Source organism: Mycobacterium sp. PO1 (assembly GCF_017312405.1).
Taxonomy (GTDB): domain Bacteria; phylum Actinomycetota; class Actinomycetes; order Mycobacteriales; family Mycobacteriaceae; genus Mycobacterium.
In genome coordinates this window covers 56,074-113,218 of sequence record NZ_BLTG01000019.1, presented here as the reverse complement: position 1 = coordinate 113,218, position 57,145 = coordinate 56,074, and the positions used below count along the sequence as shown (strand labels likewise).

Sequence of the window (57,145 nt, the reverse complement as noted above, 5' to 3'; positions counted from 1 at the left end):
AGATCCTCGCGCAGTCCGAGGACCTCTTCGACCGGCCGCGATCCCCCACGCTCCCGATAGCGGTCGAGACACCCAGGCGCCACAGCGAGTTTCCGGTGCCCGTGTCGCGACACCGCGCGACCCTGATCGGCCGCGCGGCCGAGGTGCAGCGGATCACCGCCGCCGCGGCGACGGCGCTCACCGCGGGGCTGCGGACGATCTGGCTGGGTGCCGAACCGGGGGCGGGCAAGACGACTCTGGCCGAGGTGATCGGCGAGCGGCTCGGCCTCGACGGGTGGACCGTGGCGCGCGGCCGTTGTCCCGAAGTCGATGGTGCTCCTCCTGCGTGGGCATGGTCGGAGGTCGTGCAGGCCCTCGGCCATCCGGCGCCGAACTGTGAGTCGGCGTTCGAACTCGCCAACGCGGTCGCCGACCGGTTGCGGCGGGTCACTGCCGACGGGCCACTGCTGGTGGTTCTCGACGACCTGCACCGCGCCGACGGCGCGACACTGCAGTTGCTGCGGGGTTTCGCCCACGACCTCGCCGACCGCCCCATCGTCGTATTGGCTGCGCACCGCAGCACCGAGGCCGGGCCCGAGCTCACCGCCACCTGGGCCGCGCTGGCCGCGGTCACCGCCGAACGGGTCGACTTGGGCGGTTTGAGCAGAGACGGCGTCGTCGCACTGGTCCGCGAGCTCGCTCCTGACAGCACCATCGCCGACGATGCCGGAGTGCTGGACCGCCTGATCGAACGGACCAACGGAAACCCGCTGTTCGTGTCGGAGTTCGCGCGTCTGCTGGCTTCCGAAGGCCGGGCAGCCGCCTCCGCCACTGTGCCGGCTGGTGTGCGGGAGGTGTTGCGGCGCCGACTTTCCCGCCTTCCCGGCTCGGCCCGGACCGTCCTGCAGCAGGCGGCGGTCCTGGGCCGCGAGCTCGACGTGGAGCTGCTGGTCCGCATCGCCCGCCACGATGAGGACGACGTGCTCGACGGCCTCGAAGCTGCCGTGTTGGCGGGACTGCTCGACGAGCCCGGACCGGGCCGGGTGCGCTTCACCCACGCCCTGGTCCGCGACACCCTGTACGAGGACACCCCGGCGCTGCGCCGGGCGCGCTGGCATGCGGCGGCGCTGGCCGAGCTGCGCGACGCCCCGGATCCCGACGTGGCGGCGCTGGCGTACCACGCCTTGGCGGCAGCCACCCCCGCGACGGCGGCCGACGCCGCCGGGCTGGCGTCGGCCGCTGCCGAGCAGGCGCTGTCGCTCAACTCCGCCGCCGAGGCCATGGCGTTGGCCGACGCCGCGGTGCGCATGATCGATCTGACGCAGAGCAGCACCCCGCTGGCGTCGCAGGTCCGGCTGCTGGTCCTGCTCACGCGGGCGGCGGCTCTGGCGGGGGATGCCACCCGCGCCCGCTCGGCCCGGGCCCGGGCCGTGCAGCTGGCCGCCGATAGTGGCGACGACCCGCTGTTGCTGGACGCGCTGACCGCCTTCCGCGCCCCGATCTCGTGGACGGTCAGCGCGTTGGCGCCGGACCACACTGACGTCCGGGAACCGTTGCGCCGCAAGCTGGCCGAGCCCGATGGGGTTGATCCAGTGACCCGGGTATGGCTGATGGTGGCCTTGATCTTCGAGATCGAGAACGACGCCGCGGCGTACGGGATGGACGAGGTGATCGACGTGTCGGCCCAGGCCCTCGAGATCGCTCGCGCCTCCGGGGACCCGGTCGCGCTGTGCGCCGCGCTCAACGCGCGCGCCTATTTGTCGACCGGACCGGACCTGGCGAATGAACGCGAGAGCCTCGCCGCCGAGCTGCTGGCGGTCTCCACGGCGCACGGTCTGCTCGGCTACGAGGCGCTGGCCCACTGGTTCTTGTTCATGTTCGCCTCGGCCCGTACCGATCTGCCCGAGGCCATCCGCGAGGCCGATCTGGCCGTCGAGCGGTCGACCAGCGGGCAGGTCGCCGCACTCGTCGTGGTGGTCGAGGTCTACCAGGCCGTGTTGTGCGTCCTGGCCGGCGATCTCGACAACGCCGCCCGCCGGTACCGGCGCCTGGCCGGTCAGATGGCCGAGACCGGCATGTCCAGTGCCACCGAGGTCGCGGTCGTGTTCGAGCTGGTGCTGGCCTTCGCCCGCGGGGACATGTCGGACCTGACCGATGCCATGATCGCGGTCCACCAGCTCTATCCCGATGCGATGAACGAGGCGCTGGTGTTGTGTCTGCTGGACGCCGGACGTACCGAGGAGGCCCGGGCATGGTGGCTCTCGCGGGCTCCGGTGCGGCGTAACTACTACTGGCTGGCCAGGATGGTGCTGCTGGCGCGCGCCGCGATCCGCCTGGGTGACCTCGAGCAGTGCGAGCAGGTGTACCGCGAACTCACTCCCTGGGCGGGACGAGTGGCCGGAATCGATTCGGGCTCAGTCGCTTTCGGTACCGTCGACGACACTCTGGCGTTGCTGGCCGAGGCGCTGGGCCGCGCCGGCGACGAGGTGGCCCGCCACCGTGCCGGCGCCGACGCGGTCCGCGCGCGCGTCGCAGCGGCGCTCAGCCCCAGATCGCCCGCTCCATCCGCCGGTAACCCGGCCGGAACAGAGCCAGCATGAGCGTGATCGCCACGCCTGCGTCGGCTTTCAGCGCGGCGAGCTCGGTGGGTGTCACCGCTGCGCCGATCCTGGGCAGTTCGAACGACATCCGGGCGTTCCGGCGGATCCGGGCTTCCACGTCGCGCCAGTCCGCCACCGACAGATAGCGGCGGATCACCGGAAAGGTGGCGCGCTCCTCCTCGGCGATGTGCTCGGTGAGGACGCCACGCAGCTCCACGAGCCGGGCCGCCAGAGCCGCGGCCGACTGCCGTGATGGCGCCGCCCGGAAGGCCAGCGCGCCGCCTCGCATCCGCTCCAGCAGCGGAGTCAGCGCCTCGTGATCCTCGGTGAGCGGCGTCAGGTCGATCTGGGCGCCGGCCCGCTGCACGATCACCGGCCACAGGATGTCGTCCTCGGCGTGATGGTGGTGGTCGATGGATTCGGCCATCAACTCGAGGTAGCGCACCAGCGTCCGGGTTCGGCGCGCGGTGATGGGCACGCCGCCGTCGGCCATCGCCATGGCCACCCCGGTGGTCCGGTCCAGGTCGCGCAGCATCACCCGGTGGGCGATCTGCATCCCGAGGACGTCGGGGGTGGTGCTGGTGGTCGCGGGGGCGGCGGGTTCGGTGGTCATGGTGGCTCCGATCGGGGGTGGACTGCTGGTGACGATCACTGTGGACCGGTGCTGTTGGTGTCGACTTGTCGCCGACTTGGGGCCCGCTGAACCCGATGCGGCGCTGCCCACGTTTCAGGTCAGGTGGGCATGGTTACTCGCGAGTAAGGAGTGGTGCAGCTCACAACCACCGGGGAGGGAGGTCGCTTCATGGCAGAGCGGGGTGCGCAGCCGCAGGTCCCACGAGGACGTCGGCTGCTTCTGCGGGCAATCTCGCACCTTTTCAAGCCGTTATGCCCGGATGACTATCTGGAGATGCTCAACCCGCTGTGGACCACCAAGGAGTTGCGCGGCAAGGTCGAGCGGATCGAGCCCCAGGGCACCGAGGCCGCCAGCGTGCTGATCCGGCCGAGCTTCGAATGGCCCGGGCACGAACCCGGGCAGTACGTGCGGCTCGGCCTGGTCATCGACGGCCGCTACCACTGGCGCGCCTACTCGCTGACCTCCGATCCGCAACCCGAGGACGGGCTGGTCAGCGTCACTCCGAAGAAGGTCGACAGCGGCGTCGTCTCGCCGTACCTCGTGGACAGGATCCGGCCCGGCGAACTGGTGCGCCTCGGCGAGGTCGAGGGCCAGTTCACGCTGCCTGACCCGCTACCGGCCAAGATGCTGTTCATCAGCGCGGGCAGCGGCATCACACCGATCATGAGCATGCTGCGCAGCCTCGATCACCGCGACGAACTACGTGACGTCGTGGTGTTGCATTCCGACCGCACCCGTGAGCAGGTGATGTTCCTGTCCGTGCTGGAGGACCTCGACCGCCGGCATGACGGCGTGCGTCTGGACGTGCGAATCACCTCCGAGCGGGGCCGGTTCAAGGCCGAAGAGCTCGACGACGTGTGTCCCGACTGGCGGGAGCGCGAGGGGTTCTGCTCGGGGCCCGCCGAGCTCCTCGATGCGCTGATCGAGCGGTGGGAGACCGACGGTGATCCCGACCGGCTGCACTTCGAGCGTTTCCAGCCCAAGATCAGCGGCAGCGCCGCGGCCGGGGAAGGTGGCACGGTCACGTTCCTCGACAGCGATGAAACCGCCGAATGCCCCGGCGACACCCCGATTCTGGAGGCCGGCGAGCAGGCCGGCCTGGAGTTGGCCTTCGGCTGCCGCATCGGAATCTGTCACACCTGTACGGGCACGTTGAAATCCGGCCGCATCCGTGACCTGCGCTCGGGGGAGGTCACCGAACCGACCGGCGCCGACGTCCGGATCTGCATCCACGCCGCCGAGGGCGACGTGGAACTCGAACTCTGAAGGAAGGGAGCGTCATGACCGCCGCCACCGAAAGCCCATTGGCCCGCTTGAGCGAACAGGAGCTGGAGAAACTCGCCAAGGAACTCGACGCCATCCACGACGAAGTGTTCGCCGAACTCGGCGATCGCGACCGCCACTACATCAAGACGATGATCTCGGTGCAGCGCCAGATCGTCGTCGCCGGCCGCGTCCTGCTGCTCGGCTCGCGCTCGCCTGCGGCATGGCTGCTCGGGACCGCCTGCCTGAGCATGGCCAAGATCCTGGAGAACATGGAGCTCGGCCACAACATCCTGCACGGACAGTGGGACTGGATGAACGACCCTGACATCCACTCCTCGGTGTGGGACTGGGACACCGCGTCGAGCGCCAAAGCGTGGAAGCACTCCCACAACTACATCCATCACACGTTCACCAACATCCGCGGCAAGGACAAGGATCTCGGCTACGAGATCATGCGGATCGACCCGAACCAGCAGTGGCGGCCCGGGAACCTCGGCCAACCGTTCTACAACTTTCTGCTCATGATGCTGTTCGAGTGGGGCGTCGCCGTGCACGACACCGACGTCGAGGCGCTGTTCCGCGGCAACAAGACGATGGCGGACCTCAAAGACGACTTCACGTCCATCGCGGGCAAGGCTCGCCAGCAGATCATCAAGGACTACGTCGGCTGGCCGCTCATCAGCGCCGGCGCGTTCGCCCTCGCCCAGCTGGCCCTGCGCGGCAGGATCAGGCAGCCCGCCCGGTCCCGGGTCGGCCGGCGCCTGCGCCGGATCTCGCGCAGCAGGAGAACCAGTTCTGCCGCAATGTTTCTCGACCGCGTGCTGCCCGGCGTGGAGAGCACGTTCCTGCGGACGCTGGTGGCCGATGCACTGGCGAACGTCGTCCGCAACGTCTGGTCACACGCCATCATCTTCTGCGGGCACTTCCCCGACCAGACCTACACGTTCAGCGAGGAAGAAGTCGCCGACGAAACCCGCGGCGGCTGGTATGTCCGCCAGCTGATCGGCGCCGCCAACATCGAAGGCAGCCCGCTGTTCCACATCGTCAGCGGCAACCTGGGCTACCAGGTGGAGCATCATCTCTACCCCGACATGCCCAGCAGTCGCTATGCGGAGATCGCCCCGAAGATCAAAGACATCTGCCAGCGCTACGACCTGCCGTACAACTCCGGCCCCTTCGGCAAACAGTGGTTCTCCGTGCAGCGCACCATCGTGCGGCTCGCGTTCCCCGGCGGTGCGCCCCGCCCGAAGCCGGGCCCCTACCGCGGACCCGAGCGCACGTCGCAGGGCGACAGTGCCCGATCGTCGCAGCGCGACAGTGCCCGATCGTCGCAGGGCGACAGTGCCCGATCGTCGCAGGGCGACAGTGAGGCCGCGAAGTTCCGGGGCCGCGTCCCCGCCGAGCACCCGGACGCCGGGCCCGAGCACGTGTCCAGCGGGGTGGCCGTGCAGCCCCCGCCGCGGGGCAACGACTGACCGCGCAGACTCGATCAGGTCGAGATCCCGAACACCCAGACCGCCAGCGTGGTGGTGGCCACGCTGATGAGCAGGATCGCGATGAGATTCAGCCAGATACCGCCCTTGACCATGCTGCCGATGTTGACGTAGCCGGTGCCGAACACGATCGCGTTGGGCGGGGTCGCCACCGGCAGCATGAATGCCGAGGTGGCTGCCAGCGCGACGGGAATCGTCAGCAGCAGCGGGTCGGCCCCGATGCCGACCGCGACACCGCCGATGACCGGCAGGAACGTCGCCGCGGTGGCGGTGTTGCTGGTCAGCTCGGTCAGGAAGATCACCGCGGTCGTGATCACCGCGACCAGCAGGAGGATGGCCAGACCCTGCAGGCTCTGCGCCTGGGTGCCGATCCATTCGGTCAGCCCGGAGGAGCTGAACTGTGAGGACAGCGCCAGACCGCCCCCGAACAGCAACAGCACCCCCCACGGCAGTTGGACCGCGGTGGACCAGTCCAGCAGCCGCACACCGAGTTTCGCGCCGGCCGGCAGGATGAACAGCAGCACTCCGGCGGTGATCGCGATGCCGGCGTCGGAGATGGGCGGCTCTTCCCAGATCAGCGGGAAGGAGATCCAGCTGATCGCGGCGAGGGCGAAGATCACCGCGACGCGGCGCTCCCCGCCGGAGGGTTTGCCGAGCTTGGCCAACTCGGTGTTGAACAGCTTGCGGCCGCCCGGCAGCTCGTCGATCTCCGGTTTGAAGATCAGCTTGGCCAACAGCACCCAGGTGATGACGAGCAGAACGCTCGCCAGCGGGAGCCCGAGCAGCATCCATCGGCCGAAGCTGATGTCGATGCCCTGCTCGTCCTGCAGGTAACCCACGAGCAGCGTGTTCGGCGGGGTCCCGATGATCGTCGCCAGCGACCCGACCGATGCCGCGTAGGCGATGCCGAGCATCAGCGCGGTGCCGAAGTTGGACTGCTTGACCTGCTCCTTGACCTCCTCGTCGGCCTGCGTCTCGGCCTCGGTGCCGGCTTCACCTGCGGTCGGTTCGGCGTCGCCGTCCGAGGACTCGTCCTCGTTCTTGGGGACCGACACCGTGCCGGCGAGCATCAGCACCGAGACACCGATCGGCACCATCATCACGGCGGTCGCGGTGTTCGAGACCCACATGCTCAGGAACGCGGTGGCGAGCATGAACCCGCCGATGACGCGCGTGGCGCTGGTGCCCATCGCCCGCACCGTCAGCAGTGCGATGCGCCGGTGCAGGTTCCACCGCTGCATTGCCAGCGCGATCAGGAAGCCGCCCATGAACAGGAAGATGATGTCGGCGCCGTAGCTGGCGCCGACGTCGTCGACGCTGACGTCCTCGACGAGAATCGGAAAGACCACCAGCGGCAGCAGCGCGGTGGCCGGGATCGGGATGGCCTCGGTCATCCACCACACGCCCATGAGCACGGCGATCGCCGCGGTGACCTTGGCCGCGTGTGACAGGTCGGTGGGCAGCACCAGATACACCAGCACCGCCAGCAGAAGCCCGCCGCCGAAGCCGAGCCAGCGGCGGCGGAACGTCGACGGCCGCTCCGCCGGTGCCCGTTCCCCGGCCGAGAGTTCGTCGACCTCCTCGTCGCCATGAGGGTCGCGCTGTTGGCGTTCCAGATCCTCCCGAGCATCGTGGTCCGTCGTCACCGGTCGCTCCCCTCCTCGAACGTGGCTTCTTCGTCGTGATGCACATCACTTCCCGGGGGTGTACCCACTGGCTACTGCTGGGAAGCCCGGGGTGGGTAAGCGCTGCCGAGCGGGTACGGATCAGTCATGGCTCACGATGTCTCGACCGGCTCGCGCGAGCGCCGGCCCAAGGTCCTCATCATCGGCGGTGGATTCGGCGGCCTGTTCTGCGCCCGCCGGCTCGGCAAGGTCGGGGTGGACGTCACCCTGCTCGACCGGGCGGCATGCCATGTGTTTCAGCCACTGCTGTACCAGTGTGCGGCGGGCACGCTCAGCATCGGGCAGATCAGCCGGTCGCTGCGCGAGGAGTTGGCAGATCACCACAATGTGACGACGCTGCTCGGCGAGGCGATTCGTCTCGATCCCGACGCGCGCCGCGTCACCGCCCGTCGTCCCGACGAAACGTTCTTCGACGTCGACTACGACTACCTGGTGATCGCGGCGGGCATGCGCCAGTCGTACTTCGGGAACGAGGAGTTCGCGACGTGGGCGCCGGGCATGAAGACCCTCGACGATGCGCTGAGCATCCGGCGGCGGGTGTTCGCCGCTTTCGAGATCGCCGAGACGCTGCCGCCGGGGCCGGAGCGAGACGAGTGGCTGACCTTCGCCGTCGCCGGTGGCGGACCGACCGGTGTGGAGTTGGCCGGGCAGATCCGCGAATTGGCGACACGGGCGTTGGCCAACGAATTCCACAGCATCTCGCCGCAGGACGCCCGAGTGCTCTTGTTCGACGGCGGCGACCGGGTCTTGAAGAGCTTCGCCCCGGCGCTCACCGACAGCGCGCAGCGAGTGCTCGAAGACCTCGGCGTCGATATGCACTTCGGAGTGCACGTCACCGACGTGCGCCGCGACGGGATCACCGTGACCCCCAAGGACGGCAGCCCGAGTACCGACCATGCCGTGCGCACCGTGCTGTGGACGGCCGGTGTCGAGGCGGTGCCGTTCGCGCGGCACGCCGCCGAGGCGCTCGGTGCTCAGACCGACCGGTCGGGCCGGATCTCCGTGGATGCCGACCTCTCCGTGCCGGGTTACCGCGACGTGTTCGTCATCGGCGACCTCGCCGGCCGCGACGGGCTGCCGGGGGTGGCAGAGAACGCCATGCAGGGCGGGCTCCACGCCGCCGCCTGCATCCGGCGAGATCTCGCCGGGCGGCGCCGTAAGAACTACCGCTACCGAGACCTGGGCTCGGCGGCCTACATCAGTCGCGGCCACGCGCTGCTGCAGGCCGGACCCGTCAAGCTCACCGGATCACTCGGGTGGCTGGGCTGGGGCTTGATCCACATCGCGTTCCTGACCGGTGTCCGCAACCGGTTCAGCACCGTCGCGACGTGGCTGGCGAGTATCGCGCGGGCCAACCGCAGCGACCGGACCTTCATCCTCGGCGGTTCCGGGCATCCGGAGGAGCCGTACACCTGGGAGTCACCGGTTCATCAGAGCAACCGGTCCGGTCCCGACGAGGTGTCCGCGGGCAGACGGACCGGCTGAGGGGCCGGCCCTTCTGCCATCATGAGGTGAACGCTGTGCGAAAGGACGCCGATGAACACGGATTTCGACCCGTCGAACCGGCCCGTGTTGCTCTACGACGGCGTGTGCGGCGTCTGCAACGGGGCGGTGCGCACCATCCTTCGCTTCGACCGCCGCGGCACGCTGCGGTTCGCCTCCCTCGACAGCGACTACGCCCGCGACGTGATCGACCGCCACCCGGCACTGCGGGGCATCGACACCGTCGTGTACGTCGAGAACGTCGGGCGAGACGACGAACGGGTCGCCATCCGCTCGGACGCGCTGCTGCGGGTCGCGGAGTATCTGGGCGGGTTCTGGAAACTCGCGCTGGCGGCACGCGCGATCCCGGCACCGCTGCGCGACCGGATGTACGCCGCCTTCGCGGCGGCCCGCTATCACGTCGGGGGCCAGTACGACACCTGCCCGATCCCGCCCCCCGAGGTGCGCCGGCGGTTTCTCGACGCGGCCTACGGCTGATTCGGTCAGGCGCCCGCGGGGTGGGCCGCGCCGCGTCGGCCGGATCTGCGGACGGCCCAGACGACCACCACCAGAGCGACCCCCATCAGCGGGTAACCCATGGCGATCCGGGCGAAGGCCAGCCAGCCGGTCGCGTCAACACTGTAGAGCCAGTTCTGGACGACGAACCGGGCCGCGAACACCGCGGTGACCGCGAGCGTGGCGATGTCGTAGCCGACCAAGGCGGTGCGATCTGTGCGCCACGCCTGCCCGCTGCCGCTGAGGGCACTCCAGATGACACCGACCAGCGGCCGGCGCACCAGAATCGACGCCAGGAACACCAGCGCCAGAAGCAGGCTCGCCCAGATGCCGACGACGAAGAAGTCCTTCGCATCGCCGGTCCGGTAGGCGATGAACGCGCCGACCGCCACGCCGAGCAGACCCGACAACGCGGGTTGCAGCGGTTCTCGTCGCAGCAGGCGCAGTACGGCGATGCCCGCGCCGGCGCCCACCCCGAGCATGACAGCCGCGCGCAGGTCGGCCGCCGCGTTGGCGACCACGAAGACGACGCTCGGCAGACCCGCGTACACCATCCCCGACACGCCGCCCATCTGGGTGAGCAGACTGGGTTTCGTCTGGGCTTCGGTCATTAGCGGCCACCCAGGTGGCGGGCGAGGAACTCCGAGACCTTCTGATACATCTCGATCACGGTCTCCGGGTTGACCGCGCCGTGCCCCTCGGTGCTCTGGACCAGGTAGTCGACTTCGACGCCCCGGTCGCGCAGCGCGTTGACGAGGTTGTCCGACTCTGCCTGGACGACGCGAACATCGTTGGCGCCCTGGATCACCAGCAGGGGGGTGTGGATCTGGTCGACCATGGTGATCGGTGACCGCTTTCGCATGTCGGCCAGCTGATCGGGATCATCGGGATCCCCGACATAGGCGTGCCAGTTGTTGGCCAGATGGGGTCGCGCGATCGGGGGCAACGTCCGCATGAAGTTGGCCAGATCGGAGATACCGACGTAGTCGACGGCGGCGGCGAAGACGTCGGGGGTGACGGTGACGCCCACCAATGTGGCGTAGCCGCCGTAGGATCCGCCGAAGATGGCGACGCGGTCCGGGTCGGCGTAGCCCTGCTCGACGGCCCAGTTGACGCCGTCGATCAGATCGTCGTGCATCTTGCCGGCGAACTCGCCGACCGCGGCTTTGAGGAACGCCTTCCCGTAGCCGGTGGACCCGCGGAAGTTCACCTGCAGCACCGCATAACCGCGGTTGGCCAGCATCTGCACTCCGGCGTCGAAGCCCCAGCTGTCGCGGTACCAGGGGCCACCGTGGACCACCAGCACCAACGGAAGCTTGTCCGGCTCGACGCCGACCGGCAGTGTCAGATAGGAATGCAGCGCCAGACCGTCCCGCGACGGGATGGTGACCGGGCGCATCGGCGCCAAGGACTCCGGTGCCAGGTGGGGGAGCGGCCGGTACAACAACCTGCTCTGGCCGCTGCCGTGGTCGTAGAGGTACGTGGCGCCGGGATCACGGTCGTCGTTGAAGCCGACCACCCAGCGTCGGCCGGCCTCATCCGACGAGAGGCGGGTGATGTCTCCCACCGACAGTGTCTCGAGCCTGGCCAGCACCTCGGCGAAATCCGGATCGAGCGGGCGAATCACCTGTCGCTCACCGAGGTAGCGCACCGCCAGCAGCGCGCCGGTACGCCGGTGCTGGATGAGAGGTGCGGGCATCATCGGGCTGACGGTCGACCGTGGGTCGAGATCGAACTCCGGGTGACTGTCGACCTCGGTTTCCTCACCCGTGGTCAGGTCGACGTGCACGAGGCGGGTGCGGTCGGTGTCGCGGTTGGAGCCCATCCACACGCCGGTGCCGTCGGGCGTGATGACCATCGGGTCGATTCCCACCGGGTAGTCGCTGCCGTCGAACGTTGCTACGTGTGAGAGGTTTTCGCCGTCCCAGCGGGACAGTTCGAGATGTCCTTCCGGCGTCAGCGACGTGGCGAGAACGTCACCCTTGTCGTTGTTCAGCCAGTTGTTCACCTGGCCCGGGTTCTCGGCGATCAGTGTCAGTTCACCGGTGACGATGTCGAGTTCGTGCAGATCGAGCAATGTCGGTTGCCGGTTGTTCACCATCACGCCGGTTTTGCCGTCTTTGACCTCGCGGACAGGTAGCGCCATCGCGCCGGGGAACGGGGTGAGGTCGACGGCGTCGGCCCCGGGGTCTTCCAGGTCGACGCGGAAGACATGCCAGTTCTCGTCGCCGTTGGTGTCCTGCAGGTAGATCAGCCAGCGGGGGTCGTCGGTCCACTCGTAGTGGAAGATGCTGCGGTTGGCATCGGCGGTCACACAACGGGTCTCGGCGGTGGCGTCAGAGGTGTCCAGATCCTCGATCCACACGTTGAGACGGTTCTGCCAGGGGGCGAGGAACGCCAGCTTCGTGCCGTCGGGCGACAGCGTCGCCGCGGCGCGGGTCGGTGGCTTGAAGAAGTCCTCGACGGGAATCAGTGCGGGCAATGCCATGAGAATCCTTTCCGGGTGTGACGGCGCACGGGGGTACGCCGTCGAGGTGGTGTCGACTCGACGGTCTGGTTACGTGCCGTTATATGTTGTGGTACAGGGTGTTTCGACAGCGGATGTCAGGGCGACACGGGACCGCCGACTCGGCCGTTGGTGGCGTCCCGGATGGCGCGATCGATCAGTGCCAGGGCTTCTTCCTGGGTGACCTTCTCCTTCTTGACGATCGCCCGGTGTCCGACGTCTTCGTCGATCACCCGGAAGGCACCCGTGACGGTCGCTGCGCACAGCCGTGCGGTCAGATGGTCCTCCGCCAGCCCGAGCCGGCGGGCGAGGACGGGGACGAAGGCACGTTCCATCTCGTCGTGCACCATCAGATACGCGGTGCGCAACGCGGGATCCGACGTCGACATCGTCGCGATGCGCAGAGCGCTGACGTCATCGGCGATCTCCTGTGCGGTCAGCGGGTGCGCGGCCATGTGGGCTGCCATGTGCTCGGCCAGCGACAGCTCGGGCGGCCACTGCCATGCCAGCTCGATGAACCGGTGTGCCGACTGGGCGAGCACCGGTTCCACGCAGCTCTCCTTGCTACGGAAGTACCGCCAGACGGTGCGCGTGGAAAGCCCGGCGGCTGCGGCGATGTCATCACCGCTGGTCCCCGCGACCCCACGCTCCCAGAACAGCGCGCAGGCGTGCCGGGACACTTCCAGCCGGGCCTGGGCCTGCTTGTCGGTACCGGTCGCAGGCACGGTTGGAGAGGACACGTCGATTCACCTCCTGTCACTTAGTGACACCCACTCTGTCACTAAGTGACACTGCGGTCAAGGACGGGCAGGGACGGGCTAGATTGTGACGTGCCCGCAGAGACCGCGATCCAGTTCTTCCTGCAGTTGGCCGTCATCCTGCTGGCATGCCGCCTCGCCGGTCTGATCGCGCAGAGACTCGGCCAGCCACCGGTCATCGGCGAGATGATTGCCGGCGTGGTGCTGGGGCCGTCCCTGCTGGGTCGTCTCTGGCCGGAGGTCCAGGACGCCCTGTTTCCACCGGGACCGACGAACGTGATCCTCTACACGACGGCTCAGATCGGCCTCGTTCTCTACATGTTCGTCATCGGGCTCAATTTCGACGTCGACCACATCCGGCAGCGGGCCGGCACCGCCGCGGCGGTGTCCGCGGCGGGCACGCTGGCACCGCTGGCGCTCGGTGCCATCGCTGCGGTGCCGCTGCTGAACCACGGTGGCTACTTCGGCGCCGACGTCAGCGCCGCGATGGCGATGCTCTTCCTGGGCGCCTCGATCGCGATCACCGCGTTCCCGATGCTCGCCCGGATCATCTTCGAAAAGGGACTGTCCGGAACGACTCTGGGTAGCCTCGCACTGGCTTGCGGCGCGACGACCGACGCCATCTCGTGGTGCATCCTCGCCGTCGTCCTCGCCGCTCACGGGGGGACACCGGCGACGGCGGTCGTCGCCATCGTCGGCGGTCTCGCGTACGCGGTGGTGCTGCTGACCGCGGGGCGGCGCGTGCTGCGCCGGTTGGACCGTGCGCCCGGACAGGAGACGATCGGGGCACCGGTTCTCAGTACGGTGCTGATCCTGCTCATGGCGTGTGCCTGGATCACCGACACGATCGGCATCTACGCCATCTTCGGGGCCTTCATTCTCGGCGTCGCCATGCCGTCGGGTCACTTCGCGCGCCGCCTCACCGACAGGATCGAACCGTTGACGACGGCGCTGCTGCTGCCGTTGTTCTTCGTCTACTCCGGACTGAACACCGAGATCGGTTTGGTCAACACCCCGGCGCTGTGGGCCGTGACGTTCGGTCTGCTGGTGGTCGCCATCGCCGGCAAGGGCGTCGCCTGCGCGGCGGCGGCGCGGCTGAGCAAGGTCCCGGGACGGGAGGCGGTGGCCCTCGGCGCGCTGATGAACGCGCGCGGCCTGATCGAACTCATCTTGCTCAACATCGGGCTGGAAGCGGGCATAATCACCCCGACCCTGTTCACGATGCTGGTGCTGGTGGCGATCGTCACCACCCTGATGGCCTCGCCGATCTTCGAGGCCGCCTACGGTCGCGGCCGCGTCGCGTCGGGATAGTCGGGCAGCGGCAGCTTGTCGCCGCCGATGGCGACCAACCCTCTCCCGGTCACCGCACTCACGGCTCTGCCGACCGGTCCTGCTGCGACCCCGACCGCGCTGTGCAACAACCGGATACCCGCCCGGGTGCGGGGGTTGGCCAGGCGCAGCACCTCGGCTCGGACCTGGGGAGCAGCGGCGGTGAAGGGCCGCATGTGGTGTTGATAGCTCTGCAGTGCCGCGACCGTGTCGTCGGCGGTGCTCAGCTCACCGGCGAGAATGTAGGCGCCGATGAGGGCCAGGCTTGTCCCCGCCCCGCCGAACGTGGCGTTGCAGAACGCGGCATCGCCCAGCAGAGCCACGCGGCCCTTGCTCCACGTCGGACTGCGGAGTTGCCCGGCGACCGAGAAGTACATCGGTGCCCCGTTGTCGAGTTCGGCGAGCACCCGCTGCGCCGCTCCACCGACGTCGGCGAACGTGCGGCGCAGGATGGTGAGTTGCCCGGCGCGGTCGAGGTCTTCGAAACCGCGGACATCGGAGATGAAGGTCAGGATCGCGCGGGTGGTGCCGAGATTGTCAGGTCGCAGATGCACCGACCGCGAACCGGTCGCATGCTGCCAGTTCCACCACAGGTCGTCGTGCTCGCTGCGGGCCACGGTGGCGTAGGCGAAGTACATGCCCAGGTCGTTCACCTCGACCGGGGTCACGAAACGGCGCGACCGCGAGTGCAGCCCCTCGGCGATCACCAGTAGGTCGGCGTCGACGGTCGTGCCGTCGCTCAGCGCCACGTCGACGCGGTCGCCGTGGTCGTCGACCGCGGTGATCTGGCTGTCGAAGCGGTAGTCGGTGTCGGCGGCGGTCCGCTCGACGAGGATGCGGGACAGCTCTCCTCTCAGAATCTCCAGTTCGGCGGTGGGACCGTCGTTTCCGCCGCGGGACGCGACGGGAAACGAGGCCGCCGTCGTGCCGTCGGACTTGACGAAGCGGGTGCCGATCTCGCCGGTGTTCGCCGCGCGGATCGCATCGTCGATACCCATCCGCCGGGCCACTTCGCGCGCGGCACCGCGAACATCGACATTCTGCCCCTCGTCGCGTCGGGCCGGGTAGCGCTCGACCACGGTGGTGTTCCACCCGCGGGCACCGAGCTGGTGGGCCAGCGCGGGACCGGCGATGCCGGCGCCGGAGATGACGGCGTGAGGAGCCATGGATGTCGAATCCCGTCTGCGGTCGAAGGAACGGTGCGGCCGTGTTAACCGATACAGACGGCGTCACCAGCGCGCAGGACGCCGCCGGTGAGGACTTCGGCGTACAGACCCGCACACGGCAGAACACCGAAACCCGTTGCCTCGACGCGGTTGTGTTCGAGAAGGTAGCGCACGGATTGGGGTGAGCGACCCACCTCGCTGTGCTGCAACGTGGGCACCGAGCACCGTGGTGTGGGCAGCGTCGCGCGGAGTTCGACGCCGTCGGGCCCGACGGCGATGGTGCGGCCGACCCAGTCGTTCTCGACGAACGCAGGGCAGTCGGGCGGCGTCTCGACGACGATGTTCGGCCGGTAGCGCAACGCCTCGGCCATCCCCACGCCGACGGCGTCGAGAGTCGCGGTGGTCACCAGGTGCACCGGTGAGTGATCGACGAACGCGCCGCCGGGGGTGCCCTCGGCGATCTCGAGGAGGGCAGCCTCGATGTCGGCGTCGAGACCGTGGGCGAGTACGTCGACCGGGTCGGAGCGTTCGACCATGGCGCCGGCGGCGCGCTCCTCGGCGAGGTGGACGTGACGGCCGAGCAACTCCGACAGCGGCGCGGCGGCCTCGGCGACCGGCACCGGTTGGGCGGCGGGAAGCGTGACCGTGACCCCGGCGGGACCGGTGCCGGCCGAGCACTGGAGAAGCCCGCGCCACAGCCGAGGGTTCTTGGCGGTGGCGACTCGTCCCGTCTCGTCGTCGATGAACGCGTAGCGGCGATCACCGCCAACCCCCAGCGGAGACACGTCGATCGTCGCGCAGGTCTCGCCCACCATCGATTTGACCGGGTAGCGAAAGAGAGCGGCGACCCGGCCGGCCGTGTGGGTACGTGTCGTCATCGGTTCTTCAGCCTACGGGGACGTGTCCAACGCGGGCCCCGCGCAGAATTGCCGTGAAGAAACACGCTGCTATGAATCAACAAGTAGCGCAGCAGTTGTCCCCGCCATTCTCTGCCCCCTCGAAAATGGCGCGGGAAGGGTGGCCGAATCCTGCGGGCACCGTCGTGGGCGAGAGGTGTCGGAGCCCGCCGTGCGGCCGGGGCGCTGCCGGCTGCTGTGGTCCTTTCCCCGCAGATGGGGCCCTCTGCGCGTGTAACGTTGCCACCGTTGTGACCCCTCTCGGAAAGGCATACGAGTGGACGTGCGAGCGCAGCTTTCGCAACTCGACCCGACAGCACGAGAGGCTCTGGCCCGACGCATCAGGAGCCAGCTTTCGCGCGACGGCGCGCCTGCGAGCAGCCACGATGTGCTCATCGTGGGGGGTGGTGCGGCGGCGCTGACCCTCGCGCTGGACGTGCGCCGTGAGCGGCCCGATACCAGTGTTCTGCTCATCGAGCCGACCCCCCATCCGGTGCCGGAGGTCACCCACACGGTGGGCGAGTCCACGGTGGAGGTGTCGGCGCATTACCTGCGCGAGCGGCTGGATTTGGCCGAACACCTGAATACGTCACACATTCGTAAGATGGGCCTGCGGATGTTTTTTTCGCACAACGGAAACACCGATATCGCGCAGCGAATGGAAGTCGGCGGCTCGGTATTCGTTCCGCAGGTCACCTACCAAATCGATCGCGGCAGACTGGAAAACGAACTGTATCGCCGCTGCGTCGCCGAGGGCATCGACATCGTGCACGGTCGCGTGCGCACGGTGGACCTCGGACCCGAGGGCGGACTGCACACCGTGTCCTTCCAACAGGGCGACGTGACCTCGACGACGACAGCGCGCTGGGTGGTCGACGCATCGGGGCGCAACCGCGTGCTGCCTCGCCAGCTCGAACTCCGACGTACCAACGAACATCATTGCAACGCAGCGTGGTTCCGGGTGGCGACGGAGATCGACGTCGGTGCCTGGAGCGACGATCCGAGTTGGCACAGCCGCCTGGCGGAGGGCGAGCGCGCCATGTCCACGAACCATCTGATGGGCGAGGGATACTGGGTCTGGCTCATTCGCCTCGCTTCCGGCGCGACGAGCGTCGGCATCGTGGCCGACCCCGCATTCCACGCCTTCGACGAGTTCAACACACTCGACAAGGCGCGCGCGTGGCTGGAGGAGCACGAGCCTCAGTGTGCAGCCGTTCTGGCCCAGCACGACGACGAGATCCGCGACTTCCGGGTCATGAAGAAGTACAGCCACGGCGCGTCGAAGGTGTTCGACGGTCGGCACCGGTGGTGCCTGACCGGCGACGCGGGGATCTTCCTGGATCCGCTGTACTCGTCGGGCCTGGACCTCGTCGCGATCGGCAACGGCCTCATCACCGACATGATCACCCGCGACCTCGACGGCGAGGACATCGCCGTTCGAGCCCAGATCAGTGACACGCTGTTCCGGTCGCTGACCGACATGTGGCTGGCCATCTATCAAGATCAATACACGCTGATGGGTACCCCCACGGTGATGGCGGCCAAGATCGTCTGGGACGTCGCGTTCTACTGGGGGTTCATCGGACTGCTCTACATCAACGGGCGGTTCGTCCGCATCGCCGACGACCCCGACTTCGTCCCTGCGCTGGACGGCTTGATCGCACTGAGCAACCGGGTGCAACAGTTCTTCCGCGAGTGGGCGGCCGTAGAGGACGACACCTCGCCGGTACCCTTCGTCGATCTGTACGCACCACTGAATTTCATGGCGTGGCTGCACGTTGCGATGATCGCCCCGGCCGACGACTTCGCCGACCAGTTCGACACGAATGCGCAGTTGCTGCGCCAGCTGGCCGGCCAGCTGTTCGAGACGGTGCTCGCCGACAAGGCGTCGGCGTTCGGTGAGGACAGAGTCATGCATCAGGTACAGGCGTGGCAGCGCGACCCGCTGATCAGGGAGATGAGGTCGATCTACCGCCATGAACAGAAGACCCGTCCGGTCAGCCCCGACTGGATCGTGACCGCCTCACCGGCGCTGCAGGCGACTTGACCGCGGATTCGTCGAGACGTCTGATCGGTGAGGGTAGGGGAATGAACATGCGCGCTGAGCGCGGCGTCGGCGAGCCGTTGGCGATCGTCGGTATCGGATGCCGCTTCCCGGGTGGCGGCGAGTCCGCGGACAGCTTCTGGAATCTGCTGTGCAGCGAAACCGACGCCACCCGGACCGTGCCCGAAACGCGATGGCACGGGGCCCGATATCACGATCCCAGCCCGGGCAAGGCCGGCAAGATCGTCACCCGCCGAGGCGGTTTCCTCAGTGAGATCGATCAATTCGACCCGCAGTTCTTCGGGATCTCGCCGCGCGAGGCACATTCCCTGGATCCGCAGCAACGCCTGTTGCTGCAGGCCACCTGGGAGGCGCTGGAAGACAGTGGAATCCCCGCCGACACACTGGCCGGCACCGACGTCGGGGTGTTCGTCGGGGGCTTCACGCTCGACTACCAGCTCCTGCAGAACCAGGGCTTCACCAGCCGCTACCGGTTCAAGTCGCATTCCGCCACCGGGATGATGATGACCATGCTGGCGAACCGCATCTCGCACGCCTTCGACTTCCGCGGCCCCAGCATGACCATCGATACGGCGTGCTCGTCCTCGCTGGTCGCCGTTCACCTTGCGGCCCAGAGCATCTGGAACGGTGAATGCGAGGTCGCGCTCGCCGGCGGCGTCAACGTCATGATCGGCCCCAACACCGCCATCGCCGAGTCCAAGAGTGGGTTCCTCAGCCCCGAAGGACGATCCAAGGCCTTCGACGACTCCGCCGACGGTTACGCGCGCGGTGAAGGCGGCGCGGTCGTGATCCTCAAACCGCTGCACCAGGCGCTGCGCGACGACGACGAGATCTACGCGCAGATCCTCGGCTCAGCCGTGTCGCAGGACGGGCACACCGACGGCATCACCGTGCCCCGGGAGGACGCCCAGGGTGCCGCGATCCGAACCGCCCTGCACCGCGCGGGAATCCGACCCACTCAGGTCGGCTACGTGGAGGCCCATGGCACCGGAACACCGGTCGGTGATCCGATCGAGATGAGGGCGTTGGCGAGCGTCCTGGCCGCCGGTCGTCCGGCCGAGCATCCCTTGGTGATCGGCTCGGTCAAGACCAACATCGGCCACCTCGAAGCCGGGGCCGGAGTAGCCGGTCTGATCAAGGCCGCGCTCGTGCTCAAGCACGGCTACATCCCCGCGAACCTGCATCTGCAGACCCCGACCAGGCAGGTGTCGCTGAGCGAACTGAAGCTCGACGTCGCAGGACACGGTCGACCGTTTCCCGACGTCGAGCGCCGGATTGCGGGGGTCAACTCGTTCGGCTTCGGCGGCACCAACGCCCACGTCGTACTCGCCGAACCCCCTGCGCGCCAATCGGGATCCACGCCGCCCAATGCAGTGCCGACCGTCATACCGATCTCGGCGCGCAGCGACGAGGCGCTCGTCGCGACGGCCGGCCGACTGGCCCGGCACCTGGACACTCACCCCGACATCGCGTTGACAGACCTGGGTCACACGCTCAGCCGCCGCCGGGCGCACCTGAACCACCGGCAGACACTGATCGTCGACAGCGTCGCCGATGCCCGAGATCAACTGCGCGCCCTCGCCGAGGGCGGGGAGATCTCCACGGGCCGAATCGGCACCAGCGCGCCGAAACTGGCCTTCGTCTGTTCGGGCATGGGCCCGCAGTGGTGGCGGATGTGCCGCGGGCTGTTCGGCGCGCTTCCCGCCTTCACCGACGCGATCGAACGCTGCGACCGGGAGCTCTCTCAGTACGCGAGCTGGTCCCTCATCGACGAACTGCTCCGCGACGAGGCCGGCTCGCGGCTGGGGGAAACCGAGTTCGCGCAGCCGGCGAACTTCGCCGTACAGCTGGCCCTGGCCGAGCAACTCGCCCAGTTCGGCCTTCGCCCGGACGCCGTGATCGGGCACAGCGCAGGGGAAGTCGCTGCCCATCACCTGGCGGGTCTGCTGACGTTCGAGCAGGCGGTCCAGGTGATCTTCCACCGCAGCCGGCTGCAGCAGCGCACCACCGGCCTGGGCCGCATGCTCGCCGTCGGGCTCGACGCCGAGACGCTGCTGCGCACCCTCGACGCCGACGCGGTCACCGAGTTCGGCCGGCGAGTGTCGGTGGCGGCGATCAACAGCCCGTCGGCGGTGACGCTGGCGGGCGACGGCGAGGTGTTGGACGACATCGCCCGCCAGCTCGGCGAGACCGAGGTGTTCCATCGCTACCTGTCGGTCAAGGTGCCGTACCACACGCACTACATGGATGCCGTGAAGGGCGAGCTGTTGAACGCCTTCGACGGGCTGTCGTCGAAGGACGCCGCCCTCCCGCTGTACTCCACCGTCACCGGCGAACTGCTGGACGGCTACGAGGCGGGCGCGGCCTACTGGTGGCAGAACACCCGCGCCACCGTGCTCTTCGAGCCGGCGATGAGGCGCATGCTCGAAGATGGCTACACACACTTCGTCGAGTTGGCGCCGCACCCGGTGCTCGCCGCCTCGATCTTCGAAACCGCCGGTGCCCAACGTGTTTCGGTGACCCCGACGCAGCGCCGCGACGAGGACGACGTGCGCACGCTGCTGAGCTGCGTCGGCGCCCTGCACTGTGCCGGCCACGACATCGCCTGGGACGCCCTGCACCCCGACGGGTCGGGGCGGCTGGTCAAGCTCCCGTCGTACCCCTGGCAGACCAAGCGGTACTGGAACGAGACGCAGGAGGCCACGGAGTCGCTGTTCTACCGTCCGGTGCACCCGCTGCTGGGACAACCCGTGAGCGGGGTGCATCCGACCTGGGAAGCCGAGATCAGCGCGGTTCTCAACGCGTTCCTGGCCGATCACCGGGTGCAGGGCAGTGTCGTCGTGCCCGGTGCGGTCTACGTCGAGATGGCCCTCGCGGCTGCGGAGGAGGCCTACGGGTCGGCGCACAGCGTGAACAATCTGCAGCTGCGCCGCGCGGTCATCCTCGATGACAGCTGTGATCCGATCCTGCGCACCACCCTCAACGAGGACGCGGGCACGGTCGAGTTCGCGTCGTTCACCGTCAGCGCCGACGGCGACCTGAAGTGGACGATCACGGCCACCGCCGAACTGACGATGCTGCGGGCACGCCCCCGCAGCGCGCCCCACCGTGAGGGCACCGGACCGGTGACGACCATCGACGGGGACGAGTTCTATGCCCATACCCGCGACATCGGTTTCGACTACGGTGACGCGTTCCGGACCGTGCGCGGCGTGACCGCCGGAGAGGACTGGGTGGTCGCCGAGATCGCCGTCCCCGCCGCCGTCGCCGCCGAACTCGACCAGTATCGCTTCCATCCCGCGCTCATCGACGGTGCGTTCCAGACCCTGTTCGGCGCACCGCTTCTCGGGGCGGGGGAAACCCAGGACGCCTACCTGCCGACGCGGATCCGGCACTGCGCGGTCTACGGGCGCCCCCACACGCGCATGACCGTGCACGCCCGGGTGGTGTCGGCGACCCGCGAACAGGTGGAGTGCGACCTCACCGTGGTCGGTGGTGGCGGGGAGGTCCTGGCGGTTCTCGACGGCTTCACCGTGCAGTCGCTGAGTGCGTCCTCGCGGATGTCGGCCGACCGTATCGACAAGGGTCTCTACCGCGTGCAGTGGTGCGAACGGCCCGACCGGGAGCCGTCCGCCGCGCCGACTGCGCAGCCGGGCGAGCAGTCGTGGCTGGTGCTTTCCGACGAGACGGGGATGGGCGCCGCGGTGGCAGCCGACCTCCGCGGCCGCGGGCACCGGGTGCACACCGTCGAGCATCGCGACGTTCCCGTGCTCACCAGCACCGAAGCCGGATATCTGGTCGATCCCGACTCAGCGGAACAGATTCGGATGCTGGTGGACACCCACCTCGACCGCCACGGTGACCTGACCGGCATCGTCGACTGCTGGCCGCTGGACATGTCCGGGCAATGGAGTGATCAGCTCGGCGCCTTCCCGGTGCTGCGGCTGGTCAAGGCGTTGGCGGCGCGGGAGGCCGTCACGCCGCGGCTGTTCGTGGTCACCGCGAACGCGCAGCCGGCCGGCGACACGCCGGTGACCAGTGTGGGGCAGGCGGCGATGTGGGGACTGGGCCGCGTGCTCGGCCATCAGGAATTCGCCGAGTACTGGGGCGGCCTCATCGACATCGACAGCGACGCGGCGGCGCGCGGCAGCAGGGCCGACATCGCTGCGCGCATCTGCGGGCAGCTGCTCGACGAGAACGCCGACGAGGACCAGATCGCGCTTCGAGGCAGCTCGGTGTTGGTCCCGCGGCTGCGGCCGTGCACCGGGCTGACCCGGCCCTTCCCCACCAAGCTCTCTGCCGACGCGACCTACGTGATAACAGGAGGCGCGGGTGCGCTCGGCCGCGTGGTGGCCACGTACCTGGCGGAACGCGGAGCGCGACACCTCACTCTGCTCAGCCGTACCCCCATGCCGCCGAGGAGCGCATGGCCGGAGTTGACCGCAGCCGATCCGCAGTTCGCGACGGTCGAGATGATCCGCGGGATCGAACGCCTCGGTGCGGACGTCCGTACCGTCAGCGTCGACATCGCCGACGGCGAGCAGGTGCGGGCCTGGTTGGATCGGCACGACCGTGAGGGTGGGCGGCCGGTGCGGGGCGTCATCCACGCGGCGGGCACCGTCGCCGATCAGCTCCTGATCAACATGAGCGAAGCCGACTTCGCCAAGGTGATGGCGCCCAAGGTCACCGGCACCCGCGTGTTGCACGAGGCCTTTCAGCACCACGACCTGGAGTTCTTCGTGATGTTCGGCTCGGCGGGGTCGACCATCGCCTCACCCGGGCAGGGCAATTACGCTGCCGCCAACGCCTACTTGGACGCCTTCGCGCACTACCGCCGGTCCCTGGGCCTGCCGGCCCTGACCATCGGATGGGGTCCGTGGTCGGTGGGCATGGTGGAGGAGCTCAATCTCGAGAAGCTCTACGCAGCCCGGGGAATCGAGCTGATCACGCCCGCCGTCGGTGCGAAGATCCTCGATCGCGTGATCAGCCAGGACATCACGGACGTCGTCGCGATCACCGCCGACTGGGCCCGAGCGCGGCAGGCCGGACTCGGCAACCGCATCCCGGCGATGTTCGGTGAGCTCGGCGCGACCGAATCGGCCGGCGCCGCCGACGATTCCGGTGTCTCGTTGATCGACATCCTCGCGGCAACCCCGGAGGGTGACCGGTCAGCCGTGATCGCCGAACACGTCCGCGGCGTCGTCGCCGCGGTGTTCGACTGCGCGCCGACCGACATCGAGCCCGACGACATGCTCGACGACATCGGGTTGGACTCCATGATGGCGATGGAGTTCCGGGTCAGAATCAACACCATGTTCTCGATCGATCTGCCGGTTCTCGAGATCCTCCGGGGTGTCAGCGTGAACTCGTTGGCGCACCGGATCCACACCGAGCTGCAGGCCATCCACCACGCCACCGTGGTCAGCGTCGAGCCTCCGGCCGAACCGCCGCAGTCCCAGGACGCCGATCTGGAGCAGCTGCTGGGGGAGCTGTCCGAGTCGGAGCTGCGCGCGCTGCTCGCCGAACTCGAGTCCCCGGCCGCCGAGCCGGATGCGGGAGGGGCGCATCCGTGACCGCTGCGGTGCAGGTCCGGGGGCTGTGCAAGACCTACGGACGGGTGCCCGCGGTCAGTGACCTCGACCTGGACGTCGAGCACGGCGAGGTGTTCGCCATCCTGGGCCCCAACGGGGCGGGCAAGACGACCACCATCGAGATCCTGGAGGGCAACCGCAACCGCGATGCCGGGCAGGTGCTCGTACTGGGTGAGGACCCGGCGACAGCGGGCCGGGCATGGCGGGCGCGGATCGGCATCGTGCTGCAGGAGGTCAGCGATGCCGGAATGCTGACCGTCCGTGAGACGGTGCAGATGTTCACCAATTGCTATGGCAGCGCACGAGACTGCGCCGATGTCCTCGAACTGGTCGGGCTCGCCGAGGTGTCCGACCGGGCGGTGAGGACCTTGTCGGGCGGCCAACGTCGCCGGCTCGACGTGGCCTTGGGCATCGTCGGCCTGCCCGACCTGCTGTTCCTCGACGAGCCCACCACCGGCTTCGATCCCGAAGCCCGCCGGCAGTTCTGGGAACTGATCAGGTTGCTGGCCGCCGAGGGCACCACCATCCTGCTCTCCACGCACTACCTCGAGGAGGCTGCGGCGCTCGCCGACCGTGTCGCTGTCGTCGCGAACGGCACGGTGGTCGCCGTCGATTCACCGACACGACTGACCGGGCACGTCGACACCGCAGCCACAGTGCGGTGGGTCGACGGAACCGGAGTCCATGAGGAGCGCACCGAGTTCCCGACCGAACTGATCAGGCAGCACAGCCGCGACGGCGTCGAGCTGTCGCAGCTGACCGTCACCCGCCCCACGCTCGAAGATGCCTACCTGCACCTGATCGGTCGGGCGTGATGGCCGTCGACGATCCGACCCGGGTCACGCGGTCGCGGCACCGCGCCGACGAATACCTGCCGTCGCCGCTGCGCATCGGGTTCTCCCGGGTGCTGCCGGAACTGAAGATGTTCTACCGCCGGCCGGAGCAGATGGTGCTGACGTTCTCGATGCCAGCGGCGATCTGCATCCTGCTCGGTTCGATCTTCACCGCGCGGCTGCCGGGCAGCGACGTCAGTACCGGCGCGGTGATCGCGGCGAGCATGCTGGCCTACGGCATCCTGTCCACGTCGTTCATCAACCTGGGCATCAGCATCGCCGCGGATCGCGACACCGGTGCGCTACGGCGGCTACGGGGTACGCCCGCGACCGCGACGTCGTACTTCATCGGCAAGATCATGCTGGTCGCCGTCGTCAGCCTCGCCGAGGCGGTGCTGCTGCTGGCCGTGGGCGTGTTCATCTTCGGATTGAGCTTGCCGACAACCGCTTTCGGCTGGTTCACCCTCACCTGGGTGTTCTTGCTGGGGGTCGTCAGCTGCTCGTTGATCGGCGTGCTGATCAGCAACGTCGCCAGCAACGCGGTCTCGGCGGCGGTGCTCACCAACGGGCCCGCAGTCGGTCTGCAGTTCGTCTCGGGTACCTACGTGCCGATCATGGTGCTGCCCACCTGGATGCTGATCGTCGGCTCGATCTTCCCGGTGAAATGGATGGCCCAGGGATTTCGCTCGGTGCTGCTGCCCCCCGAATTGGTCGTTTTCGAACCGGCCGGCAGCTGGGAGCACGAGCGGATCTTCCTGGTGCTCGCGGCGTGGAGTGTGGGTGGACTGCTGGGCTGCCGGGCGCTGTTCCGGTGGTCGGACCGCAGCTGACTCGGCGGATCGGTCGGTACTGTCGGTCAGGTGGATCGCGCCGATGACGACAAGGTGGACGCCCGCACCCTGACCGGTGTCTCGGAAACGGCTCTTCTCACGCTCTACGGCAGGGCGCACCAGGCCCGTCACCCCAACGCCATCATCGACGATCCGATGGCGATCAGGCTGGTGGACTCGATCGAATTCGACTTCGCCAAGTTCGGCCGCAGAGGCCAGGAGATGGCGCTGCGCTCACTGGCCTTCGACGCGGCGGCAAGCCGCTACCTGGGCGATCACCCGTCCGCGACGGTGGTGGCGTTGGCCGAGGGGCTGCAGACCAGCTTCTGGCGGCTGAGCAGCACGATGGCTGACCCCCAGTTCCGCTGGCTGACCGTGGATCTCGCGCCGGTGGTGGCGCTGCGGGAACAGTTGCTGCCGCCGTCGCCGCGGGTGACGTGCCTGGCGCAGTCTGCGCTGGACTTCAGCTGGATGGACCAGGTGGACACCGGCGACGGGGTGTTCATCACCGCCGAGGGACTGCTGATGTACCTGCAGCCCGACGAGGCGATGAGTCTGATCCGAGAGTGTGCCCGCCGGTTTCCCGGCGCCCAGATGGTGTTCGACCTGCCGCCCACCGTCGTCAAGAAGCTCGCCCCCAAAGGCGTGCGGTCGTCGCGCCGCTACCGCGTCCCACCGATGCCGTTCAGCCTGTCGGCGGCACAACTGGCCGAGCTGGCCCACACCGTGCCGGGCATTCGCGCGGTGCACGACCTGCCCATGCCCGCCGGGCGGGGCCCGTTCTTCGCGCACGTCTTCCCGCGGTTCTGGCAGTGGCGCGTGACGCGGAACCATCGCGGCGCCTACACGCTGCTGGAGTTCGGCTGATCACGCAAGGCCGACCGGACCACGCACTCGGTACCGCTGTAAACGGTGGGCATGCACTTCATGCAGTGGATGCATCTGCCGGCGTCGCGTTCACCGCGCGCAAAGGTGTCGACGAGATCCGGTTCCCGCAGCAGAGCACGCGCCATGGCGACGAACTCGAAGCCTTCGGCGACCGCAGCCTCGGCGGCGTCGAGGCGATTGATGCCGCCGAGCAGCATCAGCGGCATCGACAGCGCTTCACGGAACTGCCGAGCCAGCGGCAGAAAGAACGCCTCCTCGAAGGGGTAACTGCGGAAGAGGCGGTGACCGATGAGTCGAAGGCCCAGCCCGACCGCGCGGGGCTGGGATGCGATGAACTCCGCCATGGGAACGTCACCGCGGAAGTAGTACATCGGGTTGAGCAGCGAACTGCCTCCGGTCAGCTGTAGCGCGTCGACGTGACCATCGCTCTCCAGCAGCTGCGCGGTGGGCAGGCTGTCGGTCAACCAGAAACCGCCGCGGACTCCGTCGTCCATGTTGAACTTCGCGGTCACGGCGATACGGTCGCCGACGGCGAGCCGCACCCGTTCGGCGACCCGGCGGCCGAGCTCAGCCCGGCGCACCCTGTCACCGCCGTAGCGGTCGGAGCGCCGGTTGAGGTTGGGGCTGAAGAAGGAGCTGATCAGATAGCCGTGGCCCATGTGAATCTCGACAGCGTCGAAGCCGCAGTCGACCGCATGGGCCGCGGCTGTCCCGAAGTCGGCGATGACCGTGTCGAGTTGTTCGGGGGAGGCGCGGCGGACCAGACCCATGGCGGGGGCACTCAGGCGGGTGGACGGCGCCAGGGTCGGCATCCTGTTGGACAGCGTGTTGGCGACCAGCCCGGCGTGGCCGATCTGTGCGCAGGCCAGGGCGCCGTGTGCGTGCACGGCGTCGGTGAGCCGGCGAAGCGCTGCAACACCCGTGTGGTCGAGCACCACGGTGTCGCGGTGCACCCGCCCTCCGGGTGACACCGCGCAGTAGGCCACGGTGGTCATCGCGGCGCCGCCGCCGGCGACCTCGGCGTGAAAGTCGATCAGGGCGTCACTGACTTCGCCGCGGGGCATCACCCCCTCGAACGTCGCCGCTTTGACGAACCGGTTCTTCAGCACGAGTGGCCCCAGCGGAACCGGCTCGAACACACTTTGCGATGCCATTGGTATCGTAATAGCACTCGAGAGGGGAGCATGCAATGCGCGTAGCGGTCACCGGGGCCACCGGTTACCTCGGCGCCCACACGGCGCTGGCGTTGCTCGAGGCCGGCCACGCGCTCGACCTGCTGGTGCCACCCCACGAACGCGAGACCCCCGTGGTGGATCGGTTGCGCAGGCGGGGAGCGGTTTCGGTGCTCATCGGAGACGTCCGCGACGAAGCGGTCGTGACGCGATTGCTCTGTGACGCCGACGCGGTGCTGCACGCCGCGGGCGTGGTCGGCACGGGGGACCGCGATGCGCGCCTGATGTGGGAGATCAACGCGTATGCGACAGAGTGTGTCCTGACGCGCGGGGTGGACCTGGGTCTGGATCCGGTGGTGTCGGTGAGCAGTTACAGTGCCCTGTTCCCGCCGCCGGCCGGGGTCATCACGCCCGACACCCCGACGGCCGCCGGTCGCAGTGCCTACGCCAAGACAAAGGCTCACGCGGACCGGGTGGCGCGGCGCCTGCAAAGCAGCGGTGCGCCCGTGGTCACGACCTACCCGTCGAGTGTGGTCGGCCCGCCCTTCCACACCGCGGTCGGGGTGACCGAGCGGGGCTGGCAACCTCTGATCCGCTGGGGGATCGCGCCGAGCATCCGCGGGGGCATGCAGATGATCGATGTGCGCGACGTCGGCGAGGTGCACGCGCGGTTGATGCGACCGAATCGTGGTGCACATCGCTATCTGTGTGGCGGGGTGATGGTGTCGTTCGACGAGATGGTCGATGCGCTGGAACAGGGTTCGAGGCGGCGGATACGGCGGGTCGGTCTGGCGCCGGGCGTATTTCGGACCCTGGGCCGGGTCGCCGACCAGGTCGGGCGGGTCCACCCGCTGGCCGAGGGGCTGAGCCTGGAGGCGGCGTCGCTGTTGACGGCCGCTGTCCCGACGGATGACAGCGCGACACTGTCGGAGCTCGGCATGCGTTGGCGTAGCCCCACGGCCGCGATCGTCGAGTCAGTCCAGGCGGCTCTCCACCGCGGCGGTCAGCAACTCGGTGATGCGCCGCAGTAGTGCCGCCGAGTCGTCATCGGTGGCGACCGTCGTGACGAACAGCGCTGCACCGGCGGCCAGGACCAGAAGGGCCCGGGAGTCCAGCTCTGTTCTCCGGCGCTGGGCACGGGTCGCGGCAGCCACGTGCTCGGCGTACAGCGCGATCGCGGGCCCGCTGAAGTTCGCCCACAACGTCGTTCGAAGCGCCTCGTTCTCGCGCAGCGCGAGGAGCAACCCGGGTACCGCCGCGTGCACATCGGGCCGCGAGAACAGCTGGTGGCTGCCCCGCACCACCCAGTCGATCCAGCCGTTGAGGTCTGTGCCGGAGAACGGTGCCAGATCGGGGGATTCGCCGAGGATGGCATGCAGGACCAGCTCGGCCTTCGATGGCCAGCGGCGAGTCAGGCTGGCGCGCCCGACGCCGGCCCGGGCGGCCACCAACCTGACGCTGAGGTCGTCCCAGCCCACCTCCAGCAGCAGCTCCCGCGTCACCGCCAGCACACGCTCGTCGATCGAGTCGTCCCGCGGGCGTCCGGCCGCTCTGCGGGGGGCGTCGTCTTCTGTCATCACCTTCAGTATCGCGGTGTCGCCGGCGGATGCCGCCCGCAGCTCGATGTCAGCACGGTCTCGACGCGACCCGCCGTGTCATCCCCGGAACTGACGCAGGTACCGGGGCAACCGGCGCAGCGACACCGCACGCGGCCAATCGTCGGCGCGGAAGTGTGCATCGGTGCCGCCGTCGACGACGATCACGCTGCCGCACAGTGACTCGGCAGCATCGGAGAGCATGAAACAGACCCACCGGGCGACGTCATCGGCATCGCCGAACTTCCCCACCGGGATCGGAAACCGGCGGACCGCTTTGCCCTGACGGGGATGGGCCAGTTGCTCTTCCAGCAGAGGGGTCTGCACCGCGCCGGGCGCCAGGACGTTGAGCCGGATGCCGACCCCGGCCCAGGCGGGCAGCACAGCGGTGCGACGCGACCAACGAGTGACTGCGATCTTGGAGGCGGCATACATGAGCGTCGGCGCGACCGGGCCGAACATGCGCAGTGACCGCACGGCCGCGGCGGTGTCGCCGGCCAGCAGCGCAGCGACGGTCCGCGCCGGTACGCCCGGCACGGTCGTCGCCGAGTTACTGCCGAGGACAACCACTTTCGCGTCACCGGAGGTGGCCAGCAACGGTCGCCAGTGCCGCAGCAGATCCACGGTGCCGGAGACGTTGACCTCGGCGATCTGACGCAGCCGGTCCCTGCCGGCGGCAGGGCCGAGACCGGCGGCCAGAACTACGCCATCGAGGTGGTCCGTCGACAGCACCACCTGACGGGCCGCGTGGTCGCGTCCCTGCTCCGTGGACAGGTCCGTCACGACATCGACGGCGTCGCATGCGGTGATGTCGACTCCGATGACCGTGTGTCCTGAGGCACGCAACCGCGTGGCCGCCGCTGCGCCCATGCCGGATGCGGCGCCGGTCACCACATAACGGCCCACGCAGAGCACCCTTCTCGACGGCACCTCGCTGCTGTTTCACCACAGCAACACCATTACGGTACCGCTGGTTCAGAAATATCGGGTAGCCGACCGTCCGGGCGGGTGAGGCTCAGCGAAAGCGTACGTGCATCGTCGCCAGGCCGAAGATCTTCTTGCCCTCCGACTTGGCGGAGACCAGAACGACGCCGCTGCGCGTCTCCGGGTCCAGGGACTTGATCCGTCCGCTGTACTCGATGTCGGCGCCCTCCTTGGCCGACACCACCGCGGGCGCCGAGAGCCGCACCGCGTAGCGGGTCACCGCACCGGGGTCGCCCGACCACGCTGACGCGAAGCCGGCGCCCAGACCCATCGTCAACATGCCGTGGGCAATCACGTCGGGCAGGCCCGCCAGCTTGGCGATGTCCTCGTCCCAGTGGATCGGGTTCGCATCCCCAGCCACCCCGGAGTAGTTGACCAGATCCCCACGGGAGAGCCGGGCATGGTGCGGCGGGAGCTCGTCGCCCACCTTCACCTCGTCGAACGACGGGGTCCCCGGTGTGCGCGTGAAGGCGCCCTCGGAGATGCGCACCTCACCCTCCGGCCGCACGGTCTTCTCGTAGGCGGTGTCGGACTGCCCGACAGCCAGGATGTTGACGTCGTGCATCATCGCGTTGTGCACGGCGGTCTTGATGGCCGGGTCGACGTCTTCGGCCGTCACCCCGACGACGGTCGTGTGCAGGGTGTGCACCCGCTCCCCGGCGGTGTCGGTGAACGTGTTGGTCACGGTCACCAGGTCCCTGCCGGCGATCCTGCGCACCGACGTCAGCTCGACATCGATGGTCAATTCGTCGCCGGCCACGATTGGCCGGTGCTGCTCGAAGACCTCTTCGGTCTGCATCCAGGTGTCGTAGCCGACGACGATCTCCTCGAACATCCGCCGGTTGCACGTCATGCCGGGCGTCGAGGTGAACGTCAGCGGTGCGACCAGGTCCGGATAGCCCAGGTCGGCGGCGGCCGCGACATCCCAGTGGGCGGGGTGGTAGTCCTGCACAGCGCGGGCGTACTCGCGCAGCTTCTCGCGGCCGACCAGGTAGGTGTCGTCCATCCGGTACCAGTGGCCGACCCGCGCTTCGAGCTGCGACGCCTCTGCTGCTGTGGTCATGTGTGCTGTCCCACTTCTCTCTCGACTGGTCAGCTGACGCCGACCCCAGCACACTAACGCGCCGGCGATCAGGCGCCGCGGACCAGTTGTCGCGCGGCCCGCCTACGCTGGCGACGTGTTGTTCCTTCTGTTCGGCTACGGGACCAAGCAGAAGGCTCTCGGCCCGGGTGAGGTTCGGACCTGCCCACGCTGCCACAACACCACCCAGTGGATGCGGATGCGCCAGTTCAAGCAGTTCACGCTGTTCTTCATCCCGGTCGCGCGGTGGAGTCGCCGCCAGTTCGAGGTGTGCGGCATCTGCGGGGCGTCCGTCTGACTGTCCGCCGGGTGAGGGTTCCGGCGGTGGCATGGTGGAGCGCATGACCAGCACGCAGTCCCTCACCGTCGTCGTCACCGGAGCCAACGGATTCGTCGGTGCGCGCACCTGTGCCGCGCTCGTCGAGCGCGGTGCCCGGGTGCGTGTCGTCGTCCGGCGCGCCGGCGCGGCGCCGCGGCTCGACGGTGTCGACGAACGGGTGGGTGACTTCGGTGATCCGGCCTTCGCCGCCGAGGTCGTCGACGGGGCCCGGGCCGTCGTGACGACCGTGCACCCGATGGGCTCGGACCGCCGAACCCAGCACCGGGTGGCCGTCGAGGGAACTCCGGTGATCGCCCGCGCGGCACGCGACGCCGGCGTCGACCGGCTGGTGCACATGTCGACCGCCGGGGTCTACGACCGCTCGCCCGGCGTGGGCGACGTGGCCGAGTCAGCCCACCTGGTCGACGACGACGGCGGTGACTATCCGGTCACCAAGCGCGACACCGACGCGGCGCTGGCCGACGTGGACGGCATCACCCGGGTGCTGGTGCGCCCGCCGGCGATCCTCGGTCCCGGCGCCACCTCGATCTGGAACACGTTGCGCCCCAACGAGATGGCGGACAGCGGAGCGGCGCACCGGACCAACCCGGACAAGACGTTCGCCTGGGTGCACGTCGACGATCTGGCGGCGCTGCTGGCCGACCTGGCGACCGGGCGGATCGCCACGTCGAGTGACCTGCAGCAGGGCCCGATCGAGGGCGGCTGCTCGGTCGTCAACGTCGCCGGCGAGGCCGCGACCCAGCGGGATTATCTGACCGCGGTCACCGACACGCTCGGCATCGATCCCGCTTGGAACGACGAGCCGGCGTGGACGGGCCAGATCGTCGCCGACCGGGCGCGGGGCTGGGGGTGGGCGCCGCGGGTCTCTCTGACGCAGGCGCTCGACGAGCTCCGGGACGGGTTGCGGCGTTGAACCCTCACACCTGCGGGTAGGGCGCCCAGCGCTTGTCGTAGCCGGCCTTGCGCGCGGCCAGCTGCACGGCCCGCTCCTGCGGCGTCACGAACACGGTGCCGGCGGGCAGCTCGTCTTCGAGGTCCTCGAGCTTGACCACCACCGACTGCACCGAGGGCACCGCGGGTGATTGCGGATCCAGGTTCTGGAAACGCATCGAGATGATCCCCTGGTTCAGGCCGCCGGTCGACACCCAGTTGGCGACGCCGGGATCGGCGACCGACACGACCAGGGTGTAGGTGCCGTCGGCGTTGGCCACCGACTGATCGTCGTTGAGACTGGTCTGCTCGTTCCAGTAGTCATCGGTGATGGTCCAGTCGTTGTAGACCGGCACGGTGAAGAACCCGGCGTTACCCGGGTCGATGGTCAGCACCAGTGCCTCGTCGTCGGCGAGCTGGAAGTAGCCGTTGCTCTGCAGTTGGTTGGCCAGGAACTCGGCATTGCTGGCCGGCTGCGTCATGACATTGGGTTGACGCAGTTCTCCGGTGTCGGGGTCGGTGGTGGCCAGTGCCATGTACTTGGCCTGCTCGTTGGCGCCGCGGACCAGCAGCAACAGGGCGGCCAGCGTGCCGCGCACGGGACGCCATTCGGCAATGCCCAGCGGCGGGATAAGCGATACCAGCGACGTCAGGAACGGGCTGTCGTTGACCAGACCGCCGAGCAGGACGAAGCCGCCCAGCTGGGCGAACAGGCTGTTGCGGGGACCCGCGACCCGCTGCACCGCAAGCTCCATCGGGTCTTCGACGTTCCAGTCTCCCAACGTGTTTCGAGCGGCGATCAGCGTGGACCGGGAGGTCAGCTGCAGGTGGTTGGTCTGTCCCGGCGCCGCCGGGTCACCGCTGACGGTGATGACGAACGATCCGTCGTCGTTGATGTCGAGATCGGGCAGGGTCAGGATCGTCGACGTCGTGCCCGCGGTGCCCTCGAGCACGCTGAAGGTGGTGTCGGCCGGGATGCCGTCATAGATACGTCCGGTGAGCACGTACTCCGAGGTCTTGTTGACCGCGATGAACCGGTAGATGGTGTCGGGGTTGTCGTAGAGCAGGCGCGAGCCGCCGACGTCGATGCCGTACCAGCTGTGCGGGGGCGCGACCTGGGTGACCACTGCCGGGTCCAGCGGGTTGAGGATCTGCTGCTGGAACGACGCGGCCAGCGCGTACTCGTCGATGGCGTTGTCCAGGGCCTCCCGGTTCGCCGCGTCGGGACCGCCGACGAGGGCGAACTGCTCCTTGGCGGCGGCGAGGAAGCCGAACCGCAGGATGATCTTCATCAGGGCCACCGGCAGCGACTTGGCCGTCGACATCGCGATCTTCTCGCGTTCGATCTGCTGTGGGGTGCCCAACGGGCTGACCTGGTTGGACAGTTCAGCATCGGCGCTGACGGTCTGCTGCTCGGTGACGACGACAGTCTCCGAGGCTGCCAGCCGTCGCGGTGCCGGTGCCGGAACCGCCGGGGCCGCAGCCGGAACCTGCGGATCGTCGGCGTCGGACCCGGCATCCGACTCGGTGTCTACGGCGGCCTCGGCGATGACCGCCGGTGCCTCGACCGTCCGGGCGACGGTCACCGCAGCGGCGTCCAGCTCGTGCTCGTCGGCCGCCTCGTCGTCCGACTCCGCGGCCGCCTCGGCCTCGGCTGCTTCCTCGGCCTCGGCCTCCGCTTCTGCTTCCGCGTCGGCTTCTGCCAGATCCTCACTGTCGCGAACGTCCGCATCCTCGTCGGCGTCTTCACCGACGGCTTCGGCCGGCGACGGCGTACTCGGCGAGGACGCACTCACCGACGACGATTCCGTCGACCCCGACTCACCGGTCGATGCACTGCTCGCGGACTCGGAGGACGACTCGGACGACGCCGCGCCGTCGGTGTCGGCGTGCGCGGCGGGGATGGCCAGCGCCGAACCCACACCGAGGAAGACGGCCAGCGCACCGACCCTGCCGATGAACGTGGCGTACCCCAGCGCCGGACGTGGCTGATGCTGCTGGGCTACCGGCTCCGATGAACGGCGCATCCCGACTCCTGGTGTGTGCTAGATCACTATTGCACCACTAGGTGTAGCAGTAGCGGTGCGTAAGCACAACACTTGACGGGATGTGTCTCACTCATGCGACAAGCGGAAGATTTTGTCGCGGTTCGGATCCCGAGGGGTCCGCTCAGGCGGTCGTCAGGTAGTCGGCCCGTCCGACGTAGACGATGCCGGGGGACGGGGCGGTCGTCGCCGCCTGCGCAATCACCGCCGCGCGCATGACGATGGTGTCGTCGACCATGTCACCGGACACCACCGTGAAGCCGATTCCGGCCCGGACGAACTCCGGCCGCATGGCGTACAGCGCGCTTTCGCCGGCGCGCTTGCTGACAGCGACCGCGGCATACCCCTTCGGCACCGCCTTGTGGGGGAAGAAGTGCGCCTGGTGACTGGTGACGAACACGATCCGTGCCCCGGCGGGCATCAGCGGCATCGCCATCGTGGCCAACCGCTTCTGAGCGTCGCGGTTCAGCCGCATCGCGTACTCGGGATCGGCGCCCGTCTCGCGGCTGTGGGAGGCATTGAGGATCAGCGCGTCCAGTCGCCCGAACCTCGCCCGGATGGTCTCCATCATCGCCGTGACGTCGGCCTCCTCGGAGATGTCGGCCGCGATCGTGGAGGCCTGGCCGCCGACGTCGCGGATCGCCTGCACGATCGAGGCCGCGCGATCAGCGCTCTTGCGGTGGTTGACGAGGACGTGAGTGCCGGGGGTGGCGAGTTGCAGCGCGACCTGGGCGCCGATCCCGCGAGACGCTCCGGTGATGAGAACGATCCGTTCGGGTCCGAGTGGCATGCCGAGTCCTTCCGTCGCGGCCGCTGCGTCCGTCGCACCTGTGCGGCCGGCTGCCGCCACCCTACACCGATTTCTAAGAAAAATAAGGGCTACATAAGGTCACGGTAAGGCCATGAAGTGATCGCGCCCCGGTCGGCGCGGCGGTCAGCAATTCGGCGACAGCACTACGGCGAGTGCTCCTCGATGTACTCGTCGGCGTCCTTGTCCCGGTTGTCGACCCCTTCCAGGGACTCGCGGTCGGCGTAGAACCTGAGCCACTGCATGCCGAGCTGGTGGCGCAGTTCGAGCGTCGCACTCTTGATGAAATCGGGCATCGCCTCGCGCTCCTCCTCATCGAGGTGTGAGCCGTTCTCTTTGCGGGCCGTGTTCACCGCCTCGAACCACTGCGCACTGCCGGGCTCGTGCCGCCGTGACTCGCGCACCGCGTCACGGATGTCGTTGTGGTCGGTGATCGCGTCCTCGGTCTCGTCCTGCGGGTCGCCTTCGGGGTTGCCGGGATCCTCCCGGCCGCCGTGCTTCAGCAGCGCGGGGTAGAACACGGCCTCCTCGGCCTCGGCATGCGCGTCGAGCCGGGCGCTGAGCACGCTCCAGATCGCCTGCAGCTCGGCATCGGACGTCGCGTCGTCGAGACGGAAGAACTGCCGCCGCAGCCAGTCGTGGTCGGCGTAGATGAGCTCGATGATGTCGGCCATGAGCGACAACTTCCCCGCTGGGCGGCGGTCGAAACGCCGGTCAGGGCGCGGACATCTCCAGCGCGTGGACCGTTTGTGCATCGGCGATGCCCTTGAGCCGGACCTCTCGGCCCGTGGCGAACGAGAAGCCGTCGGCGTCGGCGACCGAATCGCGCAACGCCGCGCTGACCAGGATCTCCCCACCGCGGGCCAGGTCGGCGATGCGGGCGGCCATCACCACGTCGAGCCCGAACAGGTCGTGTCCACGGCGCACCGACGTGCCCGCGTGGGCGCCGATTCGCACCCGGATGCCGTTCCACCGCTCGGTGTCGCCGCCCAGGGCACGCTGGACGTCCAGACTGCACCGCAGGGCTTTGGCGGGGTCGGCGAAGGCGATCATGAACCCGTCGCCCTGATTCTTCACCACATATCCGCCGTGCGCGGCGACGCTGTGCTCGACCAGCTTGTTGTGACGTTCGAGAACGGTGATCCAGTCGCGGTCGCCCAGCGTCTGGTTGTGCCGCGTCGAGTCCTCGATGTCGGAGAAGAGCAGCACGACGCTCCCGTCGGCTGTGATCCGGGCGAGGTCGGGACGCTCCACGCGGGCCCAGCCGGCCAGATCGTCGATCGAGTGGCGGATGGACCCGCCGAGGCCTTTGCGGATCAGCGAGTCGGCGGTCTGCACCGTGTCGACGACCGTCTTGACCGCCAGCGGCGCCACACCGCGGGGTCTGCGCCGCGGCCGGCTATCGGCGCTTCGGGTGGGGCGATCCCGCAGAGCGCGCCGCGCCGACGTCAGCTTCCGTCGCATCACCAGCGTCACGACGCCCAGCGCGATCAACGCAGCCAACTCGACCACGGCGATGACGAACAGCGCGACGGTCACCGAATGCCCCGCTCAGCCGAACAGCGTGTCGAGGACGTCGCGCTCCCGGTCCTGCCAGCGCCGGACCTCGGCGCGGGCATTGTCGATGTCCTCCGGAGTGAGGTGGTCGGCGCCGTCGGCGGTGATCCGGCAGACGTCCATCGGTCCACCGACGGTCGGCGAGGTCTCGTCGAGTGCGTCGAGGACACGCAGCGCGGCCAGCACGCCGTACTCGACCGGGCGCTCGTTCATCCGGAAGTTGGCGAGCAGGGCACGCGCCTGCTGCGCCATCGGCGCCCCGCTGCCGATGGCGTGGAAGCCGATCTCCTCGTAATGGCCGATGAGCCCGTGCGGGTCGACGTCCACCATGAACGGCTTGCCGTCCGAATAGCCCGCGGCCAGCACGTAGGTCGCCGGCGTGGAGCCGCTCTTCTCCTGCCCCGGAACATCGTCGATGAAGTTCTCGTAATGGTGCTGCAGCACCGGAACGACCCGGGTCTGCAGCGCCCGCCCGACGTCCCCGGCCTCGACGATCGTCTCGGGCTGGGAGTCGAATATCTGCTCGAGGTCGTAGAGCACCGCGCGTGAGCCACTGCCCGCCCACGCGGCGCGCCGGCCCAGGCCGTGCAACTTCTGGGCGGGATAACTCAATCCGCGGTCCGGCTCGGTGATCTGCGAGTCGGCGGCCAGCACCAGCCCGTCGGCGCAGCGCAGCGCCAGCACCACGGTCATGGCCGGGCTCGTCTCACCGCGACGTCAGCCGGCGACCGGCGCGAGCGCTGCGCAGGTGAACACCCTGACCTGACCGGCAACCTTGGCGTGGCACTGGGACAGCAGCGGCTCCGACAACTGCTCTTCGAGTGTGACCTCAATGGGGCCTGCCTTTCCGTTCAGTGTCACCAGGATGTGGCCGTCGCCGCGCTCGACGTGCAGCGGGGCGAGCGCGTCGATGCGATCCTCACCGGTCTGTTCCCGCGCGAAGTACTGCGCGGCCTGCACCGCGTGCGGCAGCGAAGTCCGTCCACGCAGGAACCGGTTGTCCAGCCGTCCCTGCAGGTAGCGCCGGACCAGCCCGGCCGAGTCCGTCGTGTCCACCCGTCCGTAGCACAACCCCTCGGGCAACACCAGCATCGTGGCGGCGAACCGGTCGCCGCCCAGATGCGAACACTCCCAGGTGTTCTCCGGAAATTCCTCGGCGATGGCGCGGCAGGCGCTGCGCCCGCGTACCGCGCAACACTGGTCGTGGGTGCCGTGCGCGCAGACGGCGATCAACGGTCCGGTCGACGGCTCACCGTCCGAGCCGTCCAGGGCGAGGTCGGCATAGGCCTGCGGGTCGTCGACCTCGCCGCCGTACAACGCCTCGTCACCGGGTTCGGCGCGGGCGACATACCAACGCCACCGCGGCGTCGCGGGCCGGCGACCGTGCCGGCGGATGGCCGCGATCCGCATCCCTGCCTTCTCCGCGCGCCGGACCACGGCCCGGCCCAGCACGGGATCGATGATCGCCGGGGACTGCAGAAACGCCGAAGGTCCCCAGGCACCGGACAATTCGAGCAGCAGCCAATTCGATCCCGCCGACGCCGTGCCGTACATGGGGTCCCCGCGGGCCAGCGACTGATCGCTGCACGGCACTGTCCTGGGACTCATCGATCGGCGGCCGCCGGGACGACGACGCCCTCCCGCAACAGCCGGCGAATCAGCACCGTCGCATCCGCGCGGTCCAGCCCGGGAGTGCCGGCGGCGGTGACGACGCGACCGCGGTGCAGTGCGGCGAGGGCCGGCGCGCAGGACATGGGAAAGGTCATGACGCGGTCGGGGAGTCGCAGCACGACCCGGCCGTCGGCGTTCTCGACTGCGGCGGCGAGCGCGTGTCGCCACCGCACGGAGGTGGTGTCCGCGCGCGCGGCAGCGTCCAGCGTGGCCAGGGGCCGTACCGCGACAGGTCGGGTCCGCTCGGCATGGCGGTGCGTCAGGTGGGTGGCGGCAGCGGTGCTCAGTGCGGTGGCGTCGTCGCGCAGCCGGTCGACCATCTGGGCCATCACCTTGGTCACCGCGGGAATGATGCCATCCCGGTCGGTGGGTGTGCCGCCCATCGGCAGCGATCGGCGGAAGGCCTCGTCATCGGCCAGTTGCTCGATCACCGCCCGGGCGACATCGAGGCCGGTGACCGCTGCGACGCCGACGGTCAGGTGAATCGACGTGGTGTCCTGCGCCTGGGCGGCGTGCACCCACCCCCGCGGCAGATACAGCGCGTCACCCGGGGCCAGCACGGCATCGATGACGGGCTCGCCCGTCACGCGTTCGGCGATGGCGGCGCGGTGCTGTGTCCACGGCTGGGACGGCAACGGGTGGGCGTGCACGGGTTCGTGCACCACCCAGCGTTTGTGGCCGGAGGCCTGCAGCACGAAGACGTCGTGGACGTCGTAATGGAAGTCGAAGCCGCGGTTGCCGGGGGGAGTCACGTACGCGTTGGCCTGCACCGGATGACCGAGCTCGTCGACCGCCTGCCGGACGAAGTCGATGACCGGCGGCCACAGCCGGTGCAGTCCCTGCAGCACGATCGTGGCACCCGAGGCGAATTCGCCGAGCACCTTCGCGGAGTCCACCTGGTCGGGCATCTCGGCGCCGAATCCGGCGGGCCCCAGATAGCAATCCTTGGCCAGCAGGTCGCCTTCTTTGGCCAGCCGGATGAACGGGGAGCGCACCCCGCGCTCAGCGATCAGCTCGTCGACCGCGTCGGGTGAGAGCAGATCGCCGAAGTCGCGGGGTAGCGCGTCGGCCGAACTGAGCAGGGGTGTGCGCCCCCAGTACGTCGTGGCGAACGTGTGCGTGTCGGTCGCGACGCATCGGCTCAGCATGGGAGAGCAGTCAGGCGGTTCCGTCGGCACCGCCGTCGTGACCTTCGGGGTTCGAGCCGCCGTCGGCCGGGCCTTCGCCGCCCGCGGTGCCGTCTGCTCCGCCGTCGTGGCCGCCCGGGTTCGAGCCGCCGTCGGCCGGGCCTTCGCCGCCGGCGGTGCCGTCTGCTCCGCCGTCGTGGCCGCCCGGGTTCGAGCCGCCGTCAGCGACTCCCTCGCCGCCGCCGGTGGAGGTGGTGATGTCGTTGTCGTCGAGTGCCATGACGCTTCCTTATCTGTCAGCGACCCGGTCGGGTCCGTCCGCGACCCCGGTTGCGGGGCTGCACCGTGTCGATGCCCGCGCTGCAGTGTTGCCCCGCGCAGCGCAGCCGAAACGCGTGGGCCGCTGCTCAGGCCGACAGCTTCTTGTCCGCGCTCGCCCTGTCCGCCTCGGCCTCCTCGGACTTCTTGCCGCTCAGTCTGCGCAACCCGGACGACGCCTTCATGAGCCCTCGGGACGACTTCGTCGGTGTGCCGTCGTTGCGGCGCTGCAGGAACTGGGCGATCTTGCGCAACACCAGTGCCAGGGCCGGTACCAGTAGAGCGGTCAGCACCCAGCGGCGGACGGGCGAACTCAGTAGAGCCAACATGTGGCCTCCTCGACATCGTCGACAGTGCTCAGCAGATACCCCGGAAATCGCCGTCGTAAAACGGCGGCCGGCGCGCTGTGACACCTGACCCGCGCTGGGTATCCCGCGATGGATGAAGTATCAACGGGGCGGCTCCGGCCCGGCCCTTCTCCTGATTCACGGCATCTCGCATCGGCAGAACTGGGCTCCGGTGATTCCGGCTCTCGCGCGGGAGCGTGACCTCATCGCCGTCGACCTACCTGGCTTCGGAGAGAGTCCGCCGATGCCGGGTGAGGTGTCGGTGGCGACTCTGACCGATGCCGTCGAGGAGTTCATCGCCGAGCACGACCTCGGTGACGTCGACGTCGTCGGCAGCTCGATGGGCGCGCGGATGGCGCTGGAGTTGGCGCGGCGCGGTCACGGCGGAGCCACCGTCGCACTGGACCCGGGCGGTTTCTGGACCGACACGGAGGTGGCGTACTTCGCCGCGACGGTCGTGCCCTCGATCGGACTGGTGCGCCGCATCCAGCCGGTGCTGCCCAGGTTGGTGAGCAATCGTGTCGGCCGCGCAGCGCTGCTGCTGCAGTTCTCGGCGAAGCCCTCGGCACTGGACCGCGACCTGGTGCTGAGCGAACTCCGCAACTTCGCGAGTTCGCCCAGCCTGTTCGAGGCGCTGGAAGCGCTCATCCGCGGGCCCAAGCAGCAGGGCGCGCCATCGGGCACGCTGCGTGCGCCGGTGGTGATCGGGTGGGGGCGCAACGACCGGGTGACTCCCCTGCGGCAGGCGCGGCGCGCGCTGGATCGCTTCCCGGATGCCTCGCTGTACTGCTTCTCGGATTGCGGCCATTTTCCGCACTGGGACCGGCCGTCCGAAACCGTGCAGTTGATCCTGGACTCGACCGGGCCACGCTGACACTCGCCCACCCGATTGCGCGCAATGGGATTGCGTGCAATAAATTAGAGCGGTGACGAAATTGCGGCTCGAGGAACAACTGTGCTTCGCGCTGTACTCGGCGTCGCGCGCCGTCACCTCCGCCTACCGGCCACTGCTCGACGAACTCGGCCTCACCTATCCGCAGTACCTCGTCCTGCTGGTGCTGTGGGAGGACGACGCCTGCAGCATCGGGCAACTCGGCGACCGGCTGCACCTGGACTCCGGCACGCTGTCGCCGCTGCTCAAACGTCTGGAAGCCGCCGGCCTCGTACGGCGGCAGCGCAGTGACACCGACGAACGACGCGTCGAGGTCACGCTCACCGCAGACGGGCGAGCGCTGGAGGACCGGGCGGCCTGTGTCCCGGAGCGACTTCTCGGCTCGACCGACGCCGATCCGGCACAGCTCGCCGCGCTGCGTGATGCCCTGACCCTCGTCACCGCTGAGGTTTACGCCCGGAACGGCTGAAACACCCGTCCCGAATCACTGGAGAAAGGCAGCACCGATGTCTCAACCACCCATGTCCCAACCACCAGTGCCCCAACCAACCATCTCCCAACCACCGATGTCCGAACCACCGCCACCACCGCCGACCACCCGCGCCCGGACCGTCGCGCGCCTGGCTCTCGCCGGCGCGATGGTGTTCGCCGGTTTCAGCCACCTGTTCTGGGCCCGCGAAGAGTTCCAGGCGCAGGTTCCGCGCTGGGTGCCCATGGATCCCGACGGCGTGGTGATGGCGTCCGGCGGCGTCGAGATCACGCTCGGCGTCGGGTTGGCCGTCCTCAACCGGGACCGTGTCCTGGTCGGCAGGTTGTTGGCCGCGTTCTTCATCCTGATCTTTCCGGGCAATATCGCCCAGTACGTCAACCATGCGGACGGCTTCGGGCTCGACACCGACACCAAGCGTCTGGTGCGGCTGTTCTTCCAGCCCGTGTTGATCGCCTGGGCGCTGTGGGCCGCCGGGATTCCGCGCAGCAAGCGGTGACGTCACCCTGGTTTGGCGATCGCTGCGGGCCGCATTAGGTTTCCTCACGTGACGTTCTCAGGTGCTGCTGTCGCGCGGTGGATCGCGCCCTTCCTGACAGTCGCGGCGGTCGCCGCGGTGGGGGCGGTGTCCGCTCCCGTCCACCCGGCGGACACCCCGGCAGTGCGGCTGGCCAGTGACGCCAACCCGCTGGCCGGCATGCCGTTCTACGTCAATCCCCAGTCCAAGGGGATGCGTGCGGCGCAGGGCAACCCCGATCCGCTGCTGGCCGCGGTGGTCAACACCCCGACCGCGTACTGGATGGACCACATCTCCACCCCGGCTGTGGATGCGAAGTACATCGCCACCGCCCAGGCCGCCGGCACCATGCCGATCCTGGCGCTCTACGGCATCCCGAACCGGGACTGCGGCAGCTACGCCGCGGGCGGGTTCGGTTCGGCCGGCGCCTACCGGGCGTGGATCGACGGTGTCGCGGCCGCCATCGGCACCGGGCCCGCAGCGGTCATCCTCGAACCCGACGCGCTGGCCATGATCGACTGCCTGTCCCCGGGCCAGCAGCAGGAACGGCTCGAGCTGATCGGCTACGCCGTCGACACGCTGACCCGTAATCCCGCCACCGCCGTGTACGTCGACGCCGGCCATTCGCGCTGGGTGCCCGCGGACGTCATGGCGGGCCGGCTCAACCAGGTCGGAGTCCAGAAGGCGCGTGGCTTCAGCCTGAACACGGCGAACTTCTTCACGACCGAGGAGTCCATGGGGTACGGCCAGGCCATCTCCGGGATGACCAACGGAGCGCACTACGTGATCGACACGTCGCGCAATGGCGCCGGACCGGTGGAAGGCGACGACCTGTACTGGTGCAATCCCAGCGGTCGCGCACTCGGGGTGGCCCCGACTACGGCCACCGGCAATCCGACGGTCGACGCCTTCCTGTGGGTCAAGCGCCCCGGGGAATCCGACGGGTCGTGCCGCGGGGCGCCCAGCGCCGGCACGTTCGTCAGTCAGTACGCCATCGACCTCGCCCGTAACGCCGGTTGGTGAGAGCGGCGCCGGCTCATTGCCGGCCGCTGCGGATACGCCGGTAGTGGCGCGCGGCGCGTACCCGGTTGCCGCAGGCCTGCGAACACCATTCCCGTCTCGGGTGGGACTTGACGAAGTACAGCACGCAATGCGGGGCGTGGCAGGCCCGTAGTGCGCCGGCCGACGGCCCGGTGAGCAGGTCGATCGCCTGCGCCGCCAGCCCGGCGAGCGCCGTGCGGACGGGTGGCTCGTGGGCGACGGCCTCGCGGCGCAGCTCGTCACCGCGGCGGAGGAGCGCCGGCCAGGCCTGGTCGGCGGCCATGGCGTTGATGTCGGCCACCGCGGTGTCGACGGATGCGACCGGGGAGCGTGCCGCGGGTCGCTGATCGTCGGTGACGAACGCGGCGACGCGGCGCAGCGAATCCCGCAGTGCGCGAGCCTCGGTCAGCTCGGCGGGCGTCGGGTCGACCCCGGGACCGGATCCCGGGTCGAAGCCGGCCACGTCGGTCAGCCAGCCACGCAAGGCGGTGGCCGTGGTCAGGTCGTCGTGCACCCCTGCCGTATCCGCCCAGACGGTGTTCATCAACCGCACGGGCAGCGGCTCGCCAGGCAACACCCACCGTGCAGACGATTCCGGCATGCGGGAATGTTATCACGGATGGAAGGTGTTCCATCCGTTAGAGCCACCGCCGGTAGCTCACGAGACACCGAACGGAACCGCCATGTCCACCACCACCGCATTCACCCCCGTCGACCCGTCCGCCGCCACCGGCACGACCGCGGAACTGCTTGCGCAGGTTCGTAAGTCGCTGGGGACGGTGCCGAACATGACCGCTGCGATGGCGAACAGCCCCACCCTGCTCAAGGCGTACCTGGCGCTGTCCGGTGCCGTCGCCGGTGGCGCCCTGCCTGCCGCAGCCCGGGAGCGCCTGGCGGTGGCGACCGCTCAGCTCAACGGATGCGAATACTGCCTCTCGGCCCACACCTACGTCGGCGCTCAGGTCGCCAAGATCGACGCGGAGGAACTCGAGCGAGCCCGGCGGGGACAGTCGCAGGATCCGCACCTGGCGGCCCTGCTGGAGTTGTCCAACACGATCGCCGAGAACGCCGGTGACGTGGACGCCGGCGACCTCGACAGGGCCCGGCGCGCGGGCGTCACGGACGAGGAGATCGGTGAGTTGGTTGCCAACCTGGCCTTGAACATCCTCACCAACTACTTCAACGTGCTCGCCGGCGTCCACAACGACTGGCCGGTGGTCTCGCTGTGACGACCGGCTTTCACCGCGGAGAGCTCATGGTCCAACAGCGTGCCGGGGTCCTCGAGGCCGCGGCGCGACTCGAACCCATGGTGCGCCAGGGCGGGCTCACGCCTGGGGCAGCGGCGTTCGTGTCGGGCGCCACGTTCGGGGCGCTCACCGCACGCGACCGCACCGGCCGGTTGTGGACGGCTCCGCTGCTGGGCGAACCCGGGTTCGTAACGCCGGAGTCGGCGTCGGCCCTGCGGATCCGCGGCGGAATCGCCGATGCCGACCCGCTTTTCGACCTGCCGTCGGGGCAGGAGGTCGGTGTGATCGTGATCGACTATGCGTCCCGACGCCGGTTGCGGGTGAACGGACAGCTCGACAGGGGCGACGAGGACGAATTGCGGGTCAGCATCGCGCAGGCCTACGGGAACTGCCCGCAGTACATTCCGCGGGCGCAGTGGCGGTCCGGGCTGCCGGCGCCGCACCGCACGCGGGTGCACGACGGGGACAGCTTGCGGGACAGCGACATCGACCAGATCCGGCGCGCCGCGACCTTCATCCTGGGCACCACCCACCCCACGGCGGGGAACGACGCATCGCATCGCGGAGGGCCGCCCGGCTTCGTCACCGTCAGCCCGCGGACAGTGCGTTGGCCCGATTACCCCGGCAACAACATGTTCAACAGCCTCGGCAATCTCGCCGTTGATCCCACTGCTGCGCTGATGTTCGCCACGGCAACCGGTCGCGTTGTCCAGATCTCGGGGGCGGCCACCGTGGAGTGGGATCGATCAGCAGCCAGGGAGCCGGATGACACGGGACGCGGTGTCGCGTTGACGATCGACCGGGTGGTGGTGACGACGGGCTGAACCAGCCGGCGGCGGGGCAGGTGGGCGGGAACGCTGCGGCGACGTGGTGCTCACCGGCGTGGCGGCGGATCTGCCGATCCGCCCCGCCGCACGATCGCGAAGGCCTGCCCCAGCAGCCGGGTCTCGCTGACTCCCGTGACCCCGCGCCGCTCGAGCTGCCAGCGTCTGATTCCGGTGCTGCGTAGCGCAGCCACCGCGCATCGGGCGAGCACCTGCGCCTCGAACTCCAGGTCGTCGGTCACCGGCTGCGACGATTCCATCCGTTCCGCCAGAGCCTCGGCAACCGCCTGCTCGAGCTGGAACAGCAACCCCGGGCTCGACTTGGCCAGCTTGGGCCCGGGCGGACCGTCCTGGAACAACCACGACAGGTTGGGCTGGGCCTCGCGCAGCCGGTCGGCCGTCACCAGCACGGCGTTCTCGACGGCGTCCAGCGGTGCTTCGGCTGCCGGGCGGCGCCGTATCTCGTCGGCGAGGACCGGAATCCCGGCTTCGATGTCCTTCACCAAGAGGGCCTCTTTCCCGGAGAAGTACCGGAAGAAGGTGCGCTCGGTGACCCCGGCGGCGTCGGCGATGTCGCGGACCGTGGTCTCGGCGTATCCGCGCTGCTCGAAGAGCGCGTCGGCCGCGGACTGGATGGCGCCCCGGGTGGCGATTTTGTGCGCCTCGCGCTTGCCGACATCAGCGGACATGCAAGAACTATGCCAGCTGACGGCCCTCGGGTACGACATATTGTCAGTTCTGACACTTTCCCATAAGGTGTCAGTACTGACAGATTTCCGGTCCACCCGAACGGTCGACGAGCCCGTGCTCGTGGCCGCCTAGCGAGACGAGCCGACGATGCACTTCCAGGGAACGATCAACGAGGACATCCGCGATTCCGTGCCGGACTGGGGGCCGTACCGAGCTCCGCAGGCTCCCGACAACGCCCCCAACGTGCTGTACCTGCTGTGGGACGACATCGGGATCGCGACCTGGGACTGCTTCGGTGGCATGGTCGAGATGCCGACCATGACACGCATCGCCGAACGCGGGATCCGGTTGTCACAGTTTCACACCACCGCGCTGTGCTCGCCGACCCGCGCTGCGCTGCTGACCGGCCGCAACGCCACGTCGGTGGGGGTGTCCTCGGTCGTGAACATGGCGCAGGGCTATCCCGGTCACAGCGGACGCATCCCGGCAGACACCGCGCTGGTGTCGGAGGTCCTCGCCGAACGGGGATGGGCGACGTATGCGGTCGGCAAATGGCACCTGACACCACCCGAGGACTGCCACGCCGCCGGGTCGCGCCGGTACTGGCCGCTGAGCCGGGGCTTCGACCGCTTCTACGGATTCCTCGACGGCATGACCGACCAGTGGTATCCGAACCTGGTCAGCGACAGCAGGCCGATCGATCCGCCGGGAACCCCGGAGCAGGGCTATCACCTCTCGAAAGACCTGGCCGACAACGCGATCGGCTTCCTGCGCGAACACCGCTCCTGCGCGCCCGACAAGCCGTGGTTCATGTATCTGTGCCCGGGCGCAGGCCATTCGCCGCACCAGGTCGACAGCTCCTGGGCCGACAGATATCGCGGCCGGTTCGACGAGGGCTACGAGCGCTACCGCGAGATCGCCCTGGCCAACCAGAAGGCGCTCGGACTGCTGCCCGGCGAGACCGAGCTGTCACCGATCAATCCCTACGCCGAGTGCACCAGTGCCGACGGGTTGCCCTGGCCGGAACATGACACGGTGACCCCGTGGGACGCGTTGTCCGAGGACCAGAAGCGGGTTTTCAGCCGGATGGCCGAAGTCTTCGCCGGGTTCCTCAGCTACACCGACGCCCAGATCGGCCGCGTGGTGGACTATCTGGACAGCACCGGCCAGCTCGACAACACGATCATCGTCGTCATGTCCGACAATGGTGCCAGCGGTGAAGGTGGGCCCACCGGCACCCTCGACGAGTTCGTGCCGCTTCGCGGCGGCCTGTCGGCTGAGCCGACGCTGGACCGCCTGGACGAGTTCGGCGGACCCGGCACGAAGATGAACTACGCCAATGGCTGGGCGATGGCGTTCAACACGCCGTACAAGTTGTTCAAGCGCTACGCGTCCCACGAGGGCGGGATCGCCGACCCGTGCATCGTCTCCTGGCCGGCCGGACTGCCCGCCCGCGGAGAGGTGCGCGAACAGTACACGCACGTCAGTGACATCACCCCGACGGTGTACGAACTGCTGGGACTGGAACCGGCGAGAACGGTCAAGGGCGTTCCGCAGAGGCCGCTGGAGGGCGTGAGTATCGCTGCGACGCTGCATGATCCGGATGCATCGAGGCAGAAGAGTACCCAGTTCTACGCCATGATGGGTACTCGCGGCATCTGGCATGACGGGTGGTTCGCCAGCGCCGTGCACCCACCGACGTCCGCGGTCCCCGGCCGGCCCGGCTGGTCCCAGTTCCCGCATGACAGGTGGGAACTGTTCCACCTCGACAGCGACCGCAGCCAGATCCGTGACCTCGCCGCCGAACACCCGGACAAGCTCGAAGAGCTCAAGTCCTTGTGGCAGAACGAGGCGACGCGGTGCCACGCCTATCCGCTCAACGATCTGAGCGTGTTCGAGCTCATCAGCCGCGGCGTCGCCGATCTGGCCGGGGGCTCGCGGCGGGCGGTCTTCTATCCGGGCACCCCGGCGGTGCACACTCCGATGAGCGGCCTGGTGCGAGGCCGGTCCTTCGTGTTGCGCACCGAGGTGGCGGTCACCGGCTCCGACGCGGCCGGGGTGCTGTTCTCCCAGGGCAGCCGGTCGGGTGGACACGCACTCTTCCTCGCCGGTGGCTACCTGCGCTACGTCTGCAATCACGGCGGAGCCGAGCAGGCCGTGACGTCCGAAGGGCCGATCACGATGGGGCGGCACGGCGTCGAAATCCGTTTCAGTAGAACAGGATTAGGCGACGGACCGCTCAACGCGGTCGGAAACCTGGAGCTGATCGTCGACGGCCGCACCGTCGGCGCGCTGCACGGGATGACGATGGCCGGTTTCGATCCGATGCAGCCGGTCACGGTCGGGCTCAGCGTCGCCTACTCGGTGTCGCGAGACTACGCCTCGCCGAACCCGTTGCGGCAGGCCACCCTGGAGCAGGTCACTGTGGACTTTCTCGAGGCAGGCGAGAGTCTGCAGGACGCGGTCGTCGCGCTGGGGTTCGCCCGGGACTGACCCGAACCGACGGACCGACCCGAACCGACGCACTGAGTCGAACCGACGGAATAAGCAGCGGCGCGCCCGCGTCAGTGCAAGGCATGCATCTACTGACCGTGTACTCACACCCGTTCACCGACAGGTATCCGGCCGCGGTGATGAAGGCCTTCCACGAACCGGTGCGCGCGGCCGGTCACACCATCGATGTCCTGGACCTGCACAGCGAGGATTTCGACCCGCGATTCACCCCCGAGGACCATGCGCACTTCTGGGGCGGACCCATCCCCGACGAGATCGCCGCGATGCACCGCAGAGTGGAGGACGCCGACCGGATGGCGTTCGTCTTCCCGGTCTACTGGTGGGGCATGCCGGCGATGATGAAGGGCTGGATCGAGCGCGTGTTCACGGTCGGCTGGGCATACCAGTACGGCAAGGGCGTCGAGGACCGGGGCAAGCAACCGCTGACGTCGCTGCTGGGCAACATCCCCACCACGCTGATCGGCATCGGCGGGTCGACTCGGCGCACGTACGACCGCTACGGCTACGACGAGGCGATGAGGACCCAGATCGACGTCGGCACCTTCGCCTACTGCGGTGTCACGGATGTGACCAGCCATCTCATCTACGACGTTGAGGGGGAACACAATTCGGCAGTGCGCGACGAGGGGCTGCAGCAGGCCGCCGAAATCGGGCGTGCGTTCCTGGCACCTGATCGGGTGGTGCGCGACGCCAAGGAGGAGCATCTGCGCCGTCGCGCCGGATGACGTCACGCTAAGTTGACCGCCGTGGGTGCACAACAGCAGGGACGGGTGCTTGTCACCGGAGGTTGCGGCTTCATCGGTGCGGCGGTGGTGAAGGCGCTGCTGGACGCCGGGGCGGGCGTCACCGTCGTGGACCGCACGCCGCCCCGCAGTCCGCTCGACGGCGTGCGCTATGTCGTCGGTGATCTGACCGACGCGGGCGTGCGCGACGACGCGGTGGCACCGGGCACCGCCGCGATCGTCCATCTCGCTGCGGCGACCTCGGTGTTGCAGTCCGTGCAGCGGCCCGCGCCGACGTATGCCGACAACGTCGCCGTCACCCAGGAGTTGCTCGAGTTGGCCCGCATCCGTGACGTCGGCCAGTTTCTGCTGGCCTCGACCAACGCCGTCGTGGGCGACGTCGGTGAGGCGACGATCACCGAGCGGTTGCCGTTGCGCCCGCTGACGCCCTACGGCGCCACGAAGGCCGCCTGCGAGATGCTGATGTCCGGGTACGCCGGGGCCTACGGGATGACGACCTGCGCGTTGCGCTTCAGCAACGTCTACGGGCCGGGGATGGCGCTCAAGGACAGCTTGGTGCCGCGGCTGATGCGTGCGGCCCTGGACGGCTCCACCGTCACCATCTACGGCGATGGCACCCAGCGTCGCGACCTGGTCCACGTCGACGACGTGGCGCGCGCGGTGCTGCTCGCCCGGCAGGGCCGCTACAGCGGCACCGCGATCGTCGGCGCCGGCAGGTCGGTGTCGGTCCTCGAACTCGTCGACACCGTCCGCACCGTCACCGGCCGGCCGCTGCCCACCGAACACGTCGCCGCCCAGCGCGGCGAGATGCCCGCCGTCGTCGTCGACGTGTCACACAGCGCGGAGGCGATCGGCTACCGCCCCAGCGTCGCGCTGGCCGACGGACTGGCCGGCACGTGGCGGTACTTCCTCGACACGGTCGGCACGGCATGACCCCGCTCGCCGACTACCCCGACGATGTCGACACGCGTGCGGTCGCGGAGTTCGACCGGCATTATCCGAGCCTGGAGTTGGCCGAACTGGTCGTGGTGATCGCCGCGTACAACGAGGCCGACGGGATCGGCGCGGTGCTGACCGAGATGCCGAAACGGTGCTGCGGAATGCCGGTGGACGTCCTGGTCGTCGTCGACGGTGCGACCGACGCCACCGCCGAGGTGGCGCGTGCGCACGGCGCCTACACCTGCGTCGCACCCCGCAACCGCGGCCAGGGCGCGGCGCTGCGGCTGGGCTACCGGCTGGCCGCCCGGCACGGGGCGCGTTTCGTGGTGACCACCGACGCCGACGGTCAGTACGACGGCGCCGAACTGGAGACCCTGGTGACGCCGCTGCTCGACGGCCGCGCGGATTTCGTGACCGGGTCGCGCCGGCTGGGCCACCACGAATCCGACAGCCGCTTCCGCTGGCTGGGCGTGCGGGTGTTCGCGGTACTGGCCAGCCTGCTGACGTGGCGCCGCATCACCGACACCTCGTTCGGCTTCCGGGCGATGCGCGCCGAGCTGGCGCGGTCGGTGACGCTGACCGAGCCCCAGTACCAGTCCTCGGAGTTGCTGGTCGGGGTCGCCGCCCGGGGCGCACGCGTGGCCGAGGTGCCGATGACGATGCGCCTGCGCGCACACGGGGCGAGCAAGAAGGGCGCCAACCTCGTCTACGGCGCGAACTACGCCCGCGTCATGGTGCGGACGTGGTTCCGGGAGTACGTGCGCGGCGGTCGACGAAGATGAACCGGTCGAACAGCACGAACTTCAGCACGAACATCGCGCCGTAGGTACCCAGGAACGACGCTCCCACGAGGACGACCTGCCAGGCATGCGAGTCGACGTGCTCGCGCACCCAGTTGTCGGCGGCGGTGGTGACCAGGATCGCGGTGAGGGCGGTGACGATGACGATGACGGCATACGGCAACACCTCCCTGCGGTGGTGCGGGCGGCCCCGCTGCTGCCACGCCCAGTACCGGTTCATCAGGTAGTTGGGGACCGCACCGGCGACGAATGCGAGCACGCTGGCCAGCAGCGGCGCCCCGGCCAGCCAGTAGGTGAGCAGGAAGACCGCCTCACTGATGAGGCCGGCGATGACCGAGGCGCCGGTGTAGCGGCCCCACAGCCGGACGCGGTGACGGCGCAGACCCGGGCTCACGCCCGGACCCGGGCCACGCACAGCACCGATTGCCCGAAGGGCGGGCGCACCACCCGCTCCAGCGCGCGCGTCACCGGAACGACGAAGCGGTCGAACACCGCCACGAGTTTCGAATCCGGGGACGTCGAACCACCCCGGCGCACCGTCAGCCACCACGCGATGCCGCCGAGGAGATTGACCGGCTTGACCAGCTCGACGTCCAGGCCGGCGCGCCGCACGGCGCTCGCCAACGTCGACGGTGTGTACCGGCGCACGTGGCCGACCTTGCGGTCGAACTCCCCGTAGAGCTGCTGGTAGCCGGGCACCCACAGCACGATGCTGCCGCCCGGCTGCACCGCGGTGGCCAGCGAGCGCAGTGCGCCCGCGTCGTCCTCGATGTGCTCGAGCACGTTGATCGCGACCACGGAGGCGACCGGCTCGTCGAGCTCCGGTGCCACGCCCAGCGCCAACGTCCGGGTCTGCACCTCGGGCCGCCCGGCGAAGCGCCGCGCCATCAGTTCGACGGCGCCGGGGTCGACATCGGTCAACACCAGCCGGTCGACGTCGCCGAACTGCTCGGCGAACTCGCCGAGACCGGCGCCGACCTCGAGGATCGTGCGGCCGCAGTGCGGGGCGATCAGGTCGTACTGGTAGCGGCGGTACCGCGGCTTGTCACGTCCGGCGGCCTCGAGTTGACGGCCCGTGGCCGCTGTGAACGCCCCCCGGTCCTCGGCCATATGACCCTCCCTGTGAATCGCGCGTGTTGCCGCAATTGTGCACGTGGTTGTGCCCGTGTCTTAGGCTCAGGTTCACCAGCGGCGAAAGGGATGGCTGTTTTGCGAGTTCTCGTGCTCGGCGGTGACGGATACCTCGGATGGCCCACTGCACTGCATCTGTCCGATCGCGGACATGACGTGGCAGTGCTCGACAACTTCGCCCGGCGCGGTTACGACGACGAACTCGGCGTGTGCAGCCTGGTGCCGATCGAGGACCTGACCACCCGCGTGGCCGCCTGGGAGGAGCACTCCGGAAAGCGGCTCGCCACCTACGTGGGTGATTTGCTCGACGCCGAATTCGTGTATGCGACGCTGCGCGAGTTCGCCCCCGACGCAGTCGTGCACTTCGCCGAGCAGCGTGCCGCGCCGTACTCGATGATCGACCGCGCCCACGCCGTCTACACCCAGCACAACAATGTCATCGGCACGCTGAACCTGCTGTACGGCATCGGTGAGCTGGACCGCGACATCCACCTGGTCAAGCTCGGCACGATGGGCGAGTACGGCACGCCCAACGTCGACATCGAAGAGGGCTGGCTGGAACTGGAACACAACGGGCGCAGGGACCGTGTGCTGTTCCCCAAACGACCCGGATCGTTCTATCACCTGAGCAAGGTGCACGACTCGCACAACATGGAGTTCACCTGCCGGGCCTGGGGTCTGCGGGCCACCGACCTCAACCAGGGCGTGGTCTACGGGCAGACGACGCCGCAGACCGCGCTCGATCCGCGGCTGGCCACCCGCTTCGACTACGACAGCGTGTTCGGCACGGTTCTCAACCGCTTCGTCATCCAGGCGGTGCTCGGCGAGCCGCTGACGGTGTACGGCACCGGAAACCAGATCAGGGGTCTGATCGACATCCGCGACACCGTGGAATGCATCCGGCTGGCCGTGGAGAACCCCGCCGAGCGCGGCGAGTTCCGGGTGTTCAACCAGATGACCGAGTCGAAGTCGGTGCGCCAGATCGCCGACGTCGTGTCGGCGCAGTTCCCGGGCCCGGTGCAGATCGAGCATTTGACCAACCCCCGCATCGAGCTGCAGGAGCACTACTACAACGTCAAACACACCGGGCTCGTCGAGCTCGGTCTGGACCCGCACCTGCTCTCCGATGTGTTGATCGAGTCGATGTTCCCCATCGTCGAGCAGAACAAGCACCGCGTCGACACCGAGAAGCTGTATCCGACGGTGCAGTGGACGAGCTCCGGTAACAACTGAGCGGCGTGGTCGCCGTCCTGGGCAGCGCCGGCGGGCTGATTCGCCGACACTGGCTGCTGAGCGCGCTGGTATTCGCCGGTGTGGTTCTGCGGGTGCTGTCCTGGTTCGCCTACCAGCCCGCGCTGTTGTTCGTCGACTCGTTCCGCTACCTGGGTAACCTCGGGGAGTTCAATCCCAGCGGTCTGAACCCCATCGGATACGAGCTGTTCGTCCTGACTCCGCTGCTCGCGGTCGGCGGACTGGAGCTCGTCACCGCCGTGCAGCACCTCGCGGGGGTCGTCTCAGCCGTCGCGCTGTCGGCTCTGGCGCTGCGCTACGGCGTGAACCGCTGGTGGGCTGCGGCGGCCGCAGCACCGCTGCTGCTCGACGGCTATCAGATCCAGATCGAGCAGCTGATCATGTCCGATGCCTGGCAACAGGTACTGCTGGTGGCACTGCTGTGGGTGCTGTTGGGTACCGGGGCCCCCACCCCCCGCCGGGCGGCGCTGGCCGGGTTGCTGGTCGGAATGGCGGTCATGCTGCGCCTGGTGGCGCTGGCCCTGGTGGTTCCGATCCTCGGCTATCTGCTCATCGCCGGCGGCGCGTGGCGGCTGCTGCGCACCGCACCCGGCTGGCGGACCGTCGGCCTGCGCATCGTGGCCTTCGTGTTGGCCTGTGGCGCGGTGCTCGGAGGGTACGCGACCTATTTCCACGCCGAGACCGGCAAGTGGGGTTTGACCCGCACCACCAGCCAGGTGCTCTACGGGCGTGCCGCGGTGATCGCCGACTGCGACACCCTCGAGTTGGATGCGCTGCTCGAGCGGGCCTGTCCCACCGAGCCGTTGGACGATCGCCGGCGCCTCGACGACTACGCCCACATCCAGCGGGAGAAGGGGTTCCGCGACCGATTCCCGCCGGGCACGGATCTCTACCAGGTGCAGCGGGAGTTCGGCTGGACCGTGATCGGCCAGCAACCCCTGGATTTCGCCGCGGCGGTCGCGGTGGACTTCGGAAAAGGCTTCCGCCCCACCCGCACCGACGCCGAAGGCGACGTGCCGGTGAGCCGCTGGCAGTTCCAGCTGGAGTACCCCAACGCCGACAAGGACCTCACCAGGCGAACATCCCAGGAGTTCAGCGGGCGCGACCCGACCACCGTGCCGGGCCTGGCCGCGTTCCTGCGCGGCTACCAACTCAGCGTCGGTTACACGCCGGGGCCACTGCTGGCGGTGTTCGGGCTCATCGCCCTGGCCGCTGTGCTGGGAGTGGGCCGGGCCCGCACCAGCGGCGTGCGGTCGGCGATCGCGCTGGCCCTGGGGATGGCGCTCACCATGCTCGTCCTCTCCGCCGCGTTCGAATTCTCCTGGCGCTACCAGCTTCCCGCGCTGGTACTGCTGCCGTTCGCCGGTGTTCTCGGGATCCGGGCGTTCCGGCGCCGGCCCCCGGCGCCTGTTCCCGTGGGGAGTGAATGGCAGTGGCAGCGCCGCACCACATGGCTGCCGGACGGGTGACCGCGTCGGTCAGCCGGCCCAGACGTCCTCGACGTAGCGATCGGATTCGACCAACCCGGTGAGCCACCGCTGTGCAGCCTCCGCGTCGGCACCGGTGCGGGACCGGTAGATGTCCGTGAACGCCTCGCGGACGGCGGGCGCCATGCGCGCGCCGTCCCCGCAGACATAGACGTAGGTGTCCTTGGCGGGGTCACCCAGCATGTCCCAGACATCGTCGGCGTCCGCGGCGATGCGGTCCTGCACGTACCGCACCCCGTCCTGCGGCGCCCTCGAGAACGCCGGCCGCATGCGCACGACGCCGAGCGCCTCACCTTCTTCGAACTGCTCGCGGAAGATGTAGTCGACCGCCGGATCTCGGACGCCGAAGAAGCACAGCGCCGGGGCGAACGGCTCACCGGCCTGCTGGGCGGCCAGGCGGTCGAGCAGGAAACCGCAGAACGGGGCGACACCGGTACCGGCGCTGACCAGGATGACGTTTCGGGTGGGTTCGGCGCCCGCCCGGAATGCCTGGCGCGCTGCGTCCACCCGGGCCCGCACGACCTGACCGGGCTTGGCCGCCGCCAGGTGATTGGAGGCCACGCCCTGGAACAGTCCGCGGCCGGAGCGCGCCGGTGCGTCGAGCACGCTGACCACCAGCCCGACCACCTGAGGAGACAGGCGCGACGACGAGCCGATCGAATAGTGCCGCGGCGTCATCGGTTCGAGTAGTTCCAGCAACTGGGCGCCGGTGATCTCACAGGCCGGGAACTCCAGCAGGCACTCCAGCGGACTGAGCACGGCGGGCTCCGCTGCCGCGGCGAGCTGCTCGAGACGCTGTCGTTCGGGTGCGCACGGATTCGTCGCCGCCAACCGCGTCAACTGACTGCGGCTGGCCGGCTTGCGTAATTCCACGAAATGGGTGAGCAGCTCACGCACGCTGACCTCCCGGTCGAGCGCGATCAGCCGCCGAGAGTTGCGTCGAGGGTTGACCGACAGTCGTAGGTCCGGCTCGATCTCCAACAACTGGATCACCGTGTCGACCAATTCGGGGGGATTGTCGGCGAGCACGGTGAGGTGATCGCCGGTGTGGTATTCGATGCCCTCCGGAAGCGCAATCCGCACATAGCGTTTGGCTTGTCCGAAGGCGGTGTCGCTGACCAGCTCGGTGTTCTCCAGAACCGTCATCGGGGTCACCCCGAAGCGGGCGTCGATGGCGCTGGTGACAGGACCGACGATGGTCCGCAGCTCGTAGAGCGGTTCGTCGGCGTCGCTGACCGGCGCGGCGTCCGGATCACCGAAGCGCTGTGCCACTGCCGTCCAGAAGTTCGCGGAGAACTCCTCGACCGTTCCGGTGAGGTCACCGGAGGTGTCGGCTGAAGCTCGCGGAACCAGGGCGGTGGCGCCCAGCTCGGTGAGGCGTTCCTCGATCTGCTGCGGAATGGCCTGGTACGTGTCGGCCCAGTTGTGGTCGCCGACCCCCAACACCGCGAACAGCGGGCTTTCGGAGAGTGAGGCGTCGGGGTCGTTCAACCACGCCATGAACGCCCGGGCGTCGTCGGTGGGCTGTCCGTTGTAGGACGCGGCGACGATCAGAGTGGCATCGGCCGACGGCAGCGCGCCGGCCGCGCTGTCGAGGGGCGCCACCGTGGCCAGGCACCGGTGGTCGGCGGCTTCCTCGGCCAGTTGCGCGGCCAGCGCCCGGCAGGTGCCCAGATTCGAGCCGTGCAGTACGGCCAGCGTCGTCCCCGCCTTGACGGCGGTCGCGGCAGCCGTGGTGGGCCGCGACTCTCCAGCGGCGTCGGGGGCCGGGCGGACCGCCCGTTCGTCCGCGGTGCGCCGGAGGAGATCGACGTGAAAGCCCACGGGGCGGCGGCTGCCCGGGCCGTCCCACTGCAGCACATAGTGTCGCGAGTCGATCATGCGGTAGCGGTGCACGATTCGGGCGATCGCCATGGTGGCCTCGTGCAGCGCGAATTGGCGGCCGATGCACGAGCGCGCGCCGGTGCCGAACGGTTTGAACAGGCTTGCCGGACGCGACTGGCTGCGCTGGGGGGAGAATCGCTCGGGGTCGAACAGCTCGACGTTGTCCCCCCAGCCGGGCTGGCGGTGCAGCGCACCGGTGAGTACAC

General features: G+C 68.9%; 51 protein-coding genes (2 of these 51 running past the window's edge). 26 read left to right on the top strand and 25 right to left on the bottom strand.

Annotated features, from left to right (window positions below; genetic code table 11):
• A protein-coding gene (locus tag J3476_RS09235; RefSeq protein ID WP_207066187.1) for a BTAD domain-containing putative transcriptional regulator crosses the window boundary here: on the top strand, positions 1 to 2,579 show its 3' portion. The gene continues 733 nt to the left of window position 1, outside the view; only the last 2,579 of its 3,312 coding nucleotides appear in the window; its start codon lies beyond the left edge, outside the window; it ends in the stop codon at positions 2,577 to 2,579.
• Here J3476_RS09235 and J3476_RS09230 read toward each other — a convergent pair.
• Positions 2,521 to 3,192, bottom strand: a complete 672-nt coding sequence (locus tag J3476_RS09230; protein WP_207066186.1) for a hemerythrin domain-containing protein — start codon at positions 3,190 to 3,192, stop codon at positions 2,521 to 2,523. The two genes, J3476_RS09235 and J3476_RS09230, sit on opposite strands and share 59 nt — an antisense overlap.
• Positions 3,193 to 3,381: 189 nt before the next feature.
• On the opposite strand from J3476_RS09230, the gene J3476_RS09225 reads away from it, so the two are divergent.
• Positions 3,382 to 4,479 carry a ferredoxin reductase gene (locus J3476_RS09225; RefSeq protein WP_207066185.1) on the top strand — a complete coding sequence of 366 codons (1,098 nt, stop codon included), beginning with the start codon at positions 3,382 to 3,384 and terminating at the stop codon, positions 4,477 to 4,479.
• Between the two features lie 14 nt (positions 4,480 to 4,493).
• Positions 4,494 to 5,954, top strand: coding sequence for a fatty acid desaturase (locus J3476_RS09220; protein ID WP_207066184.1), 1,461 nt, complete (start codon positions 4,494 to 4,496; stop codon positions 5,952 to 5,954).
• A gap of 14 nt (positions 5,955 to 5,968) precedes the next feature.
• On the opposite strand, the gene J3476_RS09215 is transcribed toward J3476_RS09220, so the two are convergent.
• The gene (locus J3476_RS09215) at positions 5,969 to 7,618 is read right to left on the bottom strand and encodes a DASS family sodium-coupled anion symporter (protein ID WP_286182794.1); all 1,650 of its coding nucleotides are present in this window, start codon (positions 7,616 to 7,618) and stop codon (positions 5,969 to 5,971) included.
• 126 nt (positions 7,619 to 7,744) lie between these two features.
• Between J3476_RS09215 and J3476_RS09210 the strand changes: the two genes are divergently transcribed.
• A complete protein-coding gene (locus J3476_RS09210; RefSeq protein WP_207066183.1) occupies positions 7,745 to 9,142 on the top strand; it encodes an NAD(P)/FAD-dependent oxidoreductase in 1,398 nt (465 codons plus the stop codon).
• A 51-nt stretch (positions 9,143 to 9,193) separates the two neighbouring features.
• Positions 9,194 to 9,637 carry a thiol-disulfide oxidoreductase DCC family protein gene (locus J3476_RS09205; protein WP_207066182.1) on the top strand — a complete coding sequence of 148 codons (444 nt, stop codon included), beginning with the start codon at positions 9,194 to 9,196 and terminating at the stop codon, positions 9,635 to 9,637.
• A 5-nt stretch (positions 9,638 to 9,642) separates the two neighbouring features.
• On the opposite strand, the gene J3476_RS09200 is transcribed toward J3476_RS09205, so the two are convergent.
• The 3 genes from J3476_RS09200 to J3476_RS09190 all read right to left on the bottom strand — a co-directional run bounded on the left by J3476_RS09200 (position 9,643) and on the right by J3476_RS09190 (position 12,901).
• Entirely contained in the window at positions 9,643 to 10,266 is a 624-nt protein-coding gene (locus tag J3476_RS09200) for a DUF3159 domain-containing protein (RefSeq protein ID WP_207066181.1), read from the bottom strand.
• Entirely contained in the window at positions 10,266 to 12,143 is a 1,878-nt protein-coding gene (locus J3476_RS09195) for a S9 family peptidase (protein WP_207066180.1), read from the bottom strand. Before J3476_RS09195 ends, J3476_RS09200 begins: the two co-directional genes overlap by 1 nt.
• A gap of 116 nt (positions 12,144 to 12,259) precedes the next feature.
• Positions 12,260 to 12,901 (bottom strand): TetR/AcrR family transcriptional regulator, encoded by a 642-nt coding sequence (locus tag J3476_RS09190; protein ID WP_286182792.1) that lies wholly within the window; start codon positions 12,899 to 12,901, stop codon positions 12,260 to 12,262.
• Between the two features lie 90 nt (positions 12,902 to 12,991).
• Between J3476_RS09190 and J3476_RS09185 the strand changes: the two genes are divergently transcribed.
• Positions 12,992 to 14,230, top strand: a complete 1,239-nt coding sequence (locus J3476_RS09185) for a cation:proton antiporter (protein WP_207066179.1) — start codon at positions 12,992 to 12,994, stop codon at positions 14,228 to 14,230.
• Here J3476_RS09185 and J3476_RS09180 read toward each other — a convergent pair.
• Together J3476_RS09180 and J3476_RS09175 are read right to left on the bottom strand one after the other, a co-directional pair.
• Positions 14,200 to 15,414, bottom strand: a complete 1,215-nt coding sequence (locus J3476_RS09180) for an FAD-dependent monooxygenase (protein ID WP_207066178.1) — start codon at positions 15,412 to 15,414, stop codon at positions 14,200 to 14,202. The two genes, J3476_RS09185 and J3476_RS09180, sit on opposite strands and share 31 nt — an antisense overlap.
• Positions 15,415 to 15,458: 44 nt before the next feature.
• Positions 15,459 to 16,292, bottom strand: a complete 834-nt coding sequence (locus tag J3476_RS09175; protein ID WP_207066177.1) for an MOSC domain-containing protein — start codon at positions 16,290 to 16,292, stop codon at positions 15,459 to 15,461.
• Positions 16,293 to 16,593: 301 nt separating this feature from the next.
• Here J3476_RS09175 and J3476_RS09170 point away from each other — a divergent pair, with 301 nt between their 5' ends.
• The 5 genes from J3476_RS09170 to J3476_RS09150 are packed head-to-tail and all read left to right on the top strand — an operon-like array spanning position 16,594 to position 26,496.
• Positions 16,594 to 18,357 (top strand): NAD(P)/FAD-dependent oxidoreductase, encoded by a 1,764-nt coding sequence (locus tag J3476_RS09170; protein ID WP_207066176.1) that lies wholly within the window; start codon positions 16,594 to 16,596, stop codon positions 18,355 to 18,357.
• 41 nt (positions 18,358 to 18,398) lie between these two features.
• Positions 18,399 to 23,948 carry a type I polyketide synthase gene (locus J3476_RS09165; RefSeq protein ID WP_286182791.1) on the top strand — a complete coding sequence of 1,850 codons (5,550 nt, stop codon included), beginning with the start codon at positions 18,399 to 18,401 and terminating at the stop codon, positions 23,946 to 23,948.
• Positions 23,945 to 24,781, top strand: coding sequence for an ABC transporter ATP-binding protein (locus tag J3476_RS09160; protein WP_207066175.1), 837 nt, complete (start codon positions 23,945 to 23,947; stop codon positions 24,779 to 24,781). Before J3476_RS09165 ends, J3476_RS09160 begins: the two co-directional genes overlap by 4 nt.
• The gene (locus tag J3476_RS09155) at positions 24,781 to 25,629 is read left to right on the top strand and encodes an ABC transporter permease (RefSeq protein WP_207066174.1); all 849 of its coding nucleotides are present in this window, start codon (positions 24,781 to 24,783) and stop codon (positions 25,627 to 25,629) included. The genes J3476_RS09160 and J3476_RS09155 overlap by 1 nt, the downstream gene beginning before the upstream one ends.
• A gap of 30 nt (positions 25,630 to 25,659) precedes the next feature.
• On the top strand, positions 25,660 to 26,496 hold the full coding sequence (locus tag J3476_RS09150; protein WP_207066173.1) for a class I SAM-dependent methyltransferase: 837 nt from the start codon (positions 25,660 to 25,662) through the stop codon (positions 26,494 to 26,496).
• On the opposite strand, the gene J3476_RS09145 is transcribed toward J3476_RS09150, so the two are convergent.
• Complete coding sequence (locus tag J3476_RS09145; protein WP_207066172.1) at positions 26,472 to 27,671, bottom strand: NADH:flavin oxidoreductase; 1,200 nt, start codon at positions 27,669 to 27,671, stop codon at positions 26,472 to 26,474. The two genes, J3476_RS09150 and J3476_RS09145, sit on opposite strands and share 25 nt — an antisense overlap.
• A gap of 35 nt (positions 27,672 to 27,706) precedes the next feature.
• Between J3476_RS09145 and J3476_RS09140 the strand changes: the two genes are divergently transcribed.
• Positions 27,707 to 28,720, top strand: coding sequence for an NAD-dependent epimerase/dehydratase family protein (locus J3476_RS09140; protein ID WP_207066171.1), 1,014 nt, complete (start codon positions 27,707 to 27,709; stop codon positions 28,718 to 28,720).
• Here the strand turns inward: J3476_RS09140 and J3476_RS09135 are convergent.
• From J3476_RS09135 to J3476_RS09125, 3 genes are all read right to left on the bottom strand, one after another.
• On the bottom strand, positions 28,664 to 29,266 hold the full coding sequence (locus J3476_RS09135) for a helix-turn-helix domain-containing protein (RefSeq protein WP_207066170.1): 603 nt from the start codon (positions 29,264 to 29,266) through the stop codon (positions 28,664 to 28,666). The genes J3476_RS09140 and J3476_RS09135 overlap by 57 nt on opposite strands.
• A gap of 78 nt (positions 29,267 to 29,344) precedes the next feature.
• On the bottom strand, positions 29,345 to 30,190 hold the full coding sequence (locus J3476_RS09130) for an SDR family oxidoreductase (RefSeq protein ID WP_207066169.1): 846 nt from the start codon (positions 30,188 to 30,190) through the stop codon (positions 29,345 to 29,347).
• A 109-nt stretch (positions 30,191 to 30,299) separates the two neighbouring features.
• Positions 30,300 to 31,331 (bottom strand): fused (3R)-hydroxyacyl-ACP dehydratase subunits HadA/HadB, encoded by a 1,032-nt coding sequence (locus tag J3476_RS09125; protein WP_207066168.1) that lies wholly within the window; start codon positions 31,329 to 31,331, stop codon positions 30,300 to 30,302.
• A 115-nt stretch (positions 31,332 to 31,446) separates the two neighbouring features.
• Between J3476_RS09125 and J3476_RS09120 the strand changes: the two genes are divergently transcribed.
• Both J3476_RS09120 and J3476_RS09115 read left to right on the top strand, forming a co-directional pair.
• Positions 31,447 to 31,647: a zinc-ribbon domain-containing protein gene (locus J3476_RS09120; protein WP_207066167.1), complete on the top strand. Its 201-nt coding sequence runs from the start codon at positions 31,447 to 31,449 to the stop codon at positions 31,645 to 31,647.
• A gap of 43 nt (positions 31,648 to 31,690) precedes the next feature.
• Entirely contained in the window at positions 31,691 to 32,602 is a 912-nt protein-coding gene (locus tag J3476_RS09115; protein ID WP_207066166.1) for an NAD(P)H-binding protein, read from the top strand.
• 4 nt (positions 32,603 to 32,606) lie between these two features.
• Here J3476_RS09115 and J3476_RS09110 read toward each other — a convergent pair whose 3' ends face one another.
• The 9 genes from J3476_RS09110 to J3476_RS09070 all read right to left on the bottom strand — a co-directional run bounded on the left by J3476_RS09110 (position 32,607) and on the right by J3476_RS09070 (position 40,474).
• On the bottom strand, positions 32,607 to 34,646 hold the full coding sequence (locus J3476_RS09110; RefSeq protein ID WP_207066165.1) for a DUF1214 domain-containing protein: 2,040 nt from the start codon (positions 34,644 to 34,646) through the stop codon (positions 32,607 to 32,609).
• Positions 34,647 to 34,788: 142 nt separating this feature from the next.
• Positions 34,789 to 35,454 carry an SDR family oxidoreductase gene (locus J3476_RS09105; RefSeq protein WP_207066164.1) on the bottom strand — a complete coding sequence of 222 codons (666 nt, stop codon included), beginning with the start codon at positions 35,452 to 35,454 and terminating at the stop codon, positions 34,789 to 34,791.
• A 164-nt stretch (positions 35,455 to 35,618) separates the two neighbouring features.
• Complete coding sequence (locus J3476_RS09100; RefSeq protein WP_207066163.1) at positions 35,619 to 36,146, bottom strand: hemerythrin domain-containing protein; 528 nt, start codon at positions 36,144 to 36,146, stop codon at positions 35,619 to 35,621.
• 40 nt (positions 36,147 to 36,186) lie between these two features.
• Positions 36,187 to 37,011, bottom strand: a complete 825-nt coding sequence (locus J3476_RS09095; RefSeq protein ID WP_286182789.1) for an adenylate/guanylate cyclase domain-containing protein — start codon at positions 37,009 to 37,011, stop codon at positions 36,187 to 36,189.
• Between the two features lie 12 nt (positions 37,012 to 37,023).
• Positions 37,024 to 37,722 (bottom strand): proteasome protein, encoded by a 699-nt coding sequence (locus tag J3476_RS09090; protein WP_207066162.1) that lies wholly within the window; start codon positions 37,720 to 37,722, stop codon positions 37,024 to 37,026.
• A gap of 24 nt (positions 37,723 to 37,746) precedes the next feature.
• The gene (locus J3476_RS09085) at positions 37,747 to 38,637 is read right to left on the bottom strand and encodes a sucrase ferredoxin (protein WP_207066161.1); all 891 of its coding nucleotides are present in this window, start codon (positions 38,635 to 38,637) and stop codon (positions 37,747 to 37,749) included.
• Complete coding sequence (locus J3476_RS09080) at positions 38,634 to 39,848, bottom strand: cupin domain-containing protein (protein ID WP_207066160.1); 1,215 nt, start codon at positions 39,846 to 39,848, stop codon at positions 38,634 to 38,636. Before J3476_RS09080 ends, J3476_RS09085 begins: the two co-directional genes overlap by 4 nt.
• A gap of 10 nt (positions 39,849 to 39,858) precedes the next feature.
• Positions 39,859 to 40,107 carry a BatC protein gene (locus tag J3476_RS09075; protein ID WP_207066159.1) on the bottom strand — a complete coding sequence of 83 codons (249 nt, stop codon included), beginning with the start codon at positions 40,105 to 40,107 and terminating at the stop codon, positions 39,859 to 39,861.
• Between the two features lie 127 nt (positions 40,108 to 40,234).
• A complete protein-coding gene (locus J3476_RS09070) occupies positions 40,235 to 40,474 on the bottom strand; it encodes a hypothetical protein (RefSeq protein WP_207066158.1) in 240 nt (79 codons plus the stop codon).
• A gap of 112 nt (positions 40,475 to 40,586) precedes the next feature.
• Between J3476_RS09070 and J3476_RS09065 the strand changes: the two genes are divergently transcribed.
• The 4 genes from J3476_RS09065 (at position 40,587) to J3476_RS09050 (ending at position 43,411) form a co-directional block, all read left to right on the top strand.
• Positions 40,587 to 41,366 (top strand): alpha/beta fold hydrolase, encoded by a 780-nt coding sequence (locus tag J3476_RS09065; RefSeq protein ID WP_207066157.1) that lies wholly within the window; start codon positions 40,587 to 40,589, stop codon positions 41,364 to 41,366.
• A 52-nt stretch (positions 41,367 to 41,418) separates the two neighbouring features.
• Positions 41,419 to 41,853 (top strand): MarR family winged helix-turn-helix transcriptional regulator, encoded by a 435-nt coding sequence (locus J3476_RS09060; protein WP_207066156.1) that lies wholly within the window; start codon positions 41,419 to 41,421, stop codon positions 41,851 to 41,853.
• A 97-nt stretch (positions 41,854 to 41,950) separates the two neighbouring features.
• Positions 41,951 to 42,370 carry a hypothetical protein gene (locus J3476_RS09055; protein WP_207066155.1) on the top strand — a complete coding sequence of 140 codons (420 nt, stop codon included), beginning with the start codon at positions 41,951 to 41,953 and terminating at the stop codon, positions 42,368 to 42,370.
• Between the two features lie 48 nt (positions 42,371 to 42,418).
• Positions 42,419 to 43,411 carry a glycoside hydrolase family 6 protein gene (locus J3476_RS09050; RefSeq protein ID WP_207066154.1) on the top strand — a complete coding sequence of 331 codons (993 nt, stop codon included), beginning with the start codon at positions 42,419 to 42,421 and terminating at the stop codon, positions 43,409 to 43,411.
• 13 nt (positions 43,412 to 43,424) lie between these two features.
• Here J3476_RS09050 and J3476_RS09045 read toward each other — a convergent pair whose 3' ends face one another.
• Positions 43,425 to 44,030: an ABATE domain-containing protein gene (locus J3476_RS09045; protein WP_207066153.1), complete on the bottom strand. Its 606-nt coding sequence runs from the start codon at positions 44,028 to 44,030 to the stop codon at positions 43,425 to 43,427.
• Positions 44,031 to 44,112: 82 nt separating this feature from the next.
• Between J3476_RS09045 and J3476_RS09040 the strand changes: the two genes are divergently transcribed.
• Together J3476_RS09040 and J3476_RS09035 are read left to right on the top strand one after the other, a co-directional pair.
• Positions 44,113 to 44,658, top strand: coding sequence for a carboxymuconolactone decarboxylase family protein (locus tag J3476_RS09040; protein WP_207066152.1), 546 nt, complete (start codon positions 44,113 to 44,115; stop codon positions 44,656 to 44,658).
• A gap of 26 nt (positions 44,659 to 44,684) precedes the next feature.
• Positions 44,685 to 45,500, top strand: coding sequence for a pyridoxamine 5'-phosphate oxidase family protein (locus J3476_RS09035; RefSeq protein WP_207066151.1), 816 nt, complete (start codon positions 44,685 to 44,687; stop codon positions 45,498 to 45,500).
• 50 nt (positions 45,501 to 45,550) lie between these two features.
• Here the strand turns inward: J3476_RS09035 and J3476_RS09030 are convergent, their stop codons facing one another.
• Positions 45,551 to 46,189 (bottom strand): TetR/AcrR family transcriptional regulator, encoded by a 639-nt coding sequence (locus J3476_RS09030; RefSeq protein ID WP_207066150.1) that lies wholly within the window; start codon positions 46,187 to 46,189, stop codon positions 45,551 to 45,553.
• A 148-nt stretch (positions 46,190 to 46,337) separates the two neighbouring features.
• Between J3476_RS09030 and J3476_RS09025 the strand changes: the two genes are divergently transcribed.
• The 4 genes from J3476_RS09025 to J3476_RS09010 all read left to right on the top strand — a co-directional run bounded on the left by J3476_RS09025 (position 46,338) and on the right by J3476_RS09010 (position 51,168).
• Positions 46,338 to 48,683: an arylsulfatase gene (locus J3476_RS09025; RefSeq protein ID WP_207066149.1), complete on the top strand. Its 2,346-nt coding sequence runs from the start codon at positions 46,338 to 46,340 to the stop codon at positions 48,681 to 48,683.
• A gap of 83 nt (positions 48,684 to 48,766) precedes the next feature.
• Complete coding sequence (locus J3476_RS09020; RefSeq protein WP_207066148.1) at positions 48,767 to 49,429, top strand: NAD(P)H-dependent oxidoreductase; 663 nt, start codon at positions 48,767 to 48,769, stop codon at positions 49,427 to 49,429.
• A gap of 21 nt (positions 49,430 to 49,450) precedes the next feature.
• On the top strand, positions 49,451 to 50,380 hold the full coding sequence (locus J3476_RS09015) for an NAD(P)-dependent oxidoreductase (RefSeq protein ID WP_286182788.1): 930 nt from the start codon (positions 49,451 to 49,453) through the stop codon (positions 50,378 to 50,380).
• Complete coding sequence (locus J3476_RS09010) at positions 50,377 to 51,168, top strand: glycosyltransferase family 2 protein (protein WP_207066146.1); 792 nt, start codon at positions 50,377 to 50,379, stop codon at positions 51,166 to 51,168. The genes J3476_RS09015 and J3476_RS09010 overlap by 4 nt, the downstream gene beginning before the upstream one ends.
• Here the strand turns inward: J3476_RS09010 and J3476_RS09005 are convergent.
• Together J3476_RS09005 and J3476_RS09000 are read right to left on the bottom strand one after the other, a co-directional pair.
• Positions 51,116 to 51,580 carry a GtrA family protein gene (locus tag J3476_RS09005; protein ID WP_207066145.1) on the bottom strand — a complete coding sequence of 155 codons (465 nt, stop codon included), beginning with the start codon at positions 51,578 to 51,580 and terminating at the stop codon, positions 51,116 to 51,118. The two genes, J3476_RS09010 and J3476_RS09005, sit on opposite strands and share 53 nt — an antisense overlap.
• Entirely contained in the window at positions 51,577 to 52,296 is a 720-nt protein-coding gene (locus J3476_RS09000; RefSeq protein WP_207066144.1) for a bifunctional 2-polyprenyl-6-hydroxyphenol methylase/3-demethylubiquinol 3-O-methyltransferase UbiG, read from the bottom strand. Before J3476_RS09000 ends, J3476_RS09005 begins: the two co-directional genes overlap by 4 nt.
• A 90-nt stretch (positions 52,297 to 52,386) precedes the next feature.
• Here J3476_RS09000 and J3476_RS08995 point away from each other — a divergent pair, with 90 nt between their 5' ends.
• Positions 52,387 to 53,550 (top strand): NAD-dependent epimerase/dehydratase family protein, encoded by a 1,164-nt coding sequence (locus J3476_RS08995; protein WP_207066143.1) that lies wholly within the window; start codon positions 52,387 to 52,389, stop codon positions 53,548 to 53,550.
• Between the two features lie 5 nt (positions 53,551 to 53,555).
• Positions 53,556 to 55,037 (top strand): hypothetical protein, encoded by a 1,482-nt coding sequence (locus J3476_RS08990; protein WP_207066142.1) that lies wholly within the window; start codon positions 53,556 to 53,558, stop codon positions 55,035 to 55,037.
• Between the two features lie 9 nt (positions 55,038 to 55,046).
• On the opposite strand, the gene J3476_RS08985 is transcribed toward J3476_RS08990, so the two are convergent.
• Positions 55,047 to 57,145, bottom strand: the 3' portion of a protein-coding gene (locus tag J3476_RS08985; protein WP_207066141.1) for a cytochrome P450. 1,054 nt of this gene lie beyond the right edge of the window; only the last 2,099 of its 3,153 coding nucleotides appear in the window; its start codon lies off the right edge, out of view; it ends in the stop codon at positions 55,047 to 55,049.

Excerpts from the sequence above, each read along its gene's own strand:
- J3476_RS09210 (WP_207066183.1), top strand. The coding sequence starts at position 7,745 with ATGGCTCACGATGTCTCGACCGGCTCGCGCGAGCGCCGGCCCAAGGTC.
- J3476_RS09125 (WP_207066168.1), bottom strand. The coding sequence starts at position 31,331 with ATGACCACAGCAGCAGAGGCGTCGCAGCTCGAAGCGCGGGTCGGCCAC.
- J3476_RS09230 (WP_207066186.1), bottom strand. The coding sequence starts at position 3,192 with ATGACCACCGAACCCGCCGCCCCCGCGACCACCAGCACCACCCCCGAC.
- J3476_RS09040 (WP_207066152.1), top strand. The coding sequence starts at position 44,113 with ATGTCCACCACCACCGCATTCACCCCCGTCGACCCGTCCGCCGCCACC.
- J3476_RS09115 (WP_207066166.1), top strand. The coding sequence starts at position 31,691 with ATGACCAGCACGCAGTCCCTCACCGTCGTCGTCACCGGAGCCAACGGA.
- J3476_RS09140 (WP_207066171.1), top strand. The coding sequence starts at position 27,707 with ATGCGCGTAGCGGTCACCGGGGCCACCGGTTACCTCGGCGCCCACACG.
- J3476_RS09090 (WP_207066162.1), bottom strand. The coding sequence starts at position 37,722 with ATGACCGTGGTGCTGGCGCTGCGCTGCGCCGACGGGCTGGTGCTGGCC.
- J3476_RS09070 (WP_207066158.1), bottom strand. The coding sequence starts at position 40,474 with ATGTTGGCTCTACTGAGTTCGCCCGTCCGCCGCTGGGTGCTGACCGCT.
- J3476_RS09220 (WP_207066184.1), top strand. The coding sequence starts at position 4,494 with ATGACCGCCGCCACCGAAAGCCCATTGGCCCGCTTGAGCGAACAGGAG.
- J3476_RS09065 (WP_207066157.1), top strand. The coding sequence starts at position 40,587 with ATGAAGTATCAACGGGGCGGCTCCGGCCCGGCCCTTCTCCTGATTCAC.
- J3476_RS09000 (WP_207066144.1), bottom strand. The coding sequence starts at position 52,296 with ATGGCCGAGGACCGGGGGGCGTTCACAGCGGCCACGGGCCGTCAACTC.
- J3476_RS09165 (WP_286182791.1), top strand. The coding sequence starts at position 18,399 with ATGAACATGCGCGCTGAGCGCGGCGTCGGCGAGCCGTTGGCGATCGTC.
- J3476_RS08995 (WP_207066143.1), top strand. The coding sequence starts at position 52,387 with ATGGCTGTTTTGCGAGTTCTCGTGCTCGGCGGTGACGGATACCTCGGA.
- J3476_RS09195 (WP_207066180.1), bottom strand. The coding sequence starts at position 12,143 with ATGGCATTGCCCGCACTGATTCCCGTCGAGGACTTCTTCAAGCCACCG.
- J3476_RS09200 (WP_207066181.1), bottom strand. The coding sequence starts at position 10,266 with ATGACCGAAGCCCAGACGAAACCCAGTCTGCTCACCCAGATGGGCGGC.
- J3476_RS09180 (WP_207066178.1), bottom strand. The coding sequence starts at position 15,414 with ATGGCTCCTCACGCCGTCATCTCCGGCGCCGGCATCGCCGGTCCCGCG.
- J3476_RS09035 (WP_207066151.1), top strand. The coding sequence starts at position 44,685 with ATGGTCCAACAGCGTGCCGGGGTCCTCGAGGCCGCGGCGCGACTCGAA.
- J3476_RS09145 (WP_207066172.1), bottom strand. The coding sequence starts at position 27,671 with ATGGCATCGCAAAGTGTGTTCGAGCCGGTTCCGCTGGGGCCACTCGTG.
- J3476_RS09055 (WP_207066155.1), top strand. The coding sequence starts at position 41,951 with ATGTCCGAACCACCGCCACCACCGCCGACCACCCGCGCCCGGACCGTC.
- J3476_RS09105 (WP_207066164.1), bottom strand. The coding sequence starts at position 35,454 with ATGCCACTCGGACCCGAACGGATCGTTCTCATCACCGGAGCGTCTCGC.
- J3476_RS09110 (WP_207066165.1), bottom strand. The coding sequence starts at position 34,646 with ATGCGCCGTTCATCGGAGCCGGTAGCCCAGCAGCATCAGCCACGTCCG.
- J3476_RS09020 (WP_207066148.1), top strand. The coding sequence starts at position 48,767 with ATGCATCTACTGACCGTGTACTCACACCCGTTCACCGACAGGTATCCG.
- J3476_RS09030 (WP_207066150.1), bottom strand. The coding sequence starts at position 46,189 with ATGTCCGCTGATGTCGGCAAGCGCGAGGCGCACAAAATCGCCACCCGG.
- J3476_RS09085 (WP_207066161.1), bottom strand. The coding sequence starts at position 38,637 with ATGAGTCCCAGGACAGTGCCGTGCAGCGATCAGTCGCTGGCCCGCGGG.
- J3476_RS09155 (WP_207066174.1), top strand. The coding sequence starts at position 24,781 with ATGGCCGTCGACGATCCGACCCGGGTCACGCGGTCGCGGCACCGCGCC.
- J3476_RS09175 (WP_207066177.1), bottom strand. The coding sequence starts at position 16,292 with ATGACGACACGTACCCACACGGCCGGCCGGGTCGCCGCTCTCTTTCGC.
- J3476_RS09135 (WP_207066170.1), bottom strand. The coding sequence starts at position 29,266 with ATGACAGAAGACGACGCCCCCCGCAGAGCGGCCGGACGCCCGCGGGAC.
- J3476_RS09075 (WP_207066159.1), bottom strand. The coding sequence starts at position 40,107 with ATGGCACTCGACGACAACGACATCACCACCTCCACCGGCGGCGGCGAG.
- J3476_RS09100 (WP_207066163.1), bottom strand. The coding sequence starts at position 36,146 with ATGGCCGACATCATCGAGCTCATCTACGCCGACCACGACTGGCTGCGG.
- J3476_RS09045 (WP_207066153.1), bottom strand. The coding sequence starts at position 44,030 with ATGCCGGAATCGTCTGCACGGTGGGTGTTGCCTGGCGAGCCGCTGCCC.
- J3476_RS09080 (WP_207066160.1), bottom strand. The coding sequence starts at position 39,848 with ATGCTGAGCCGATGCGTCGCGACCGACACGCACACGTTCGCCACGACG.
- J3476_RS09010 (WP_207066146.1), top strand. The coding sequence starts at position 50,377 with ATGACCCCGCTCGCCGACTACCCCGACGATGTCGACACGCGTGCGGTC.
- J3476_RS09205 (WP_207066182.1), top strand. The coding sequence starts at position 9,194 with ATGAACACGGATTTCGACCCGTCGAACCGGCCCGTGTTGCTCTACGAC.
- J3476_RS09225 (WP_207066185.1), top strand. The coding sequence starts at position 3,382 with ATGGCAGAGCGGGGTGCGCAGCCGCAGGTCCCACGAGGACGTCGGCTG.
- J3476_RS09025 (WP_207066149.1), top strand. The coding sequence starts at position 46,338 with ATGCACTTCCAGGGAACGATCAACGAGGACATCCGCGATTCCGTGCCG.